This window comes from Xylanimonas oleitrophica (genome assembly GCF_003244315.1).
Classification (GTDB): domain Bacteria; phylum Actinomycetota; class Actinomycetes; order Actinomycetales; family Cellulomonadaceae; genus Xylanimonas_A; species Xylanimonas_A oleitrophica.
This window is the reverse complement of sequence record NZ_QKWH01000014.1, coordinates 1-56,961: the sequence shown is the minus strand read 5'-3', so window position 1 is coordinate 56,961 and position 56,961 is coordinate 1. Positions and strand designations below refer to the sequence as shown.

The following is a 56,961-nucleotide window of genomic DNA, read 5'->3' as shown; positions in this document are numbered from 1 at the left end:
TCGCGCGGGCACGGGCCGTGGAACCTCCACGACCTCGAGCACGTCGGGCGGGCCGAACCGGCGGAACACCGCTGCCCTCATCGTCTCCTGCGTCGTTGTCGTCATGCGTAGTCCCTCCGCCCTCGACCGGGTGACGACGCGACGCTAGGACCCGGAGCGTCCGCACGTGACCGTCCTAGGATCAAGTGAGGGACAGCGACCTGGAGGTCTCTCGGATCGGAGACGACGATGACCGCATCCCGGCTGCGCAGCGACGCCCGGCGTAACAGGACGAAGATCCTCGGAGCGGCCCGTGCCGCGTTCGCCAGCGACGGGCTGGACGCCCCCACCGCCGCGATCGCCCGGGCGGCGGGAGTCGGTACCGCGACGCTGTATCGACACTTCCCCACCCGAGACGACCTCGTCGACGCCGTCTTCGGTGAGGAGGTCCGGCACTGCCTCGCGCTGTGCGAGGAGGCGACGGTCGCCCCCGACCCCTGGCGGGGGCTCTCTCGTGCGCTGGAAGCGGTCGTCGCCCTCGAGCTCGCATCACCCGGCCTCGCCGGGACCCTCCTGGCCGAGCGCCGTTGCACGCCGCTCCTCGAGTCGTTCGACCGGGAGGTGCGACGAGGCCTCATGACGTTGGCTGCACGGTTGCGGGACGAGGGAGCGGCCAGGGCCGATCTCACGGGCGGCGACCTCCTCATGGTTCTCACCGCGGTGCGCGCGATCACTCTGACCGACCGGGCGATCGCCACGCGCAGCGCGAAGCGGTTCATCGCCATCGCGACGGCCGGCCTGCGTGGGGACGGCTCCGCGCTGCGGACGGCCCCACAGTCCCGCCCCAGAGAGGAAGTGATCATCGACAGCCGGCGATGAAGAACCCGCCGCAGCGGCTCCACCAGGAGCGGGCCGTCGGTGGCAGACGCCGTCGGCGGCGCCCGTCCGTCTCCGTCCTACCCAGCACCGCCCGCCGGATCCGGACGCGGCGCAGGCCGGGGCCCGGCGCTTCCGGTCACGGGCGCCCCCGTGCCCGCATCCTGCCGAGCAGCTCGAGCAGCCCTCGCCGTTCTGCCGGGGTCATGTCGTCGAGGATCGCGGACTCGTGGAGCCTCTCGCGCAGGGTGTCCCAGAGCCGGTGGCCGCGTCCCGTGAGTACGAGCACCCGTTTGCGACCATCGCTGGGGTGAGGCTGTCGGGCGACGAGCTCGGCCTGCTCGAGCTTGTCAGCGATGAGGCTGGCAGTGGACGGGTCGCGCTCGAGCAGCCTCGCGAGGTCGCGGGGAGTGACGGGCGCCCGGCTCGTGGCGAGGATCCGCAGCACCGGGGCTGCGGAGGCCGGTGCACCGAAGTCCTGCAGCGTTGCGGCCACCGTCGCCTGCGCGAGTCCGGCGACATCGAGCAGCCCTTGGATGATCTGCGCCTTCTCGTCTGCCGCGGTCTCAGTCATGTTGTCATGATACAAATGACGCCTATCATTGAGTCGACTCACCGATCGATGTCAATGAGTGGAGTTGCGGATATGGGAGAGACTGCATCACGGGGAACGGTGCTCGTGACCGGGGGCACCGGATATCTCGCCGGCTGGCTGATCGTCGAGCTGTTGAAGAGTGGCTATCGGGTGCGCGCGACGGTGCGCGACACCGCCCGTGCAGAGCCGGCACGCCGGGCGATCCTGGACCGGTCCGCGGGGGCGCGCTCGCTCCAGCTCGTCCAAGCCGACCTGCTCGACGACGAGGGCTGGGAGCCAGCGCTCGACGGAGTCGACGCGGTGCTGCACACCGCCTCGCCGATGCCTGTCGGCAACGAGGCAGACCTGATCACCACTGCTCGCGACGGCACCCGCCGGGTGCTCACCACGGCAGCACGCGTCGGCGTGCGCCGGGTCGTGTTCACCTCGTCGGGCACCGCCGCCCGATCGAGCAACCCTTCGAGCACGACCACCGAGGACATGTGGTCAGAGCCGTCCGGCGACGCGACGCACGTGTATCCGGATTCGAAGATCTACGCGGAGCGGCTCGCGTGGGAGCTTGCCGACGAGCTCGGCCTAGATCTGACCGCGGTGCTGCCGTCGTTCATGCAGGGACCACCGGTGGGCGCGCCCGGGCGAGCTGGCACGATCGATGTGGTCCGCCGACTGCTGGACCGGGCGATGCCAGCGCTGCCGCGGCTCGGCTGGAACGTCGTCGACGTGCGTGACGAGGCCCGGCTGCACGTCCTCGCCCTCGAGCAGCCCGCAGCGATCGGTGAACGCTACAACGGATCGGGCACGTTCCTCTGGTACCGCGACGTCGCACGCATCCTTCGCGAGGGCCTCCCCGAGCAGAAGAAGATCCCCGCTCGCGAGCTGCCCGACTTCCTGGTGCGACTCGCAGCCCGACGCGACCCTCACCTCGCGATGATCGTCGACGAGCTCGGCATCGTCCGCACCGTCGACAGCAGCAAGGCCCGTCGTCAGCTCGGCTGGACCACTCGTGACGCACAGACCACCATCCTCGACACCGCCCGCGCACTCATCGCGCAGGAGCGGCCACCCTCCACCAGCTCGCCCAGGACGCCCTGAAGCCGGCATTCTCGGCGTGACGGGTGCGCGCACCGGGGCGACGCGGAGGCTGGGTGCGCCCTCTCGCCGCCGCCGCCCAGTTCGTGCTCCTGGCCAGCCTGCCCCTTGCAGCGGTCGCCGCGCTACGGCGCTGATCGGCGTCAGCAACGACAGAGGCGGCTCCCGGAGCTTTCCGGAAACCGCCTCTGACCTGCTACTTCATCTGTCGGGCTGACAGGATTTGAACCTGCGACCCCTTGACCCCCAGTCAAGTGCGCTACCAAGCTGCGCCACAGCCCGAAGGCCCTCGCGGACCTCGTCACCCCGAAGGGCCGGAAGAGATACTACCCCACGTCAGGGGGCGTCCGAGACCACAGGGGTCCGCCGCCGGGCCTCGTGCTCGCTCGCCAGGACGGCGTACACCAGCTCCGTGGACCAGACGCCGTCCGCGGGCCGCACGTCGTTCTCGACCAGCCGTGCCTCGAGCCGCATGCCCAGCCGCTGGGCCACCCGCACGGATGCCGTGTTCTCGGCGTCGATGCGCGCGAACGCCCGGTGGAACCCGAAGCGCCCGAAGGCCAGGGCGAGCAGCGCGCCGCTCGCCTCGGTGGCGAGCCCCCGGCCCGCGACGTCGGGGTGGAACGCGTAGCCGATCTCGACCTGCCCCTCCCCCGGCGCCCGCTTGAGGAGCCCCTCGCCCACGACGACGCCGTCGAGCTCGACCGCCAGGACGAGGACGTCCCCGGTGGCGCGGAACGGGTGCGTCACCCAGGAGGCGAGCTTCTCGCGCGCGACCTCGGCCGTCCACGGGGGCTGGTACATGTAGCGGACGACGTCGGGGCGCCCCCGCCACGTCAGGAAGTCGTCGGCGTCGTCCTCGCGCACCCGGCGTAGCAGGAGGCGCTCGGTGCGCACCATGACAGCGGTGGGTTCGGCGACGTCCCGGGACATGACGGAAGCCTGGCCCGTCGGTGCGTGCCGGTCAAGGACGGCCGGCCCGGGGCGGGGGTGATCAGTCCCGCCGTGCCCGCGCGTCGTGCTGGGCGCCGTCGCGCAGGGCGACGTCGAGCAGCGCGAACACCGCGAGGTCGACGAGGAGGCCGGCGGTGGCCGTCCACTGCAGCACGCCGAACACGAGCGGCTGCGTCACGAGCAGGCTGACCAGCACCCCGCGCCGCACCCAGGCGGCCGCGTCGCTGCCGCGCCCGCCCCGCAGGGCGCGCACGGAGCCGACGGCGCAGCAGGCCGCCGTCGTCGCCACGCCGAGGAGGACGACGCCCCCGAGCCAGACGGGACCGTCCACGAGGGACCGCACGCCCACCGCCGCGGAGGCCGCGGCGACGGCCAGGACGGCCGCCACCACGACGACGCCGGCCCAGCGGAGCCGGACGGCCGCCCGCAACCATCGGTCGGCACGCAGCACGAGGCCGCGCACGGGGTCCGGCACGGTGACGTCGTCGTGCGGGATCGCGTCGACCAGCCGGCGCAGCTCGGCCGCCCCGGGCTCGTCCCCGCCCCGCTGCAGCAGCACGAGCACCTCGGCGCGCCCGGCGTCCGTGAGTCCGCCCGCCAGGCCGGCCGCGGCGCGGTCCGCGGCGACGGCGAGGTACTCGGCACGATGGTGCCGGCGCCGGCCGTGCATGGCCTCCACCAGCAGCACGAGCACCACCAGGACGGCGTAGATCAGCGCCGCCGTGGGGCCGTAGAAGTAGTCGTTGTCCGCGGTCACGAACTTGCCGATCTCGTCCACGAACAGGCCGAACCCCACCCCGGCCAGCACCGCACCCAGCGAGCGCACCGCCGGCCCGACATAGGACAGCAGCACCACGACGGCCACGGCCAGCAGCAGACCGCCCCACAGCACGTGCGCCACGTGCAGACCGGCACCGCCGACCTGCGGGTACCCGGCCAGCGCCAAGAACCCGCGCGTGAGGAGCACGGTCGCCACCGTGACGACGAGGAACGTCACCAGGTGGCGCACGGCCGCGGTGTCGCGGGCGACGCCGGCGCGCAGCAGCCGTCCCCGCCCCGCGAGGGCCGGTGTCGCGGCAGCCGCGGACGGCGGTGGCTGGACGACGTCGTCGTCCGCCCCGCTCCCGCTCGCCTCCGCGTCCCGGGCGGCGCCCGCCGGGTTCACCGCTTGCGCTTCTCCCGCACGCGGACACTGATCTCGATCGGGGTGCCCTCGAAGCCGAACGTCTCGCGCAGGCGGCGCTCGATGAACCGGCGGTAGCCGGCCTCGATGAAGCCGGTCGCGAAGATGACGAACCGCGGCGGACGCGTCGAGGCCTGGGTGCCGAAGAGGATGCGCGGCTGCTTGCCCCCGCGCAGCGGGTGCGGGTGCGCCGCCACGAGCTCGCCCAGGAACGCGTTGAGCCGGCCGGTGGGGATCCGCATGTCCCACGACCCCAGCGACCGCTCCAGCGCCGGCACGAGGCGCTCGGTGTGCCAGCCGGTGCGTGCGGAGACGTTGACGCGCGGGGCCCACTGGATCTGCACGAGCTCCTTCTCGATCTCGCGCTCCAGGTACGGGCGGCGGTCCTCGTCCATGAGGTCCCACTTGTTGTACGCGATGACCAGGGCGCGGCCGGCGTCGATGACCTGCTGGATCACGCGGGTGTCCTGCTCGGTCAGCGGCTGCGAGGCGTCGAGCAGCACCACCGCCACCTCGGCCTTCTCGATGGCGGCCTGCGTGCGCAGGGACGCGTAGAAGTCGGCGCCGGACGTCTGGTGCACCCGGCGGCGGATGCCGGCCGTGTCCACGAACCAGTACGGGACGCCCTTGATCTCGACGAGCTCGTCCACCGGGTCGCGGGTGGTGCCGGCCAGCTCGTCGACGACGACGCGCTCCGCGCCGGCGATCTTGTTCAGCAGCGACGACTTGCCCACGTTCGGACGGCCGACGAGGGCCACGCGCCGCGGCCCCGTCGGGCGCAGCTCCCCGTGCTCGGAGACCTCGGGCAGCGCCCTCATGGCCGCGTCGAGCAGGTCGCCGACCCCGCGGCCGTGCAGCGCGGAGATCGGGTGCGGCTCGCCCAGGCCCAGGCTCCACAGGTAGGCGGCGTCCGCCTCGCCCGAGGGGCCGTCCACCTTGTTCGCCGCGAGCACCACCGGCTTGCCCGCCCGGCGCAGCAGCTCCACCACGCGCTCGTCGGTGGCCGTGGCACCCACGGTCGCGTCGACCACGAAGACGACGGCGTCCGCCAGGGCGATCGCCACCTCGGCCTGGACGGCGACCTTGGACTCGATACCGGCGACGTCGACCTCCCAACCACCGGTGTCGACCAGGTTGAAGTCGCGCCCGGCCCACTCCGCCGGGTAGGTCACGCGGTCGCGCGTGACGCCGGGCTTGTCCTCGACGACGGCCTCGCGGCGCCCGAGCACACGGTTGACGAGGGTCGACTTGCCCACGTTGGGGCGGCCGATGATGGCGAGCACCGGCAGCGGCTTCTCGCCCCGGGCAGCGCCGTCCTCGTCCCACTCGCCCTGGAGGAGCGCTCGGTCGGCCTCGTCGAGCTCGAACTCCTCGAGACCGGCGCGCAGGGCACGCTCGCGCGCCTCGTCGTCAGCCTCGTCGGGCAGCACGACGGGAGCGTCGTTCTCGTCGGGGAAGAACTCGTCGGGGGAAGACATGCCGACCATTCTCCCAGGCCGGGCGCGATGCGCCGGACGAGACGCGGGTCACGCACCCCACGTGTCGCACGGGGCGCCTCCGCGCCCCTCCCGCAGAGGCCGTCTCAGCGAGCCGCGGTCACCTGTGCGACCACGGCCAGCACGGCCTCGATGGTCTCCTCGAGGTCGAGGTCCGACGAGTCGACCGTGACCACGCCGTCGGCCGCCACCTGGAACTGGCTCACGGTGGCGTCGTCGCGGTCTCGCCGCACCACCTGGTCCCGCGTCGCCTCGACGGCCGCCGCGTCGGCGGCGCCGTGGACCTCCAGGGACCGGCGGCGCAGGCGTGCCTCTTCGCTGGCCGTCAGCAGCACGCGGGCGTCGGCGTCGGGAGCCACCACCGTGGTGATGTCCCGCCCCTCGGCCACGATGCCCGCCGCCTGGGCCGCGACGTCGATGATCTCCCGCTGGCGGCGGCGCAGCTCGGCGCGCACGTCGAGGTTCGTGGCCACCTTGGAGACCTCCGTGGAGACCTCCGTGGTGCGGATCGCGGCGCTCACGTCGCGGCCGTCCAGGCGCACCGCCGGCGCGTCGGGGTCCAGGCCCATCTCCAGCGGCATGCCCCGCACGGCGGCAGCGACCCGCTCCGCGTCGGCCAGGTCGCCCACCGCGTCCATCGCCCACAGCGTGGCCGCCCGGTACATGGCCCCGGTGTCGAGGTACGCGAGCCCGAGCCGGCGGGCCACGCCCTTGGACACGCTGGACTTGCCCGAGCCGGACGGCCCGTCGACGGCGATGACGACCACTGCGTTCTCCTCGTTCACATCTCGACGGCGGCCATGAGGCTGCCGACCTCGGTCCGACCCAGCACGCGCGTGGTGCCCGGCCGCTGGTCCCCCAGCGCGATGGGGCCGATGCGCGTGCGCACCAGACGCTCCACGGGCCGCTCGACCGCGTCGAACATGCGCCGGACGATCCGGTTGCGGCCCTCGTGCAGCACCACCTCGACCATGGTGAGCCCGTCGAGCGCCTGGACGACCTTCACCTTGTCCATGCGCGCCGGCCCGTCCTCCAGCTCGACGCCGTCCAGCAGCTGCTTGACGATCCGCGGGTAGACCTCGCCGCCGCCCACCGTCACGAGGTACGTCTTGGGCACCTCGTAGCGCGGGTGCGCCAGGCGGTTGGCCAGCTCCCCGTCGTTGGTCAGCAGCAGCAGCCCCTCGGAGTCGGCGTCGAGCCGGCCCACGTGGAAGAGGCGCTCGTCCCGGTTCTTGATCAGGTCCGCGACCGTGGGGCGGCCCTGCGGGTCGCTCATCGCGGACAGCACGCCGTGCGGCTTGTTCAGCGCGAGGGTGACCTTCTCGGTGTCGGTCTGCACGCGCATGCCGTCCACGTGGATCACGTTCACCGCCGGGTCCACCCGTACACCCAGCTCGACGACGATCTGGTCGTCGACGGTCACGCGGCCCTCGGCGATCAGCTCCTCCGCCTTGCGGCGCGACCCGTAGCCGGCCGTCGCCAGCACCTTCTGCAGGCGCACGCCGTCGGGCACGTGCACGTCACGGGCGGGCTCGGCCGGCGGACGCTGACGCCGGGCCGGGCGCGGGGCGCCGGTGCGCCCGGCCCCGCGGGACGCACCACCGCGGGCGCCACCCCCGGCGGACTGGCGCTGGCCGGCCTCGCGGCGGGGGCCGCGACGGGGTTCGCTCATGACTCGGATTCTCCCTCAGCGGTGCTCGTCGGTCAGCGCGTCCAGGGCGTCGATCCCCGGCAGGTGCGGTGCGAGCGGGGGCAGCTCGTCGAGCGACTGCCAGCCCATCCGGTCGAGGAACTCGCCCGTGGTGCCGAACAGCGTGGCGCCCGTGAGCGGGTCCTGCCCCACCTCGGCCACCAGGCCGCGCGCCAGCAGCGTGCGCACCACGCCGTCGACGTTCACCCCGCGCACCGCGGACACCTGCCCGCGCGTGACCGGCTGACGGTACGCGATGACGGCCAAGGTCTCCAAGGCGGCCTGGCTCAGACGAGCGCTCTGCCCCTCGAGCACCAGCCGCGCGACGACGTCGGCGTGGGCCCGGGAGGAGTACACCCGCCACCCCTCCGCCCCTTCGCGCAGCTCGAACCCCCGGGGCCGGCCGCCTCCCTCGCCGCGGTACTCGGCCGCGAGCCCCGCGAGGGCGGCAGAGACGTCCGTCACAGGCAGGTCGACGGCGGCGGCGAGGCGCTCGGTGGGCACCGGGGAGTCCGCGACCATCAGCACCGCCTCGAGCGCCGCCTCGAGCCCGCCGGGCAGGTCCTGCACGTCGACGGCCGGCGCGGGCTGCGCCGGCGCAGCCGGGCCCGCCAGGCCGCCGTCGGACGACTCGGCCGCCTCGGGCGCCGCAGGCGTCCCAGACGCCGCAGACGCCGTGGCCGTCTCGAACGTCTCGTCAGGGCTGGTGCTCATGCGGGGACCTCCTGCTGTCCGTCGAACTCCTCGAAGCCGGCGCCCACCTGCTCCGCGGCGTCGTCAGCCGGGTCGCCGCCGGTCCAGCGCACGGTCAGCTCCCCGAGGGGGGCAGCCTGCTCGAACGACACCTGACCGCCGCGGAACAGCTCGAGGAGCGCCAGGAAGCGTGCCACGACGACGAGCCGCTCCTCGCCGGCGGCCAGGGACCGGAACGTCACCGAGCGTTCGCGCCGCAGGCGTCCGACGACGATCGCGGCCTGCTCGCGCACGCTCACCGCGGGCGCGTGCAGGTGGGTGAGGGAGACCACGGGCGGGGCCTTGGGCGTCAGGGCGCGGGCCGCCAGCTCCGCCAGGCGGCCGGGAGTCAGGGTCCACACCAGCTCGGGCAGCAGCGCCGCCATCTCGGGCTCGAGGGGCACGCTGCGAGGAACCCGCCGCCCCTCGGTCGCCATGCGCTCGGCGAGCACCGCCGAGACGTCCTTGTAGGCCCGGTACTGCAGGAGCCGGGCGAAGAGCAGGTCGCGGGCCTCGAGCAGCTCCAGGTCCTCGGCGTCCTCCTCAGCCGTGCCCGGTAGGAGCCGTGCCGCCTTGAGGTCGAGGAGCGTCGCCGCCACCACGAGGAACTCGCTCGCCGTGCCGAGGTCCCAGGAGGGGTGCTCCTCCCCCCGCTCGGCGGCCTCCCGCGCCGCGGTCTCGGCGGCGCGGATGTGCGCCACGAAGTCGTCGGTCACGACCGCGAGCGCCACCTCGGTGACGTCGAGCTGGTGCTTGGCGATGAGGCTCAGCAGCAGGTCGAACGGACCGCTGAAGTTCTCGAGCCGGACCTCGAAGGCCCTGCTGCCGGGGCGGGATCCTGTGGGCTCGGGCTCCGCCCTCCCCTGGGGCGCCTGCGCGCGGGGGTGAGCGTCGGGGTCGGCGTGGGGGTCAGGCGGCGTCGCCACGCGCCACGAGCTCCCTGGCCAGCTGGCGGTACGCCTCGGCACCGGCGTGGTTGGGTGCGTAGGCCGTGATCGGCTCGGCGGCCACGGACGCGTCGGGGAACTTCACGGTGCGCCCGATGACGGTGTGCAGGAGCGTCTCGCCGAACGCCTCGTGCACGCGCGCGACGACCTCGCGCGAGTGCAGGGTCCGCGAGTCGTACATGGTGGGGAGGATGCCGTCGATCTCGAGCGCCGGGTTGAGGCGGTCGCGCACCTTCTCGATGGTCTCCACGAGCAGGGCGACGCCGCGCAGCGCGAAGAACTCGCACTCGAGCGGGATGAGCACGCCGTGCGCGGCGGTCAGCGCGTTGACCGTCAGCAGACCCAGCGAGGGCTGGCAGTCGACGAGGATCACGTCGTACTCGTCCTGGACGGGACGCAGCGCGCGGGCCAGCACGGACTCGCGCGCGACCTCGCCGACCAGCTGCACCTCGGCGGCGGACAGGTCGATGTTGGCGGGGACCACGTCCAGGCCCTCGATCGCCGTGGGGGTGATGACGTCGGTGATCTGCACCGAGCGCTCCATGAGCAGGTTGTAGACGCTCAGCTCGAGCTCGTGCGGGTTGACGCCGACGCCCACCGACGCGGCGCCCTGCGGGTCGAAGTCCACGAGCAGCACGCGGCGGCCGTACTCGGCCAGCGCAGCGCCCAGGTTGATCGTGCTCGTCGTCTTGCCGACGCCGCCCTTCTGGTTGCACATCGCGATGATGCGGGCGGGGCCGTGCTGGGCCAGCGGCGCGGGGACGGGGAAGTCGGGCATCGGGCGCCCGACGACGTCGAGGCGCTCCTGCGGCGCGGCACCGCCGCGCGCGAACAGCGTGTCGTTCCCCAGTGCTTCGCTCACGCTCGACACGCTACCTCAGCCCTCGGCGGCGGCCGGCGGCCGCGCCCCGGCGCGCCGCGACCCCACGGCAGCACCCCGACCGTGCTGGCCGGCGCAATCGCTCACCCCTGCCTCGCCGCCTGCCCGGTAGCGCTACAGGGCGCGCGGGTGCGCTGCCGCGTAGACCTCGCGCAGCGTGTCGGGCGTGACCATCGTGTAGATCTGCGTGGTGGTCACCGAGGCGTGCCCGAGCAGCTCCTGGACCACGCGGACGTCGGCGCCGCCCTGGAGCAGGTGGGTGGCGAACGAGTGGCGCAGCGTGTGCGGGGAGACGTTCTGGAGGCCGGCCTTCTCCGAGGCGGCCTGCAGCACCGCCCAGGCGCTCTGCCGGGACAGGCGCCGCCCCCGGGTGTTCAGGAACAGCGCGGGCGTCCCCGTGCCCGACGCCGCCAGACCGGGACGGGAACGCACCAGGTAGGCGTCGAGCGCCTCGCGCGCGTAGGAGCCCACCGGGACCACCCGCTGCTTGTCGCCCTTGCCGTGCAGCCGCACGACGGCGTCGGCGCCGGTCCCCGACCCCGGGAGCGCACCGTCGAGCCACCCGACCGCGTCGACGTCGAGCCCCACGACCTCGCTGATGCGCCCGCCGGTCGAGTACAGCAGCTCCAGCAGGGCACGGTCGCGCAGCGGGAGGGGGCCGTCGCCCTGACCGGCGGCGTCGAGGAGGCGGGTGACGGCGTCCACGCTCAGGGCGTGCGGGAGCCGGCGCAGCTGCGTGGGAGCGCGGACCTCGGCGGAAGGGTCGTGGGTCGCCAGCCCTTCCGCGTGGGCGAACCGGTGCCAGCCGCGCACCGCGGCCAGCGCTCGCGCCGTCGAGGCCGGCGAGAGCCGGGCGCCGCCGTCGGTCCCTTCCCGGACCACGGTCACGTACGCGACGACGTCGGCCTCCGAGACGGCACCGACCGAGGTGCGGCCCAGCGACTCGAGGTGACGCACGTAGCGCGCGAGGTCGCGGCGGTAGGCGGCCGTGGTGTTCGCCGACAGCCCGCGCTCGACGCGCAGGTGGGCGAGGTAGTCGTCGAGCGCCGCCTCGAGGGGACCGCTGGTGACGACGGCGCTGGTGCTCACGGGGCGATGATGCCGCCGCGGGGGCGCGGGACCGGGGACGCCCCGCCGTGCGAGGGCGGAACCGACGTCAGAAGGGCAGGAACACGTCGACCGCGACGGCCACGAAGAGGATCGTCAGGTAGGTGATCGAGGCGTGGAAGACGCCCATCGCCACCTTGCCCGTCTTGGTGCGGCCCTTGCGGGCGTGGTCGAGCATCGACCACGTCTGCCAGCCGAACCACAGCGCGAGCGCCACGGCGACGACGGTGTAGACCCATGTCATCCCGGCGAGCGGCACCAGCGCGAACGAGCACGCCACCATCGCGGCGGTGTAGGCCACCATCTCGACCGCCACGCGGCGGTCGGAGGCGACCACGGGGAGCATGGGCACCCCCGCCGTGGCGTAGTCCTGCTTGAACTTCACCGACAGCGGCCAGTAGTGCGGCGGCGTCCAGAAGAACACCACGCCGAACAGGGCCACGGCCGCCCACGAGAGGCCGCCGGTGACCGCCGCCCACCCGATGAACACGGGCATGCAGCCGGCGATCCCGCCCCAGACGATGTTCTGAGGGGTGCGGCGCTTGAGGATCATCGTGTAGCCGACCACGTAGATCGCGATCGCGGCGAAGGTCAGCCAGGCCGAGGCGAGGTTGACGAGCAGCGCGAACCACACGAGGGCCACCACGCCGAGCACCGTGGCGAAGACGAGCGCCGCGCGCGGGGTGATCTCCCCCGTCACGAGGGGGCGCCGCTTGGTCCGGTTCATCAGCTTGTCGATGTCCCGGTCGAGGTACATGTTGAACGCGTTCGCCGACCCGGCCGCCAGCGCTCCGCCCACCAGGGTCAGCAGCACCAGGGACAGCGGGGGCAGCCCCCGCTCGGCGAGGATCATCGTGGGGATCGTCGTCACCAGCAGCAGCTCGATGATGCGCGGCTTGGTGAGGGCGACGTAGGCCGCCGCCCGGTCTCGCAGGTGCAGCAGGGGCCCGCGCAGGCGCCGGAGGCTCCCGACGACGTCGGCGCGGCCGTCCTGCGGCACGCGCGCGGCCCGGGTCGCGGCCGTGCGGGGACGCTCCGCCCCCGTGGTCGTCGTCTGGCTCGTGCTCACGCGCGTCGCTGTTCCGTTCCTCGCTGGTCGCGGCTCGCCCCGGGTCGAGGTGCCGGGGACTCGATCATCCTACGGCCCCCTCACCTGCCCGGCGGCCCCAACCGGGGTGTGACGAATCCCCCTCCGCCCGGCGGGAACCCGCGGCGCGGCGCCCGGTCTCTTCCCTGGCGCGCCGCTCACGGCGGTCACGACGATCGTGGTGGCGCCCCTCGATATACGCTGGAACCGCTACTCGCCGCCGCCGTGGCCAGGACTCTCCCCCGCCGTGACGTCACTGCCCGGACCTGCGCGTTGGCACTCGGATCTGGCTAGCAAGCACCACGACCCCGGGGCCATGTCCCCGGGCAGGAATGAGGCATACGTGAGCACGTTCGACCCCGCCCTCAAGCCGCTCGACTGGACTGAGCTCGACGAGCGCGCGGTCAAGGCCATCAAGGCCCTGGCCGCCGACGCCGTCGAGAAGGTCGGCAACGGGCACCCGGGCACGGCGATCTCGCTGGCCCCGGCCGCCTACCTCCTGTTCCAGAAGGCGATGCGCCACGACCCGGCCGACCCGCACTGGGTGGGCCGCGACCGCTTCGTGCTGTCCGCGGGCCACTCCTCTCTGACCATCTACCTCCAGCTCTTCCTGGCCGGCTACGGCCTGGAGATGGAGGACATCGCGGCGCTGCGCACCTGGGGCTCCAAGACCCCGGGCCACCCCGAGTACAAGCACACCGCCGGCGTCGAGATCACCACCGGCCCGCTCGGCCAGGGCCTCGCCTCGGCCGTGGGCATGGCCTTCGCCGCCCGCCGCGAGCGCGGCCTGCTCGACCCCTCCGCCGCCCCGGGCGAGTCCCCGTTCGACCACCACGTCTACGTCATCGCCTCCGACGGCGACCTGCAGGAGGGCGTGACCTCCGAGGCCTCCTCGCTCGCCGGCCACCAGCAGCTCGGCAACCTCGTCGTGATCTGGGACGACAACAAGATCTCGATCGAGGACGACACCGACATCGCGTTCACCGAGGACGTCCTGGCCCGCTACGAGGCCTACGGCTGGCACACCCAGCGCGTCGACTGGACGCAGGGCGGCACCGGGTACGCCGAGGACGTCGAGGCGCTGGCCGCGGCGATCGAGGCAGCCAAGGCGGAGACCGACCGCCCGTCGATCATCGACCTGCGCACCATCATCGGCTGGCCCTCGCCCACCAAGCAGAACACCGGTGGCATCCACGGCTCCGCCATGGGCGCGGACGAGATCAAGGGCCTCAAGGAGATCCTGGGCCTCGACCCGGAGAAGTCGTTCCACATCGACGACGAGGTCCTCGCGCACACCCGTGCCGTCGCCGAGCGGCAGTCGGCCCAGCGTCAGGCGTGGGAGACCGCGTTCTCCGCGTGGAAGGCAGCGGCCCCCGAGGCCGCCGCCCTCCTGGAGCGCCTCTCGGCCCGCGAGCTGCCGGAGGGCTGGGAGCAGTCGCTGCCCGTCTTCGAGGCGAGCGAGAAGGGCGTCGCCACGCGTGCCGCGTCGGGCAAGGTGCTCTCGGCCCTCAAGGACGTGCTGCCCGAGCTGTGGGGCGGCTCCGCGGACCTCGCCGGCTCCAACAACACGACGATGGACGGCGAGCCCTCGTTCGTCCCGGTCGAGCACGCCACCAAGAAGTTCCCGGGTCACGAGTACGGGCGCACGCTCCACTTCGGCATCCGTGAGCACGGCATGGGCTCGATCCTCAACGGCATCGTGCTGCACGGCCTGACCCGCCCCTACGGCGGCACGTTCCTCCAGTTCTCCGACTACATGCGCGCCGCCGTCCGCCTGGCCGCGCTCATGGAGATCCCGACGACGTTCGTCTGGACGCACGACTCGATCGGCCTCGGCGAGGACGGCCCCACGCACCAGCCGGTGGAGCACCTGGCCGCCCTGCGCGCCATCCCCGGCCTCGACGTGGTCCGGCCCGCGGACGCGAACGAGACCGCGTGGGCCTGGCGCGGCGTCCTGGAGAACACGGACAACCCGGCCGGCCTCATCCTCACCCGCCAGAACGTGCCCACGTTCCCGCGCGGCGAGGACGGCTTCGCGAGCGCCGAGGGCACCCTCAAGGGCGCCTACACGCTCCTCGACACCGACGGCACGCCCGACGTGATCCTCATCGGCACCGGCTCCGAGGTGCAGCTGGCCGTGCAGGCGCGCGAGCAGCTCGCCGCCGAGGGCGTCAAGGCCCGCGTCGTCTCGGCCCCGAGCCTCGAGTGGTTCGACAAGCAGGACGAGGCGTACCGCGAGTCGGTGCTCCCCGCGGCCGTCAAGGCCCGCGTCTCGGTCGAGGCCGGCATCCGCCAGGGCTGGCGCGAGTACGTCGGCGACGCCGGCCGCAGCGTGTCGCTCGAGCACTACGGTGCCTCGGCCGACTACCAGACGCTGTACCGCGAGTTCGGCATCACGGCCGAGGCCGTGGCCGCCGCCGCCCGCGAGTCGATCGCCGCCGCCACGGGCGGCACGGCTCCCGGCGCCGACGCGGTCGAGTCGGTGGGTGGCACCGGCGACCAGCTCTGACCCCGACGGCGGTGGCCGGCGCGCGCCGGCCACCGCCACCCCGGGGCGTCCACCGCGCCCCACCACGGACCGCAGCGAGACCCGGGCCGCCCGCAGTCACGAGCGACCAGGCACGAGAGATCAGGAAGGTCTGCACCCATGACGACCCCCACGGACACCAGCGACACCCGTCCCACCCGCCGGCTCTCGGAGGCCGGCGTGTCGATCTGGCTCGACGACCTGTCGCGCGAGCTGCTGCGCAGCGGCGCGCTCGCCAAGCTGCTCACCGAGAAGGACGTCGTCGGGGTGACCACGAACCCGACGATCTTCGCCTCCGCCATGTCCAAGGGCGACGCCTACGACGGCGCGCTGCAGGAGCTGGCCGGCACCGACGTCGAGTCCGCCGTCGAGCGGATCACCACCGACGACGTGCGCGAGGCCGCGGACGTGCTGCGTCCTGTGTACGACGCCACGGGCACGGTGGACGGCCGCGTGTCGATCGAGGTGGACCCGCGCCTCGCCAGGGACACCGACGCGACGACCGCCGTGGCCGAGCGGCTGTGGACCACGGTCGACCGCCCGAACGTCATGATCAAGATCCCCGCCACGGTCGAGGGCCTGCCGGCCATCACCGCCACGCTGGCCAAGGGCATCAGCGTCAACGTCACCCTCATCTTCTCGATCGAGCGCTACCGCGCCGTGATGGACGCCTTCCTCGACGGGCTCGAGCAGGCTCAGGCCAACGGCCACGACCTCGCGCCCGTGGGTTCCGTCGCCTCCTTCTTCGTCTCGCGTGTCGACACCGAGATCGACAAGCGGCTCGACGCGATCGGGACGCCCGAGGCCCTCGAGCTGCGCGGCAAGGCCGCCGTGGCCAACGCCCGGCTCGCCTACGCCGCCTACGAGGAGGTGTTCTCCTCCGACCGGTGGAAGGCCCTCGAGGCTGCCGGCGCCAGGCCGCAGCGCCCCCTGTGGGCCTCGACCGGCGTCAAGAACCCGGACTACCGCGACACCATGTACGTCGACGAGCTCGTCGTCGCCGGCGTCGTGAACACCATGCCGGGCTCCACGCTCGACGCCTTCGCCGACCACGGCATCGTCCTCGGCGACACCGTGAGCGGCACCGCCGAGGAGGCCGCGGCCACCATCGCCGCCATCGAGGCCGTCGGCATCTCCCTGGAGGAGGTCACCCGCCAGCTCGAGGAGGAGGGCGTCTCCAAGTTCGAGGTCAGCTGGGACGAGCTGCTCACCACGACCAGGGCGGGCCTGGACTCCGCCGGTGGTGCCCGGTGAGGCCGGCCAAGATCTCGGCCGAGCACAACCCGCTGCGCGATCCCCGCGACCTGCGCCTGCCGCGCATCGCGGGACCCAGCGGCCTCGTCATCTTCGGCGTCACCGGCGACCTGTCGCGCAAGAAGCTCATGCCGGCGGTCTACGACCTCGCCAACCGTGGCCTCCTGCCGCCGGGCTTCGCCCTCACCGGGTTCGCCCGCCGTGACTGGGAGGACCAGGACTTCGCGAAGATCGTGCACGACTCCGTCAAGGAGCACGCGCGCACGCCGTTCCGCGAGGCCACGTGGGAGCAGCTCGCCGAGGGCATCCGGTTCGTGCAGGGCTCCTTCGACGACGACACCGCGTTCGAGAACCTGCGCCAGACCGTCGAGAAGCTCGACGAGGAGCGCGGCACGGGCGGCAACCACGCGTTCTACCTCTCGGTACCGCCCGGCGCCTTCCCCGTGGTGGTCAGCCAGCTCCAGAAGCACGGACTGTCCACGCCGCAGGAGGGCTCCTGGCGTCGCGTGGTGATCGAGAAGCCGTTCGGTCACGATCTCGAGTCCGCCCAGGAGCTCGACGCCGTCGTGTCCGAGGTGTTCGACCAGGAATCGGTGTTCCGCATCGACCACTACCTGGGCAAGGAGACCGTCCAGAACCTGCTGGCGCTGCGCTTCGCCAACCAGATGTTCGAGCCGCTCTGGAACGCCCACTACGTGGACCACGTCCAGATCACCATGGCCGAGGACATCGGCATCGGCGGCCGCGCCGGCTACTACGACGGGATCGGCGCGGCCCGCGACGTCATCCAGAACCACCTGCTCCAGCTCCTGGCGCTCGTGGCGATGGAGGAGCCGGTGAACTTCGACGCGCAGGCGTTGCGCGCCGAGAAGATCAAGGTGCTCTCGTCCGTGCGGCTGCCCCGTGACCTCGGCCGACACACGGCCCGCGGCCAGTACGCCTCGGCCTGGCAGGGCGGCGAGAAGGTCGTCGGGTTCCTCGAGGAGGAGGGGTTCAACCCCGACTCCACGACGGAGACGTTCGCCGCCGTGCGGCTCGACATCGACAACCGCCGGTGGGCGGGCGTCCCGTTCTACCTGCGCACCGGCAAGCGGCTCGGACGCCGCGTCACCGAGGTGGCCGTCGTCTTCAAGAAGGCACCCCACCTGCCGTTCGAGTCCTCGCTGGCCTCCGACCTCGGCAACAACGCGCTGGTCATCCGGGTCCAGCCCGACGAGGGCGTCACCCTGAGGTTCGGTGCCAAGGTGCCCGGGACGGCCATGGAGGTGCGCGACGTCACGATGGACTTCGGGTACGGGCACTCGTTCACCGAGTCCTCCCCCGAGGCCTACGAGCGTCTCATCCTCGACGTGCTGCTGGGCGACCCGCCGCTGTTCCCCACGCGCGAGGAGGTCGAGCTCTCCTGGAAGATCCTCGACCCCGTCATCGACTACTGGGCGGGCAAGGGCAAGCCGGAGCAGTACCCCGCCGGCACGTGGGGACCGCCCTCGGCCGACGCCATGATGGCCCGTGACGGACGTTCCTGGAGGCGACCGTGATCATCGACATGCCGAAGACCACCACGACGGCGGTCGACAAGCGCCTGGTAGACCTGCGCGACGAGGGCGGCGCGGTCGCCCTCGGCCGTGTGCTGACCCTCGTGGTCGTCGCGGACGAGAAGGACGTCGAGCTCGCCGTCGAGGCCGCCAACGACGCGAGCCGCGAGCACCCGTGCCGCGTGCTCGTGGTCGCCGCCTCCGACGGCCCGGCGGACGAGGCCCGGCTGGACGCGCAGATCCGCGTGGGCAGCGACGCCGGGGCGTCCGAGGTGGTCATCCTCAAGACGTCCGGCCCGCTGCGCGAGCAGCCCGACGCCGTCGTCATGCCCCTGCTCCTGCCGGACGCCCCCATCGTCGTGTGGTGGCCCCGGGAGGCGCCCGAGGCGCCGTCCAAGGACCCGGTGGGCCGCATGGCACAGCGCCGTGTCACCGACTCCATCATGGCCGGTGACCCCGAGGGCATGATCCGCACGCTCGCCGAGAACTACGCCACCGGGGACACCGACCTGGCCTGGGCCCGCGTGACGCTCTGGCGCGGGCTGATCGCAGCCGCCGTGGAGCAGCCGCCGTTCGAGCCGGTCCAGTCGGTGACCGTGGAGGGCGAGCCGGGCCACACCTCGCTCGACCTGCTGGCCGCGTGGTTGTCGGCCCGCCTGCGCTGCCCGGCCCGCATCGTGCACCACGAGGGCGCCACCGCCATCACGCGGGTGACGCTCGAGCGCCGCACCGGCTCGATCGTCCTCGACCGGCCCGACAGCCGTGTCGTGACGATCTCCGAGACGGGCAAGCCCGACCGCCGCATCGCCCTGCCCGTCCGCAAGCTCAACGAGGCCCTCATCGAGGAGCTGCGCCGGCTCGACCCCGACGAGATCTACGAGGAGGTCCTCACCAAGGGCCTGCCGCTGGTGGACGCCGAGGCCCAGAAGGTGACCGCGTGAGCCGGCTCGTCGTCGTCCATCCCGACGCCGACGTCCTCGCGCAGGCCGCAGCCGCCCGGCTGCTCACGCGGGTGCTCGACGTGCAGTCCGTCCGCCGCCCGGTGCACGTGGTGCTCACGGGCGGCACCGTGGGGATCAAGACGCTCGCAGCAGCGGCGGTCAGCCCGCTCGTGCGCGCCGTGGACTGGACAGGCGTGCACCTGTGGTGGGGGGACGAGCGGTTCGTGCCCAGCGGGCACGCCGACCGCAACGAGACGCAAGCGCGCGAGGCGCTCGTCGACGCCCTCGTCGCGTCCGCGGGGCTGCCCGAGGCCAACGTGCACCCGATGCCCGGTCCCGACGTCGCGGCCTCCCCGGAAGAGTCCGCGGCGGCCTACGCCGAGCAGCTCGCAGCCTTCGCTCCCGAGGGCGCCGAGGTGCCGGTGCCGGCCTTCGACGTGCTCCTGCTGGGCATGGGGCCCGACGGCCACGTCGCGTCCCTGTTCCCCGGGCACGAGGCGTTGCAGGCCGGCGGCACGGCCGTGGGCGTGCACGGCTCCCCCAAGCCGCCGCCCGAGCGGGTGTCGCTCACGTTCGACGCCATCACGGCCGCGCGCGAGGTCTGGGTCGTGGCCGCCGGTGCGGAGAAGGCGGAGCGGGCCGCGGCCGCCCTGGCGGGCCAGCCCGTGAGCGAGGTCCCGGCCGCCGGGGCCACGGGCACCGAGCAGACCCTCTGGCTCCTGGACACGGCTGCGGCCGACGCTCCGTAAGGCTTGAGGCACGAGAACGGCCGCCCCTCCCGCGAGGAGGGGCGGCCGTTCTCGTGCCTCAGGGACGACGCGCAGGAACCGCCTGTGTCAGGCGAGCACCTCGCCGCGGCGCCGACGCAGCGCCTTGAGCGCCTCGTCGAGCAGGGCGGCGCCGTCGGCGTCCGAGCGCCGCTCCTTCACGTACGCCAGGTGCGTCTTGTAGGGCTCGTTGCGGACCGGCGGCGGAGGGGCCGTCCTGTCCAGCCCGGCCGGGAAGCCGCACCGCGGGCAGTCCCAGCTCTCGGGCGGCTCCACGTCATGAGCCAGGGCGAAAGCGGGCGTCGTCTCGTGCCCGTTCGCACACCAGTAGGAGACGCGTGTCCGCGGAGCGACGTCTCCGCGCTCCGTCTCACCCATGGGTCCCGCGCCAACGCGCGAACCCCGGATCGCATGACCGGCAGATGCCACGATGCGTCGACCTCACCTTCGCACCCACGCGTAGTCCCGCGCGGGCTCTCTGTCCTCCTCGGGACCGCCGACCCCCTCCCGGCGGCATGGTCCCCAGCTGTGGCCACCGCCCCGTGGCCGGGCCTCGCTGGACAGGCCTTGGTTCAGGCGACCTTCTGGATCAGGCCGAGCAGCACGATCACGACCGTCCAGACGACGGCGAAGCTGATCGTGATGCGGTTGAGGTTGCGCTCGGCGACGCCAGAGCTGCCCGCCCCGGCGGAGATGCCGCCACCGAACATGTCGGACAGGCCCCCGCCCTTGCCCTTGTGCAGCAGGATCAGCAGGGTCAGGAACCCGCTGGTGAGCACCAGCAGGACCTGGAGGATGATGCGCAGCGCGTCCATGTGTCCTCGGTCGTCCGTCTCGTTCGTCGTGCACGGGCCACCCCGTGCGATGGTGCCGGTCCCCCGGCTGGTCCAGCCTAAGTGACGCACGCCCCTCGAAGCGAACCTCTCTGTGACCAGAAGGTTACGGCTTCGAGGGGCGTGCGTGGCCCGCTGGTGTCAGGCGGCGTGCGACTGGTAGCGCACGATCTTCGCGAACTCCTCGGGGTCGAGGCTCGCGCCACCGACCAGAGCGCCGTCGACGTCCGGCTGCGCCATGATCTGGGCGACGTTGCCGGACTTCACGGAACCGCCGTAGAGCACGCGCACCGCGTCCGCCACGTCGGTGTCGTAGAGCTCGGCGAGCTTCTGACGGATCGCGCCGCAGACCTCCTGCGCGTCGTCCGGGGTCGCGACCTCGCCGGTGCCGATGGCCCAGACGGGCTCGTAGGCGATCACGACGCCTGCCGCCTGATCCTTGGAGACCCCCGCCAGACCACCCTCGACCTGCGCCAGCGTGTAGGCGACCTGGTCGCCGGCCTTGCGCACGTCGAGGCCCTCGCCGACGCACAGGATCGGCGTGAGGCCCTTGCCGAGCGCCGCCTTGACCTTGGCGTTGACCAGCTCGTCGGACTCCGCGTGGTACTCGCGCCGCTCCGAGTGGCCGAGCACCACGTAGGAGCAGCCCAGCTTCGAGAGCATGGTCGCCGAGATCTCACCCGTGTAGGCGCCGGACTCGTGCTGCGAGACGTCCTGCGCCGCGTAGCGGACCTCGAGCTTGTCGCCGTCCACGAGGGTCTGCACGGAGCGCAGGTCGGTGAACGGCGGCACGACGACGACCTCGACCGAGGAGTAGTCGTGCTTGGCGTCCTTGAGCGTCCAGGCCAGCTTCTGGACGGTCGCGATCGCCTCCTGGTGGTCCAGGTTCATCTTCCAGTTGCCCGCCATCAGCGGGGTGCGGTTGCTCATGTTCCTCAGTTCTCCAGGACTGCGATGCCGGGCAGGGTCTTGCCCTCGAGCAGCTCGAGGCTCGCGCCGCCGCCGGTCGAGATGTGGCTGAAGCCGGCCTCGTCGAAGCCCAGCTTGCGGACGGCGGCGGCAGAGTCGCCACCACCGACGATCGAGAAGGCACCGTTCGCCGTGGCGTCGACGATGCCCTGTGCCACGGCCTTGGTACCGCCGGCGAACGCCTCGAACTCGAAGACGCCCATGGGGCCGTTCCAGGCGATCGTCCTGGCGTCCGCGAGCTTGGCCCCGAACAGCTCGCCCGACGCCGGGCCGATGTCGAGGCCCATCTTGCCGTCGGGGATCTGGTCGGCGGGCACCGTCTGGTGCGGGGCGTCGGCGGCGAACGAGTCGGCCGCGACGATGTCGGTCGGGAGCACGATCTCCACGCCGTTCTCCTCGGCGGTGGCCAGGTAGCCCTTGACGGTCTCGACCTGGTCCTCCTCGAGCAGAGAGGCGCCCACCGAGTGGCCCTTGGCGGCGAGGAACGTGAAGACCATGCCCCCGCCGATGAGCAGGCGGTCGGCCTTGGTGAGCAGGTTCGCGATCACACCGAGCTTGTCGGAGACCTTGGAGCCACCGAGCACGACCGCATAGGGGCGCTCGGGGTCGGTGGTGGCCCGGGACAGGGACCTGACCTCGTTGAGCACCAGGTCGCCGGCGGCAGCGGGCAGCAGCTTGGCGACGTCGTAGACGGAGGCCTGCTTGCGGTGCACGACGCCGAAGCCGTCGGAGACGAACGCGTCGGCGAGGGCGGCGAGCTCGGCGGCGAGCTCCTCGCGCTCCGCGTCCACCTTGGACGTCTCGCGCGCGTCGAAGCGCACGTTCTCGAGGAGGGCGATCTCGCCGTCCCCGAGGGCCGCCACGGTGTCCTTGGCAGACTCCCCGACCAGGTCGCCGGCGAGCGGCACCTCCTTGCCGAGCAGCTCGCCCAGGCGGGCGGCCACCGGGGCCAGCGAGTACTGCGGGTCGGGCGTGCCCTTGGGGCGGCCCAGGTGCGCGGTGACGACCACACGGGCGCCGGCGTCGAGCAGCTTGCTCAGCGTCGGCAGCGCGGCCCGGATGCGGCCGTCGTCGGTGATGGTCGTGCCGTCGAGCGGCACGTTGAAGTCGGAGCGCACGAGGACGCGCTTGCCGCGCAGGTCCCCGAGCTCGTCGATGGTCTTCATGGAAGGCTCCGTGTCACACGTTCGGGTACGGACAAGGAGACGTCCGCGTGCCCGCCCGGACAGGCGCGCACGCGGACGTCTGGTTCACGCTGGGTGCGTGGAGGTCAGAGACGCTCGCCCACGTACTGGGTCAGCGCGACGAGCGAGTTGGAGTAGCCCCACTCGTTGTCGTACCAGGAGACGACCTTCACCTGGTTGCCGATGACCTTGGTCAGCTTGGCGTCGAAGATCGACTGGTGCGGGTCGGTGACGATGTCCGAGGAGACGATCTCGTCCTCGACGTACGCCAGCACGCCCTTGAGCGGGCCCTCGGCAGCAGCCTTGACCGCGGCGTTGACCTCCTCGACGGTGACCTCGCGCGGGGCCTCGAAGGTGAGGTCCGTGGCCGAGCCCGTGATCACGGGCACGCGCAGGGCGTAGCCGTCGAGCTTGCCCTTGAGCTCCGGGAGCACGAGGGCGACGGCCTTGGCGGCACCCGTCGTGGTCGGCACGATGTTCTGCGCGGCGGCACGCGCGCGGCGCAGGTCCTTGTGCGGGCCGTCCTGGAGGTTCTGGTCGCCCGTGTAGGCGTGGATCGTGGTCATGAGACCACGCTCGATGCCGATCGAGTCGTTGAGCGCCTTGGCCAGCGGGGCCAGGCAGTTCGTGGTGCACGACGCGTTCGAGATGATGTGGTGCGCCGCGGCGTCGTACTGGTCGTTGTTCACGCCCATGACGAACGTGGCGTCCTCGTTCTTCGCCGGGGCGGAGATGATGACCTTCTTGGCGCCGGCGTCGATGTGCGCCTTCGCCTTGGTGGCGTCCGTGAAGAAGCCGGTCGACTCGATGACGATGTCGGCGCCCAGCTCGGCCCACGGCAGGTTGGCGGGCTCGCGCTCGGCGAGCGCACGGATCTTCACCCCGTCGACGATGATGTTGTCGTCGTCGAAGTCCACCGTCTTGCCGAGACGGCCCAGGACCGTGTCGTACTTGAGCAGGTGGGCCAGAGTCTTGTTGTCGGTCAGGTCGTTGACGCCGACGACCTCGATGTCCGCACCCGACTCCACGATGGCGCGGTAGAAGTTCCGTCCGATACGGCCGAAGCCGTTGATCCCGACGCGGATGGTCACAATGCCCTCCTCAAGGGCGCGCCGGGCCCTCCCGACGCACACGTAGATGCCTGACAGCGCGCCAAGGGCGCGCGCCGATGACTCTGCCGCACCTTCCCCAAGAGATCCCAGGCACCACGCCCGGACTCCCCCTGCGGAAGGTCACGTCGTCGTCACCTGACGCCACGAGCCTATACCCCCGTCTGCGGGTCCGCGGCCCGACACCCGCGGTTCGGGACAAAGTGGTCCGACCACAGGGTGTCGGATGCGTCACAGGTCGAGCAGGTCCGGGCTCAGCCCAGCCTCCGTGTCAGGGATCCCCAGCTCCATCGCCCTCTTGTCCGCCGTCGACAGCAGACGGCGGATACGACCGGCCACCGCGTCCTTCGACAGCGGCGGGTCCGCGAGCTGTCCGAGCTCCTCGAGCGAGGCCTGCTTGTGCGCCAGCCTCAGCTCGCCCGCCTGGCGCAGGTGCTCCGGGAGGTCGTCGCCGAGGATCTCGAAGGCGCGCTGCACGCGCGCCCCCGCCGCGACCGCCGCCCGAGCCGAGCGACGCAGGTTCGCGTCGTCGAAGTTCGCCAGGCGGTTCGCGGTCCCCCGCACCTCGCGGCGTGCCCGGCGCTCCTCCCACACCTCGAGCGTGGACGTCGCCCCCATCCGGCGCAGCATCTCGCTGATCGCCTCGCCGTCGCGCACCACCACGCGGTCGACGTTGCGCACCTCGCGCGACTTGGCCTGCACACCCAGGCGCCGCGCCGCCCCCACCAGGGCGAGAGCCGCCTCCGGGCCGGGGCACGTGACCTCCAGCGCCATCGACCGACCCGGCTCGGTGAGGGACCCGTGCGCGAGGAAGGCCCCGCGCCAGACCGCCTCGGCCTCGAGCAGGCCGGCCGAGACCACCTCGGGGGCCAGGCCGCGCACCGGGCGGCCGCGCTGGTCCAGCAGGCCCGTCTGCCGCGCGAGGGACTCACCCTCGCGCACCACGCGCACCACGTAGCGGTTGTGCTTCCGCAGCCCGCCCGCCTGGACCACGATCAGGTCGCTGCCGTGGCCGTACAGCTCGGCGATCGCCCCGCGCAGGCGCGCCGCGACCGACTCGGTGTCCAGCTCGGCCTCGATGACCACGCGGCCGGAGATGATGTGCAGGCCGCCGGAGAACCGGAGCATGGACGAGACCTCGGCCTTGCGGCACGACGTGCGGGTGACCCGCACGCGGGCGAGCTCTTCCTTGACCTGTGCGGTGAGCGCCATGCCGCACATCCTGCCACGGCGTGTCGCGCGTTTTCGGCACCGGCGTGTCGCAGCCCTGCCTCAGACCGGCACGTCCCCCAGCACGCCGTCGAACACGTCCCTGTACGCCGCCGCCAGCCGCAGCGCGTCGTGCCGCGGCGTCCCGTCTCCGAGCGCGACCTGGCGCATCACCAGCCGCGCCCCCATCGCCGCGGCCGCAGCCTCCGCCGCCTCCACGTCCTCGACGGCGCTCGGGTCCGCCAGCACGACGTCGACCCGCAGCCCGGGCGCGTGCTTGTGCAGCACCTCCAGGTGGTCCACCGCCGTCAGGCCCGACGTCTCGGAGTCCGGCGAGAGGTTCAGCGTCACGCACCGGCGCGCCCGCGTCTCGTGCAGCGCCTCCGAGAGCTGGGGCACCAGCAGGTGCACCAGCACCGACGAGTACCAGGAGCCCGGACCCAGCACCACCCAGTCCGCCTCCCGCACGGCCGCCAGCGCCTCGTCGCACGCCGGAGGGTCGGCAGGCTCCACGCGCAGCTGCTCGATACGCCCTTGCGCCGTGGCCACGTTCGTCTGCCCGACGACGGTGCGCAGCTCCCCGGCCGCGCCCTCGTCCCGCACGTCAGCCTCCACGACCAGCGGCACCGACGACATCGGCAGGACGCGCCCGCGCGCCCCCAGCAGGCGCCCCACCCAGTCCAGGCCCGAGACGGTGTCGTCCAGCAGCTCCCACAGCGCCACGATCAGCAGGTTGCCCACCGCGTGCCGGTCCAGCGGCCCGCTCGTGGCGAACCGGTGCTGGAGCACGGCGCTCCACGTGCGGCCCCAGTCCGAGTCGTCGCACAGCGCAGCGAGCGCCATCCGCAGGTCGCCCGGCGGCAGCACGCCGATCTCCTCGCGCAGGCGACCGGAGGATCCGCCGTCGTCCGCGACGGTCACCACCGCCGTCAGGCGGTCGGAGACGTGCCGCAGGGCGCCGAGGGACGCCGACAGCCCGTGGCCGCCACCCAGGGCCACCACGGCAGGCTTGCTCGTGGACAGCCCCACGGTCACTCCTTGCCGAGGTCTCGCGCCGTGACGGTGACCCGCATGCCTGCCTCCCGGAGCCGGTGGGCGATCTCCTCCGCCATCGCCACCGACCGGTGCTTGCCGCCGGTGCAGCCGACGGCGATCGTCGCGTAGCGCTTCTCCTCGTGCAGGTAGCCGGCCAGCACGGGCTCCAGGGCCGCCACGTAGCGGTCGACGAAGAGCTGGGCGCCGGGCCGGGAGAGCACGTAGTCGCGCACCGGGCCGTCGCGGCCCGTCAGGTGCCGCAGCTCGGTGATCCAGTACGGGTTCGCCAGGAACCGCACGTCGGCCACGTGGTCGGCGTCGAGCGGCAGGCCGTACTTGAAGCCGAAGGCGACCACGTTGACCCGCAGGACCTCCGGAGCGCCGCTGGCGACCGCCGCGCGCACCTCGCGAGCCAGGTCGTGGACCGAGAGCGTCGAGGTGTCGATCACGGTGTCGGCGCGCTCCGCGATCGAGGCGAGGGCCTTGCGCTCGTGCGCGATCCCGTCGAGGATCCGCCCCTCCCCCTGGAGCGGGTGCGGGCGGCGCACGCTCTCGAACCGACGCACCAGCGTCTCGTCCGAGGCGTCCAGGTACAGGATCCGGTACTGCACGCCCTGGGCGCGCATGTGCTCGAGCGCTCCGACCAGCTCGGTGAAGTACTGCCTGCCACGCACGTCCACGACCACGGCCAGCCGTTCGACGGCCGACCCGGCGCGCGTCATGAGGTCGACGAGCGGCGCGATCATCATCGGCGGCAGGTTGTCGACGACGAACCAGTCGAGGTCCTCCAGCACCCCCGCTGCGCGGCTGCGGCCCGCGCCGGACATGCCGGTGATGATCAGCACCTCAGGCTCGTTGCGCTCCGGCGCGTGCGTCGACGCCTCGATGGCGGGGATGCCGTGCGGGACGGTGGGCGGGGAGGTGGTCTCGGCGGGCGTGGTCTCGGGCGACGGGTCGCTCATGCCCCCAGCATGCCAGCCTCGTCGCCCCGGGCCGGGCCGGCGGCATCCGTGTCGGCGTCGGGTGCAGCGTCAGGTGCGGCGTCGTGCCTCGCGCGCGCGGCCTCGTCAGGGACCTGCCCCTCGCTCCCCTCGGTCGCCGTGGACACCGGGTCAGCACCGCCCCGCCCCGGCGCGGTGGGCGACATCTCGCGCGCCACCGACTCCGCGACGGCGCCCACGGCGTCCTCGACACCGTTCGTGCCCTCGTCCGAGGCTCCGTTCGAGGCTCCGTGCAGCGCCGCGAGGACCGCCTCGGCAGTGCGGACGCCCATCCCCCGGACGCTCGCGATCTCCTCCACGCTGGCTGCGCGCAGCCGCTTGACCGAGCCGAAGTGCGCCAGCAGCGCCTTGCGCCGCGCCGGACCCAGCCCGGGGACGTCGTCGAGCGCCGATGCCGTCATGCCCTTGCTGCGACGCTTGCGGTGCTGGTTGATCGCGAACCGGTGCGCCTCGTCCCGCACCCGCTGCAGCAGGTAGAGCCCCTCGGACGACCTCTGCAGGATCACCGGGTAGTCCTCGCCCGGCACCCACACCTCCTCCAGGCGCTTGGCCAGCCCGCACAGGGCAACGTCGGTGATGCCCAGGTCGTCCAGCGCGCGCCGGGCCGCCGCCACCTGCGGCGGCCCGCCGTCGACGACGACGAGGTTCGGCGGATACGCGAACCGCTGCCGCTCCGCGGGGGCGTCCGCCGCGACCTCGCCCGAGCGCAGGGCGCCCTCCTCGTCACCGGCGGGGTCGACGTCGAGCTCCCCGGTCCGCGCGCGGTCGGACAGGTAGCGCCGGAACCGGCGCGTGATGACCTCGTACATGGCTGCGGTGTCGTCGCGGGCTCCGTCGCCCTCCGGCCCCCGGATGCTGAACGACCGATACTCGCCCTTGCGGGGCAGCCCGTCCTCGAACACCACCATCGACGCCGACTGGTAGGTGCCCTGCGTGTGCGAGACGTCGTAGCACTCGATGCGCAGCGGAGCCGTCTCCAGGTCGAGCGCCTCCTGGATCTCGCGCAGCGCCTGGCTGCGGGTCGTCAGGTCGCCAGCCCGGCGCGTGCGGTGCAGCGCCAACGCGTGCTCGGCGTTCTTGCGCACCGTCTCGGCCAGCTCGCGCTTGTCGCCGCGCTGGGGCACGCGCAGCTCCACGCGGGTGCCGCGCAGCCCGGCGAGCCACGCCGTGACCTGCTGCGGGTCCGGCGGCAGCACCGGCACCAGCACCTCCCGCGGCACGCCCGTCTCCCCGCCCTCGCCGCCGTACACCTGCTGGAGCAGGTGCTCGACGAGCTCGGCGTCCGTGACGTCCTCGACCTTCTCCACGACCCAGCCACGCTGACCGCGGATCCGGCCGCCGCGCACGTGGAACACCTGCACGGCGGCCTCGAGCTCGTCACCCACCAGCGCGAACACGTCCGCGTCGGTCGCGTCCCCCAGGACGACGGCGTTCTTCTCCAGCGCGCGCTGCAGGGCCTGGATGTCGTCGCGCAGGCGCGCGGCCTGCTCGTACTCCATGTTCTCGGCGGCCTCCTGCATCCGCTTCTCCAGCCGGCGCACGAACCGCTGGGTGTCACCGGCCATGAAGTCGCAGAAGTCCTGCGCGAGCTGCTTGTGCTCCTGCGGGGTGACGCGCCCGACGCACGGGGCCGAGCACTTGTCGATGTAGCCCAGCAGGCACGGGCGACCCGTCTGGCCCGCGCGCTTGAACACGCCCGCCGAGCACGTCCGGACCGGGAAGACGCGCAGCAGCAGGTCGAGCGTCTCCCGGATCGCCCACGCGTGCCCGTACGGCCCGAAGTACCGGGTGCCCGGGCGCTTGGCCCCGCGCATCACCTGGGCGCGTGGGAACTCCTCGCCCATCGTGACGGCCAGGAACGGGTACGACTTGTCGTCGCGGTACTTGACGTTGAACCGGGGGTCGAACTGCTTGATCCACGAGTACTCGAGCGCGAGGGCCTCGACCTCGGTGCCCACGACGGTCCACTCGACCGACGCCGCGGTCGTGACCATCCGCTGGGTGCGAGGGTGCAGGTTCGCCAGGTCCTGGAAGTAGCTCGACAGGCGCGGGCGCAGGCTCTTCGCCTTGCCGACGTAGATGACCCGGCCGTGCTCGTCCCGGAAGCGGTACACCCCCGGCGACGTGGGGATCTCTCCCGGCGCGGGGCGGTAGGTGGCGGGATCGGCCATGTCTTCACCCTATGTCGCGGTGGTGACGCCCCCGGCCGGGGGCGTCGAGGAGCGGGAGCCGCAGGGCGAGGGACGCGGGTCGCCGGGCGGCACCAGGTGCAGCCACCGCTCGGTGACGACGTACCCCAGGGCCTCGTTGGCGCGCCGGGACGCCCCGTTCTGCCCTGCTCCCCCGGTGGCGAAGCGCTCGTGCCCCTGCGCCGCCAGGTCGAGCACTGCCGCCGCCTTGACCGCCGTGGCCAGGCCCCGGCCACGCACGCCGGCCCGGGTGACCGTGAAGTCCGTCTCCACGAGGGCGGTCTCGCGGCCCACCGAGCGGTACAGGACCGTGGCCGCGTCGAGCGAGCCCGCTGGGCCTGCCGCACCGTACGCCCACCGCTCCCCCGCGGCCAGGGAGCGGGACAGCGCCTCCGGCTCGGGCGGCGCGTGCCGGGTCGCCGGCGTGACCGGGTAGTCCACCAGGGCCCGCATGTCGAGCTCGGTAATCGCACCGGCGTCGGCCGGTCCCAGGACCAGCAGCTCCCAGCCCGCGGACTCCGCGGCGGTCACCGCAGCCGCGCAGCGCAGCAGCACTTCCTCGGTGACCTCGAGCCGCGCTCCCCACGACTCCGACGCCACCGACCACCCCGACGCCAGCAGCGCCCCGGCCTCGGCGTCGTCGGCGCGCACGACGCGCGGCGGCGAGGCCGGCGCCGCGCCGGTGCTCACGCCTTGGCCGTCGTGCCCGACCGCCCCGAAGACGCGGCGGCCACGCGCTTCTTGCCGCCCTTGCCTGCGGCCTTGCCCTTGCCGCCCGCCGGCTCCTTGGTCGACGAGCGCGACGAGCGCTTCGTGGCTGGCTGCGCGACCGGAGGGTGCGCGGCGAGCACCTCGGCCAGGAACCGGCCGGTGTGGCTCGCCTCGACCCCCGCCACGTGCTCGGGGGTGCCCTGGGCCACGACCGTGCCGCCGCCCGAACCGCCCTCTGGTCCCATGTCGATGACCCAGTCCGCGCTCTTGATGACGTCGAGGTTGTGCTCGATCACGATCACCGAGTTGCCCTTCTCCACGAGCGACTGGAGCACGCCCAGCAGCTTGCGGATGTCCTCGAAGTGCAGACCGGTGGTGGGCTCGTCCAGCACGTAGACGGTGCGCCCCGTGGACCGGCGCTGCAGCTCGCTGGCCAGCTTGACCCGCTGGGCCTCGCCGCCCGAGAGCGTCGGCGCCGGCTGCCCGAGACGCACGTACCCGAGGCCCACGTCGACGAGCGTCTTCATGTGCCGCGAGATCGCCGGCACCGCGGCGAAGAACTCCGCGGCCTCCTCGATCGGCATGTCCAGCACGTCCGCGACCGTCTTGCCCTTGAAGTGCACCTCGAGCGTCTCGCGGTTGTACCGCGCACCGTGGCACACCTCGCACGGCACGTAGACGTCCGGGAGGAAGTTCATCTCGATCTTGAGCGTGCCGTCGCCCGAGCACGCCTCGCAACGGCCGCCCTTGACGTTGAAGGAGAAGCGTCCCGGGCCGTACCCGCGCACCTTCGCCTCCTCCGTCTCGGCGAACAGGCGGCGCACGTGGTCCCACACACCCGTGTAGGTGGCCGGGTTCGAGCGCGGCGTGCGCCCGATGGGCCCCTGGTCCACGTGGACCACCTTGTCGAGGTGCTCGAGGCCCGTGACGCGCGTGTGCCGCCCGGCGACCTGACGCGCGCCGTTGAGCTCGTTCGCCATCACCGTGTAGAGGATCGAGTTGACGAGCGTCGACTTGCCCGAGCCGGAGACACCCGTCACGGCCGTCAGCACGCCGAGCGGGAAGTCGACGTCGATGCCGCGCAGGTTGTGCTCGCGGGCGCCGACCACACGCACCACCCGGTCCGGGTCGATGGCACGGCGCTCGGCGGGGACGCCCACCTGGCGGCGACCCGAGAGGTAGGCGCCCGTCACGGACTCCTCCGCCTCGAGCAGGCCCGCGTAGTCGCCGGAGTGGACGACCCGCCCCCCGTGCTCACCGGCCCCGGGGCCGACGTCCACGATCCAGTCGGCGGTACGGATCGTGTCCTCGTCGTGCTCCACGACGATCAGCGTGTTGCCGAGGTCGCGCAGGCGCGTGAGCGTGTCGATGAGACGGCGGTTGTCGCGCTGGTGCAGCCCGATGCTGGGCTCGTCGAGCACGTACAGGACGCCGACCAGGCCGGAGCCGATCTGCGTGGCGAGCCGGATGCGCTGCGCCTCCCCGCCGGACAGCGTGCCTGCGGCACGCTCCAGGGAGAGGTAGTCGAGCCCCACGTCCAGGAGGAACCCGAGGCGCGCGTTGATCTCCTTGAGCACCTCGGCGGCGATCTGCCGCTCCCGCACGCCCAGCTCGATCCCGCCCAGGAACGCGGCAGCCTCGTCGATCGACATGCGGCACACGTCCCAGATCGACTTGTCGCCGACCTTGACCGCCAGCACCTCCGGCTTGAGGCGCGCGCCCTTGCAGACCGGGCACGGGACCTCACGCATGAAGCCCTCGTACTTCTCCTTCGAGGAGTCCGACTCCGTCTCCGCGTGCCGCCGCTCGATGAACGTCACGGCACCCTCGAACCCGGTCGAGTACTGGCGCTCACGCCCCCACCGGTTCTTGTAGCGCACGTGCACCTGGTGGTTGCGCCCGTAGAGGATCGCCTCGCGCGCCCGCTCGGGGAGCGCGCGCCACGGGACGTCCATCGAGAAGCTCATCTCGTCCGCGAGCGCCGACAGCACCCGCTGGAAGTACTCGCTCGACGTCTGCGCCCAGGGGACCACCGCGCCGTCGCGCAGCGTCTTGTCCACGTCCGGCACCACGAGCTCGGGGTCGACCTCCAGACGGAACCCGATGCCGGTGCACTCCGGGCAGGCGCCGTAGGGGGCGTTGAAGGAGAACGTGCGGGGCTCGACCTCGTCGAGCGAGAGCGGGTGGTCGTTGGGGCAGGCGCGCTTCTCGGAGAACTTGCGCACCCGGTCGAGGTCGTCGATGTCGGCGTCGACCATCTCGACCATCATCAGGCCGCCGGCCAGGCGCAGCGCCGTCTCGACGGAGTCGGTCAGACGCCGCTGGACGCCCTCGCGCGCGACGAGGCGGTCGACCACGACCTCGATGTCGTGCTTGAGCTTCTTCTCCAGCTGCGGCGGGCTGGTCAGCTGCACGACCTCCCCGTCCACGCGGGCACGGGCGAACCCCTGGCCCTGCAGCTCCTTGAAGAGGTCTGCGTACTCACCCTTGCGCCCCCGCACCACCGGGGCGAGGACCTGGTAGCGGGTGCCCTCCGGCAGCTCCAGCAGCTTGTCGACGATCTGCTGCGGGGTCTGTGACTGCACCTTCTCGCCGCAGACCGGGCAGTGCTGGGTGCCGGCGCGCGCGAACAGGAGGCGCAGGTAGTCGTAGACCTCCGTGATGGTGCCGACCGTCGAGCGCGGGTTGCGGTTCGTCGACTTCTGGTCGATCGAGACCGCAGGGCTCAACCCCTCGATGAAGTCGACGTCAGGCTTGTCCATCTGCCCGAGGAACTGGCGGGCGTACGCGGACAGCGACTCGACGTACCGGCGCTGGCCCTCGGCGAAGATCGTGTCGAACGCGAGGGACGACTTGCCGGAGCCGGACAGGCCCGTGAACACGATCAGGCGGTCACGCGGCAGCTCGAGGCCGACGTTGCGCAGGTTGTGCTCGCGGGCGCCGGAGATGACGAGGCGGTTGCTCACCCGAACATCCTAGGTCGGCCTGCCGGTTCTCGTACAGACGTTCGACGTGACGCACCGCACCCCGGTGGCGCGCTCCTGGGAGGATCGGCCCATGACGCCCTCGCCCACCACGCCCGTGACCGACCTCGGCGGCGCCGCGCTGCGCGTGCTGTCCGTGGGCCCCATGGACAACAACGCCTACCTGCTGACGGCGCACGACGGCGGAGCGCAGGTGCTCGTGGACGCGGCGGCGGAGCCGGACCGGCTCCTGCGGCTGGCCCGGGAGGGCACACCGACAGGCCGCCTCGACGTCGTGGTGACGACCCACCGCCACCACGACCACGTCGGGGCGCTGGCGCCCGTCGTCCGGGCCACCGGCGCGCGGACGGTGGCGGGCGCGGACGACGCCGACGCGATCGAGGAGGCGGCGGGCGTGCGCGTGACCGAGCGGCTGCACCACGGGGCGACCCTGGTGGCGGCCCCGCTGCGGCTCGAGATCGTCCACCTGCGCGGTCACACGCCCGGCTCGATCGCGCTCGCCTACCGCGAGCCCGCCGGCAGGGCGCACCTGTTCACGGGCGACAGCCTGTTCCCGGGCGGCGTCGGGAGCACAGACCGGGACCCTGCGCGGTTCGACCGCCTCCTGGCCGACGTCACCACCCGGCTCTTCGACCGTTTCGCCGACGACACCGTGGTGCACCCGGGTCACGGCCGGCCGACCACGCTCGGCGCCGAGCGTCCCCACCTGGGGGCGTGGCGCGAGCGCGGGTGGTGAGCGCTGCGCGGGGGCTGCGCCCGACCCGTCGTGCGGCCCTCCGTGCTTGGATGGCTGCATGGCCGTCTTCGCAGTGACCTACGTGTACGCCCCCGACAGCAGCTCGGCCCGCGACGCCGTGCGGCCCGAGCACCGCGAGTTCCTCACGGAGCTCCACCGGCGAGGCACGCTGCACGTCTCCGGCCCCCTGCCTGCCGCAGACGGCGCCCCGGACGGGGCCCTGATCGTGGTCGAGGCCGACGACGCTGCCACCGCGCTCGCGCTCCTGGACGACGACCCGTTCCGGCGCGAGGGCCTCGTCACCACGCGCACCGCGCGCGAGTGGGTGCCGGCCGTCGGCGGCTTCTCGCGCTGAGCCGCGCTTGCGGGCGAGCCGCCCAGCGCGGCAGCTCTGACGGAGCGCCCCGCTGGGCGGCTCAGGCCCTGATCGCCCGCTGGCGACGCGTCTTGAGCAGGCTCGCGACCGTGGCGACGGCCAGGGAGCCGAGGATGACGACGAGCGAGAGCCAGATCGGGATCGCCGGCGCCCACGGGAAGCCCTCTCCCCCGTTGAGGAACGGCAGCGTGTTCTGGTGCAGGGCCTCGAGGATCAGCTTGACGCCGATGAACCCGAGGATGACCGCCAGTGCCACGGGCAGGTACACGAGACGTTCGAGCAGCCCGCCGAGCAGGAAGTACAGCTGCCGCAGGCCCATGAGCGCGAAGACGTTCGTGGTGAACACGATGAACGGGTCCTGCGTGAGGCCGAAGATCGCCGGGATCGAGTCGAGCGCGAAGAGCAGGTCCGTCGACCCGATCGCGACGAACACCACCAGCATCGGCGTGAACAGCCTCTTGCCGTCCACGACCGTGCGCAGCCTGCCGCCGTCGTACTCCGGGTGGAGCGGCAGCACCCGACGCAGCACCCGGATGAGCGCGTTCTCCTTGAACTCCTCGTCGTCGTCCTCACCCCGCACCAGCTTGATCGCGGTGTAGATGAGGAACGCGCCGAAGAGGTAGAACACCCACACGAACCGGTGGATCACCGCTGCGCCCGCCAGGATGAACCCTGCCCGCAGCACCAGCGCGATGATGATCCCCACCAGGAGCACGCGCTGCTGGTAGGCCCGCGGCACCGCGAACCGGGACATGATGATGACGAAGACGAACAGGTTGTCCACGCTCAGCGAGTACTCGGTGAGCCACCCGGCGTAGAACTCGCCGGCCGGGGCGCCGCCGCCCACCAGTGCGACGACGCCACCGAACACCAGGGCGAGCACCACGTAGAACGTGACCCACAGAGCGCTCTCACGCATGCTCGGCACGTGGGGGCGGCGCCCCACCACCAGCAGGTCCACCGCCAGCAGGACGAGGATCGCCGCGAGAGAGGCGACCTCGAACCAGGCCGGCAGCTCGTGGACCATCAGCTGTCCTTCTCGGCGAGGGCCTGCGCCTCACGAACCTTCCGGTCGCGGTACAGGGACGCCACCGTGGTGATGGTCAGCACCACCACGATGAAGGTGAGCGACACCTGGGTCGGCACCTCGGGGATCACCTCGACGTGCTCGCCGTCGTTGATGAAGGGCACCTCGTTGGTGTGCAGCGCGTGGATGAGCAGCTTGACGCCGATGAAGCCGAGGATCGCCGCCAGGCCGTAGTTGAGGTAGACGAGCCGGTCGAGCAGGCCGTCGATGAGGAAGTAGAGCTGGCGCAGGCCGAGCAGGGAGAACGCGTTGGCGGTGAAGACCAGGTAGGCCTCCTGCGTCAGGCCGAAGATCGCCGGGATGGAGTCGACGGCGAACAGGACGTCGGCGCTGCCGATCGCGATCATGACGATGAGCATCGGCGTGATGTGCCGCCGGCCGTCGACGCGCGCGGTGAGCTTGTCCTGCACGTAGGTGTCGGTGGTCGGGAAGAAGCGCCGGACGAGGCGCAGCACTCCGTTCTCGTGGAACTCCTCCTGCTCTCCGGAGTGCCGCGCCTGGGCGATCGCCGTCCAGATGAGGAACGCACCGAACAGGTAGAAGATCGAGGCGAAGTTCTCGATGATCGCCACGCCCAGGAAGATGAACACCGTCCGCAGCACCAGGGCGATCGTGATGCCGATCAGCAGCACCTTCTGCTGGTACTCCCGAGGTACTCGGAAGCTGGACAGGATCAGGACGAAGACGAAGAGGTTGTCGACGCTCAGCGACTTCTCGGTGATGTAGCCGGCGAAGTACTCGGTCCCGTACTGGCTGCCCCAGACGCTCCACACGATGAAGCCGAACACCACGGCGACGGCCACGTAGGCGATCGACCAGCGGGCCGCCTCGCGCAGCGACGGCGCGTGCGGGGTACGGACGTGGCCGAGATAGTCGACGGTCAGCATCGCGAGGATGGCGCCGACGGTGACGGCCCAGACCCAGAAGGGCACGGTCATGGAAGTTCCTCCGGTGGGTAGCACGGTGCACCGAAGGTCTTCCTCACCTGCGTCGTGGACGCAGGCCGTGGAGCCGGGAGGGCGACGACGCCCGCCGTGATGACGGCTCCACCGTTCGGGAGGTACTCCCCTTCAACGAGCATGAACCCTAACCCACGGTGCACGGATTCCCCCACCTTGGCGCGCAAGACCACCACCCGCCGCTCCAGCGCGTCTCAGGCCGTGGCGGCCTGCATCTGGCGCAGCTCCTTCTTGAGCCCGGAGATCTCGTCGCGCAGCCGGGCCGCGACCTCGAACTGCAGCTCGGCCGCGGCGGCGTGCATCTGGCTCGACAGCTCCTGGATGAGGTCCGCCAGCTCGCTCGCCGCTGCGCCCGCGAGCCGGTTGCCCGTGGTGGCGCCCTCCTTGGGCGTGCCCGGCACCGGTGCCTTGCCCTTGCGGCCCGTGCCGTCCACCGCCTTGCGGTACCCGCCCGCGAGGAGCTCCTGGGTGTCGACGTCCTCCCGGGCCAGCATGTCGGTGACGTCGGCGATGCGCTTGCGCAGCGGCTGCGGGTCGACGCCGTGCTCGCGGTTGTACGCGATCTGCTTCTCGCGGCGCCGGTTCGTCTCGTCGATCGCCTGCTGCATGGCCGGCGTCATCTTGTCGGCGTACATGTGCACCTGCCCGGTGACGTTGCGGGCGGCGCGGCCGATCGTCTGGATGAGCGACGTCGCCGAGCGCAGGAAGCCCTCCTTGTCGGCGTCGAGGATCGCCACGAGCGAGACCTCGGGCAGGTCGAGCCCCTCGCGCAGCAGGTTGATGCCCACCAGCACGTCGTACTCGCCCATGCGCAGCTCGCGCAGCAGCTCGACGCGGCGCAGCGTGTCGACCTCGGAGTGCAGGTAGCGCACCCGCACGTCCTTCTCGAGGAAGTAGTCGGTGAGGTCCTCCGCCATCTTCTTGGTCAGCGTGGTGACCAGCACCCGCTCGTCGCGCGCGACACGCTCGCGGATCTCGTGCAGCAGGTCGTCGATCTGCCCGGTGGTGGGCTTGACCACCACCTCGGGGTCCACGAGCCCGGTGGGCCGGATCACCTGCTCGACGACGCCGTCGGACAACGACAGCTCGTACGGCCCGGGCGTGGCCGACAGGTAGACCGTCTGCCCGATGCGCTCGACGAACTCCTCCCAGCGCAGGGGCCGGTTGTCCATCGCCGAAGGCAGCCGGAACCCGTGGTCCACCAGCGCACGCTTGCGGGACATGTCGCCCTCGAACATGGCGCCGATCTGCGGCACCGTCTGGTGCGACTCGTCGATGACGAGCAGGAAGTCCTCGGGGAAGTAGTCCAGCAGCGTGTTCGGCGCCGTGCCGGGCGCGCGGCCGTCGATGTGCATCGAGTAGTTCTCGATGCCGTTGCACGTGCCGATCTGGCGCATCATCTCGATGTCGTAGGTGGTGCGCATCCGCAGGCGCTGCGCCTCGAGCAGCTTGTTCTGCGACTCGAGCTCGGCCAGGCGGTCAGCCAGCTCCTTCTCGATACCGGCGATCGCCCGTTCCATGCGCTCCGGGCCGGCCACGTAGTGCGTGGCGGGGAACAGGTAGACGCTCTGCTCGTCGCGCACCACCTCGCCGGTCAGCGGGTGGAGCGTCTGGATCGCCTCGATCTCGTCGCCGAACATCTCGATGCGCACGGCCATCTCCTCGTACACCGGGATGATCTCCACGGTGTCGCCGCGCACGCGGAACGTGCCGCGCGTGAACGCCATGTCGTTGCGCGTGTACTGCATCTGCACGAACCGGCGCAGCAGCTCGTCGCGGTCCACGACGTCGCCCACGTCCAGGCGCACCATGCGGTCCACGTACTCCTGCGGCGTGCCCAGGCCGTAGATGCACGACACCGACGCGACCACGACGACGTCGCGCCGCGTCAGCAGCGAGGACGTGGCCGAGTGCCGCAGCCGCTCGACCTCGTCGTTGATCGAGCTGTCCTTCTCGATGTAGGTGTCCGTCTGCGCGATGTACGCCTCGGGCTGGTAGTAGTCGTAGTACGAGACGAAGTACTCGACGGCGTTGTTCGGCAGCAGCTCGCGGAACTCGGTCGCGAGCTGGGCGGCGAGCGTCTTGTTCGGGGCCATCACGAGGGTGGGCCGCTGCAGCTTCTCGACGAGCCACGCCGTGGTGGCGCTCTTGCCGGTCCCGGTGGCGCCGAGCAGCACCACGTCCTTCTCCCCCGCCTGGATCCGCTCGCTCAGCTGGGCGATCGCGGTGGGCTGGTCACCCGACGGCTGGTACTCGCTGATGACCTCGAACGGGGCCACCGCGCGCTGCAGGTCGGTCACGGGTCGCATGCCCCTACGGTAGGCCGACCCGCCGACACCCGTGGCGCGAGAGCGGCCTCAGTGCTCTGCGCCGGCGGCGAACGTCGTCGGCGGGAGCGTCCCGCGCACGTCCTGCAGCGTGGTCCGGACGACGGTCCCCAGCGCCGCCGCCAGATCGGCCACGGGCAGCGCGCCCCCGTCCCCGGAGCCCTCCTCGACGGTGCGGGGAACGTGCACGAACCCGGTGCGGGTGGCGCCGGCGACTCCCGTCGCCACCAGGTGGCGCAGCGCGTAGAAGGTGGCGTTGCAGACGTACGTCCCCGCCGTGTTCGACACGACGGCGGGCACACCCTGCTCCCGCAGCGCGGCGAGCGCCGCCTTGATCGGCAGGTCCGTCAGGTAGGCGACGGGGGCGCCCTCCACCACGGGCTCGTCGACAGGCGCCCGGCCGTCGTTGTCGGGGATGCGCGCGTCCACCACGTTGACCGCGACGCGCTCGAGACGTACCGCGCCGGTGCCCGCCGCGAGCCCGGCGGCGACGACGACGTCCGGCCGCAGCGCGGCCACGGCCTCCGCGAGCGCTGCGGGAGCGCCGCGGAACGTCACGGGCAGCCGCAGCACGTCGAGCTCCGCCCCTTCGTCCACCGCGTCCCACCCTCGCGCCAGGTGCGCGACCGCCTCCCAGGACGCGTTGACGCGGTCTCCGCCGAACGGCTCGAAGCCGGTGAGCAGGACGCGCACCTAGGCCCCTTGACGCGGGTGGCCGGCCGGGGGGACCGGGACGGTCTGTGCAGCCTGGGCGGCCAGGCGCTCCCACAGCTCGTCCACCTGGGCGCGCAGGTCGTCCTCGGTGCCGCTGCCGTCGAGGACGACGTCGCCGGCGGCCAGGCGCTCGTCGTCCGTGGCCTGGGCGGCGAGCCGTGCTCGCGCGGCCGCCTCGTCCAGACCACGCCGCTCCACCAGCCGGCGCAGACGCTGCTCTGCGGGCGTGTGGACCACGACCACGAGCGCGAACGCGCCGGTCTGCCCGGTCTCTACGAGCAGGGGGATGTCGTGGACGACGACGGCAGCGGCGTCCGCTGCTTCCGCCGCTGCCGCGCGCTCCGCGGCCAGCCGTCGTACCTGCGGGTGGACGATCGCCTCCAGCGCACGGCGTGCGTCGTCGTCACCGAACACGCGTGCGCCCAGCGCCGGACGGTCGAGGGACCCGTCGTCGGCGAGCACCTCCGCACCGAACCGCTCGACCACCTCGGCGAGGCCCGGGCTGCCCGGGGCGACCGCCTCGCGCGCGAGGAGGTCGTGGTCGATCACCACGGCCCCGCGCTCGGACAGCCGCCGCGCGGCGACCGACTTGCCGGCGGCGATGCCGCCCGTCAGCCCGATCCTCAGCATGCGCCCCATCCTGCCGTACGGCGCGGCCCTCGACCGGCGACGAAGGCCAGGTGCAGATGGAGGTGCAGAGGTGCAGGTGCGGGTGGACGGCGGGCACCAGCAGGACGGCGGACGCAGCGCGGGGCCGCGGGACCGTCATGGTCTCCGCAGCCCCGCGCAGGTCCGAGCGGCAGGTCCTACGTACCGCCCTGCGTCTGGGCGTAGAGCGGCGCGATGACAGGCAGGTCGCCCAGGCACGCCTCCACGGCCGCGCCCACGTCCTCCCCCGCGACGCCGTCGGGCACCCCGCGGACCTGGAGGGCCCCGTCCTGCAGGCCGACGTCGTAGCCGTCGGCCGCGAGGCACTCGACCTGGGCCTGGCGCAGGTCGTCGACCTCCGCCGCGGTCACCAGCCAGTCCGAGAGGATCTCGCGTCCGCGCTCGGTGGTGACCTGAGCCAGCGCCTCCTCGAAGCCCTCGGGCACGATGTACTCGACGTCCCCGTGGCCTTCGTGGCCGCCTCCGCCGCCCTGGTCTCCTCCGTCGTGCCCGCCACCCGAGCCGTGGCCGTCGGCCGCGGCCGGATCGTGACCGTCCGCAGGGCTGGGCTCCTGGGACGCCTGCGCCTGCGAGGCGTCAGCCGCGTCGTCCGCAGCGGGGGCCTCGGCGTGCTCACCGTGCCACGCGGGATGGTCGGGACCACCACCAGGCGCGGAGCACCCGGCCAGCGCGAGCGCCACCAGGACGATCAGGCCGGCGCAGCGCCTGGCGCGGGGCTGCACGTTCAGCACGCCCCGAGGTCTCGCCAGACTCCCCACTCACCGCTGTTCGCGGGGTTCTCGCCCAGGGTCCACCACTTGGCCTCGTACAGCCGGCCGCCGTGCGAGACGCGGTCGCCGTTGGTGTAGACGGTCCCCGCGGCCCACGCCGCGGCGTCGCAGCCGTCCGGCGTCCCGGGCTGACCGGGGCCGGGCACCGTGGGCTCGGGCGTCGGCTCAGGAGCCGGGGCCGTGCCGCCACCGCCGACGGTGACGTCCACGCAGGCGTAGAACGCGTTGACCGTGTCGGCGACGTTCCACCGCGCGAGGATCGTGTGGTCCCCCGCCGGCAGGTTGGTCAGCGTGTGCTCGACGACCGCTGGCGGACGGGCCCCGCCGTCGTCGAACGTCTGGTGGAGCCGGCCGTCCACGAAGTACTCCCACGTGCTCGTGGCGTGCATCGCCGTCAGCTGCCACCGCATGGTGACCGTCGAGTCGATGCTCGTGCGCGGCCACGGCAGCGACGCGTTGTCGAGCACCGTGAACCCGCCGCCACCGGAGCACTGCATGGAGCCCTTCGGGGCCTCGACGCTCTGGGGCTCGTACTGGACGCCACCGCAGTCGAAGCTGACGGTGCGCTTGGCACAGTGGTCCTGCCGGCTCGGCGGCGACGAGATCCACCCGTGCGCCGATGCGGACGGCGCGACGAGCACCGGGGCCAGCAGAGCCCCCAGTCCCACGAGTGCCGCTGTCAGGGTCGCGCGCAACTTCATACCTTCTCCTCAATTGGAAGGAATCCGGACAAATACAACCCTATGGTGCGCGCCCTGCCCGGCACAACCCCCTCCCACGTACTACCCGGCGCGACGCAGCGTCCGGCGCCGGCACCGCTCACCCGCCGCGGGTCCGGGGAACGTCCGGCCCCGCCGGTGCGCCGCCGTCGCCCCGGGAGCCGGCGACGGCCCGCAAGAGCCGCACCAGCTCCTCGCGCTCGGCGGGCGCCAGCCGCTCGAGCCGGGTGGCCGCACCACGGCGACGCTCCGCCCAGACGCGCCGGAGCGCGTCACGGCCCGCGTCGGTGAGCTCGACGAGCCGCACCCTGCGGTCCTGCGGGTCCGGCAGCCGTCTCACGTGCCCCTCGGCCTCGGCCTGGTCCACCTTGCTCGTGACCGAGCGCGGGGCGACGTCGAGCGCCGTGGCCAGGTCGACCGCACGGAGCGGCCCCTCGGCCCGCGCGAGGACGCGCAGGAGGCGCGTCTGCCCGGGGGTGACGCCCTCGCGCGACGCCGCCGCGTCACGGCGCAGCGCACGGCTCGCCTCGGTCAGGGCCTCGACGAAGGCACCGGCCACGTCGTCCGTCACGTGCGTCCCGCGCTGGGGGTCCATGCCGGGAATGCTAGCCAAGGTCCTGAGGTTAGGAGATGGTGAGCCAGGCTCACTACCCGCTCGCAGCCTGCCGCCCGACGCAGCCGGCCGACCCCAGGAGGCCCCCATGAGCATGCACTCCCCCGCCGGCGGCCCCGGCGGCATGGGCGGCCGCACCATGCGCACCTTCACGCAGGACCGGTCGGTGGCCGACCACCGCCTGGCCCGCGACACCCTGCGCCGGGTGCTCCGCTTCGCCCGCCCCTACCGCGGCCGCCTCACGTTCTTCCTCGTGCTCCTCGCGGTCGACGCCGCAGCCGGCGCCGCCACCCCGCTCCTGTTCCGCCACCTGATCGACGACGGCATCGCCCAGGGTGACCGAGGGCTCGTCGTGGCCCTGGGCCTCGCGGCCGCGGGGCTCGCGCTCGTCTCGGCCGGGCTCGCAGTGGTCGAACGGTGGGTGTCCGCCCACGTGGGCGAGGGCCTCGTCCTCGACCTGCGCACCGCCGTCTTCGACCACGTCCAGCGCATGCCCCTCGCCTTCTTCTCGCGCGCCCGCACGGGCGCGCTCGTGCAGCGGCTCAACGGTGACGTGCTCGGCGCGCAGCAAGCCTTCACCTCCACGCTCCAGACCGTCGTCTCCAACAGCCTCACCGTCGCCTTCACGCTCGGCGCGATGGTCGTCATGTCCTGGCAGCTCACCCTCCTGGCGCTCGTGCTCCTGCCCGCGTTCGTGCTGCCCGCCCGGTGGTTCGGACGCCGCCTCGCCGACCTCACGCGCCGCACCTACGAGCTCAACGCCGACGCCGGCCAGCTGATGAACGAGCGGTTCAACGTCGCCGGTGCCCACCTCGCCAAGGTGTTCGGCGACCCGGCACGCGAATCGGCCCGGTACGCTGCGCAGGCGCGGGCGCTGCGCGACGTCGGCGTCCAGCGCGCCCTCGTGAGCACCTGGTTCCGGGTCGGGCTGACCACGCTCGCCTCGGTGGCCATCGCCCTCGTGTACGCCGTCGGCGGCCTCCAGGCCATCACCGGCACCCTGACCGTCGGCGTCGTCGTCGCCCTCACCGCCTACCTCGGCCGCCTCTACGGACCCCTCACGGCCCTGTCGAACGTCCAGGTCGACGTCATGACGGCGCTGGTCAGCTTCGAGCGCGTCCTCGAGGTGCTCGACCTCGTCCCCAGCGTCGCCGAGAAGGACGACGCCGACGACCTGCGCGCCGCGGTCGCCGCCGCAGGAGCGAGCATCGAGCTCGACCACGTGCAGTTCAGGTACCCGGGCACCGACGAGGTCTCCCTCGCCTCCCTCGAGCCCGCAGCCCCGCTCGGCAAGGACACCGTCACCGACACCCTCCACGACGTCAGCCTCAGCGCGCCCGCCGGCGCGATGGTCGCGCTCGTGGGGCCGTCTGGCGCAGGCAAGACCACCGTCTCGCAGCTCGTCTCCCGCATGTACGACCCCACCAGCGGCGCCGTCCGCATCGCAGGCGTCGACCTGCGCGACGTGACCTTCGAGTCGCTGCGCGCGACCGTCGGCGTGGTCTCCCAGGAGGCGCACCTCTTCCACGACACGGTCGCCGCGAACCTGCGCTACGCCCGCCCCGAGGCGACAGACTCCGAGCTCGAGGCGGCCATGCGCGCCGCGCGCGTCTGGGACCTCGTCGCCTCGCTGCCCCAGGGCCTGCACACCGTCGTCGGCGACCGGGGCTACCGCCTCTCCGGCGGTGAGCGTCAGCGCCTCGCGATCGCCCGCCTCTTGCTGAAGGCGCCCGACGTCGTCGTCCTCGACGAGGCCACCGCGCACCTCGACTCCGAGTCCGAGGCCGCCGTCCAGGCCGCGCTCGACACCGCCCTCGCGGGGCGGACCTCGCTGGTCATCGCGCACCGCCTGTCGACGGTCCGCCAGGCGGACCTCATCGTCGTGCTCGACGACGGGCGCGTGGTCGAGCAGGGCACGCACACCCAGCTGCTCGACGCCGACGGCCTGTACGCCGAGCTCTACCGCACGCAGTTCGCCCCGGCCAGCGCACAGCCGGCCGGGGCACCCAGCACCGCAGAGCCCGGACCGGTCAGCGGAACCGGCCGAGGTGGATCCCCGCCATCGCCAGCGCCATCACCGTCTCCCCGTCCGTGATCTCTCCCCGGGCCACCATGGTGAGCACCTCGCCGAACGGCACCCAGCGGGCGCCCGCGATGCCGTCCTCCTGCTGGGTCGCGGCCAGCTCGGCGTCGCCCGTCGCCCGGCGCACACCCCGGGCGACGAACACGCGCTCCGGGGCGACGCACACGCCGTTGAGCGCGTCCGCCGCACCGACCTCGGTCCACTCCTCGGCCTCCAGGCCCGCCTCCTCGCGCAGCTCACGCTGCGCAGCCGCGAGCGGGTCCTGCCCGTCGGTCCCGCCGGCCACCACCTCGAGCGAGCGACCCACCGTGTACCGGTCGACATCGACGAGCAGGACCCGCACGTCGCCGTCCTCTGCCTCGTCGAGCGCCACGACGAACACCGCGGGGTGCCGCAGCTCCACCACGCCGTAGACGCCCTCGCGGCCGTCCGGCATCTCGACGGCGTCCTCCCGGACGCGGATCCAACGGTTCTCGTAGGCGGTGCGGGACCGCAGCGTGCGCCAAGCCATGCGCGCCACCCTAGGCCGCCCCGCGCCATCTCCCGGGACCGCGGGCGGCGAGACGGGAGCCACCAGCCACCGCCGGCCGGGGCGACGGAGCGAGCTGGCGGGGCAGGACGGAGGGGGCGGCGGCAGGCGGGGACGACGAGCGGGACGCTGAGAGGGAGAGCCCTCCCCGGGCACGACGGAGGCCCGCCACCCTCGCGGGTGACGGGCCTCCAGAGCGACCGATCGGAGATCAGTTGCCGGTGAGCTTCTCGCGCAGAGCGGCGAGCGCCTCGTCCGAGGCGAGCGTGCCGGTCGCCTCGGCCGCGGGGGCCGAGGTGTACGACGACGAGGAGGAGCCACCACCGGTGCTGCCACCGGTCACGGCGTCCGCAGCAGCGTCGGCGTCGGCCGACAGGGCCGCACGAACCTGCTCGCGGTGCGACTCCCAGCGGGCGTGAGCCTTGGCGTACTCCGCCTCCCAGGCCTCGCGCTGCGCCTCGAAGCCCTCGAGCCACTCGTTGGTCTCGGGGTCGAAGCCCTCCGGGTACTTGTACTCGCCGTTCTCGTCGTACTCGGCGGCCATGCCGTACAGCGCGGGGTCGAAGTCCTCGGACTCCGGGTCCACGCCCTCGTTGGCCTGCTTGAGCGAGAGCGAGATGCGGCGGCGCTCCAGGTCGATGTCGATGACCTTGACGAACACCTCCTGGCCGACGGTGACGACCTGCTCGGGCAGCTCGACGTGGCGCTGCGCCAGCTCGGAGATGTGCACCAGACCCTCGATGCCGTCCTCGACGCGCACGAACGCACCGAACGGGACGAGCTTGGTGACCTTGCCCGGGACGACCTGACCGATCGCGTGGGTCCGGGCGAACGTCTGCCACGGGTCCTCCTGCGTCGCCTTCAGCGACAGGGAGACACGCTCGCGGTCGAAGTCGACGTCGAGGACCTCGACCGTGACCTCCTGGCCCACCTCGACGACCTCGGAGGGGTGGTCGATGTGCTTCCAGGACAGCTCCGAGACGTGCACGAGACCGTCGACGCCGCCGAGGTCCACGAACGCACCGAAGTTGACGATCGACGAGACCACACCGGGGCGCACCTGGCCCTTCTGCAGCGTCTGCAGGAAGGTGGAGCGGACCTCGGACTGCGTCTGCTCGAGCCACGCACGGCGCGAGAGGACGACGTTGTTGCGGTTCTTGTCGAGCTCGATGATCTTGGCCTCGATCTCCTTGCCGACGTACGGCTGGAGGTCGCGGACACGACGCATCTCCACGAGGGAGGCGGGCAGGAAGCCGCGCAGCCCGATGTCGAGGATGAGGCCGCCCTTGACGACCTCGATGACGGTGCCGGTGACGACGCCGTCCTCCTCCTTGATCTTCTCGATCGTGCCCCAGGCGCGCTCGTACTGGGCGCGCTTCTTGGACAGGATCAGGCGACCCTCCTTGTCCTCCTTCTGGAGGACGAGCGCCTCGACGGCGTCACCGACGGCGACGACCTCGCCCGGGTCGACGTCGTGCTTGATGGAGAGCTCGCGCGAGGGGATGACGCCCTCGGTCTTGTAGCCGATGTCAAGGAGGACCTCGTCACGGTCGACCTTGACGATCGTGCCCTCGACGATGTCACCGTCGTTGAAGTACTTGATGGTGGCGTCGACGGCGGCAAGGAAGTCGTCCTCGGTGCCAATGTCGTTGACGGCGACCTGCGGGGCGGACTTCGTGGTGGAGATGGTCATGTAGTGGATGCTCCGATGCGGACAAGGAGTCGTGCGGACAGGGACTTGGTGATCGAGCCCCACACCGCCGTCCAGGCTGTGGACTGACGACGGGCGCACGGCACCGCCGTCCATCTTAGCGATGGCCGGCAGCCAGGGTCAACGCCACCACGGGGCGCGTGCGTCACGCCAGGGCGCGTGCCACCTCGAGCATCTCCGCCGGGACGTGCTTGACCTTCCCCGCGACGTCCGCGAGAGGGACCAGCACCACGTCGTCGCCGCGCAGCGCCGTCATCACCCCGGTCTCGCCGCGCGTCACCGCATCGATCGCCGCCACCCCGAACCGTGAGCCGAGGATGCGGTCGGCCGGGGTCGGGATGCCGCCGCGCTGGATGTGCCCCAGCACCGTCACGCGGGTGTCGAACCCGGTGCGCTGCTCGATCTCCGCCTTGAGCCGCTCGCTCACGCTCCCCGCCACGATCTCCCCGAACCGGCCGAGCTGCGTCTCGTACTCCATCGACGTGCCGGCCGCCGGCACCGCACCCTCGGCCACCACGATGATCGAGAAGCTCGCGTGCGCCCGGTGCCGGTGCTTGAGGAACCGCACCACCCGGTCGATGTCGAACGGCGCCTCGGGGGCCAGCACCAGCTCGGCCCCGCCGGCGATGCCTGCCGTCGTCGCGATCCAGCCCGCCGAGCGCCCCATCACCTCCACGATCATCACCCGGTTGTGCGACTCGGCCGTGGTGTGGATCCGGTCCACCGCCTCTGTCGCGATCGTCACGGCCGTGTCGAAGCCAATCGAGCGGTCGGTGCCCCACACGTCGTTGTCGATCGTCTTGGGGATCGCGACCATCCGCACGCCCGCCTCGGCGACCTTGCTCGCCGCGTGCAGCGTGCCGTCCCCGCCGATGCAGATCAGCGCCTCGATCCGCTCGGCCTCGAGCGTCGCGAGCACCGCGTCGATGCCGCCGTCCGCCTCGTTCGGGTGGTACCGGGCCGTGCCGAGCAGGGTGCCACCGGTCGCCAGCACGTTGCGGATGTGCTGGCGGGTCAGCGGGAGCACGTCACCGTCCGCCAGGCCGCGCCACCCGTTGCGGAACCCGATCACCGAGTGGCCGTGCTCTCCCTCACCCCGCTTGACCACCGCACGGATCGCCGCGTTGAGGCCAGGCACGTCGCCGCCTCCGGTCAGGACTCCGACTCGCACGAACCTCACGCCTCTCGCTAGCGCCGCGGCACGCGACCCGCGTACCGGTGCGATCGTAGCGGTGTGGCCTGTCCACGTCAGAATGGCACGCATGAGCGACATCGAGTCCGTCGGATTTCACCACGTCCCCGACGCCGAGGGCGGCGCCGCCGGCCGCGGCTGGTGGGACGCCAACGCCGCCGAGTACCTCGAGGAGCACGGTGAGTTCCTCGGCGACGCCGCCTTCCGGTGGGGTCCCGAAGGCCTCACCGAGGCCGAGGCCGGGCTGCTCGGCGACGTCGTCGGCCGGCAGGTCCTCGAGGTCGGGGCCGGCGCCGCCCAGTGCTCCCGCTGGCTGGCCGCCCAGGGCGCGGACGTGGTCGCCACGGACGTCTCCGCCGGCATGCTCGCCGGCGCCGCACGCCTCGACACCGCCACGGGCGTCCACGTGCCGGTGCTGCAGGCCGACGCTCGTGCGCTGCCCTTCGCCGACGCCTCCTTCGACGTCGTCTTCACCTCGTTCGGCGCCATCCCGTTCGTGCCCGACGCCGCGCGCGTCCACGCCGAGGCCGCGCGCGTCCTGCGGCCCGGCGGACGCTGGGTCTTCTCCGTGACGCACCCGCTGCGATGGGCGTTCCCCGACGACCCGACCACGCGCGGGCTCACCGCGATCCGTTCCTACTTCGACCGGCGCCCCTACGTGGAGCAGGACGCCGCCGGCCGCGTCCTGTACGCCGAGTACCACCGCACCCTGGGCGACCACGTCAGGGACGTCGCCCGGGCCGGGCTGCGCCTGCTGGACGTCGTCGAGCCGGAGTGGCCCGCGTGGAACGACCAGGTCTGGGGCGGATGGGGGCCGGAGCGCGGCGCCTACCTGCCGGGCACGGCAGTCTTCGTCACCGTCCGCGACGGCACCACGGCCCGCTGAGCGGTGGCCGGGCGCCCCTGGACGCGGGACGCCGGGCGCCCGCCCCGGTGCGAGCGGGGCGCGCCCTCCCTAGCGTCGGGAGCATGAGAATCGGGTACACCCTCATGACCGAGCAGAGCGCTCCGACCGACCTCGTCCGTTACGCGGTCGCCGCCGAGCAGGCCGGTTTCGACTTCGAGGTCTGCAGCGACCACTACTCGCCCTGGCTGGCCGAGCAGGGCCACGCGCCCAACGCGTGGGTGACCCTCGGTGCCGTCGCCCAGGCCACCGAGCGGGTCGAGCTCATGACCTACGTCACGTGCCCCACCATCCGGTACCACCCGGCCGTCGTGGCCCAGCAGGCCGCGACCCTCCAGCTCCTCTCCGAAGGTCGCTTCACCCTCGGCCTCGGGTCCGGGGAGAACCTCAACGAGCACGTCGTCGGGGAGGGCTGGCCTTCCGTGGCCGTGCGGCACGACATGCTGGCGGAGGCCGTCCACCTGGTCCGCGAGCTGCACACCGGCGACCTCGTCACCTGGGAGGGCGAGTACTTCCGCGTCGACTCCGCCCGCATCTGGGACGTGCCCGACGGCGGCGTGCCCATCGGCGTCGCCGTCTCAGGTCACGAGTCCGTCTCCGCCCTGGCCCCGCTGGCCGACCACCTCATCCAGGTCATGCCCGACGCCGACGTCGTGCAGGACTGGGCCGAGCACCACGAGGGCCCCTCGCGCGTGATCGGCCAGGTGCCGATCTGCTGGGACCCCGACGAGGAGGCGGCTGTCCGACGCGCCCACGAGCAGTTCCGCTGGTTCGGTGGCGGGTGGGCGGTCAACGCCGACCTGCCGACCCCCGCCGGGTTCGCCGCCGCTACCCAGTTCGTGCGCCCCGAGGACGTCGCCGCATCCATCGCCTGCGGCCCCGACCTCGACCGGATCGCCGAGAGCGCCCGCCCGTTCCTCGACGCCGGCTTCACCGACCTCGCGTTCGTCCAGATCGGCGACGAGGGACAGGAGAGGTTCCTCGCCGAGGCCGCCGAGCCGCTCCTCGAGCGCGCCCGAGCGCTGTAACGGCGGCTCGCGCGCCGGAGCGCTCTCCACGCCGCGGTCGCGCGACCGTACGGCAGAGGGCCCGCACCACCGGCGGTGCGGGCCCTCTGCACGGGTCCTCGGTGCTGACCGGACGGCACCCGGGGCGGGTGCGGCAGGCGGGTCAGTGACCGGCGTCGTGCCACGTCTCGCCGGCGCCCACCGAGACGTCGAGGGGGACGTCGAGCTCGTACGCGGCACCCATCTGCGTGCGCAGCACCTCTTCTGCCTGCTCCCGCTCCCCTGGCCACACCTCGACGACGAGCTCGTCGTGCACCTGGAGCAGCAGCCGCGAGCGCAGCCCCTGGGCGTCCAGCTCGGCCTGGACCTTGAGCATCGCCAGCTTGATGATGTCGGCCGCGCTGCCCTGGATCGGGGCGTTCAGGGCCATGCGCTCCGCCATCTGACGGCGCTGGCGGTTGTCGCTCGTGAGGTCCGGCAGGTAGCGCCGACGGCCGAGGATCGTGGCGGTCCAGCCCGTGGCACGCGCCTCCTCCACCACGCCGTCCAGGTAGTCGCGCACCCCGCCGAACCGTGCGAAGTAGTCGTCCATCAGGCCCTGCGCCTCACCCGTGGTGATGGCGAGCTGCTGGGAGAGGCCGAAGGCCGAGAGGCCGTAGGCCAGGCCGTAGGACATGGCCTTGACCTTGGAGCGCATCTCGGCGGTGACGCCCGCCGGCTCGACGCCGAAGACGCGCGACCCCACGTAGCGGTGCAGGTCCTCTCCCGAGCGGAACGCCTCGATCAGGCCCGCGTCCTGGGACAGGTGCGCCATGATCCGCATCTCGATCTGCGAGTAGTCCGCCGTCAGCAGCGTCTCGTACCCCTCGCCGACCCGGAAGGCGCGACGGATCTGGCGCCCTGCCTCGGTGCGGATCGGGATGTTCTGCAGGTTCGGGTCGGTCGAGCTGAGCCGACCGGTCGCGGCGATCGTCTGCTGGAAGGTGGTGTGGATGCGGCCGTCGGTCGCCACCGACTTGAGCAGGCCCTCGACGGTGGAGCGCAGCTTGCTGGCGTCCCGGTGGGCCAGCAGGTGCTCCAGGAACGGGTGGCCCGTGCGGGCGAAGAGCTCGGCGAGCGCCGACGCGTCGGTGGTGTATCCCGTCTTCGTCTTCTTCGTCTTGGGCATCCCGAGCTGGTCGAAGAGCACCTCCTGCAGCTGCTTGGGGCTGCCGAGGTTCACCTCCCGACCGATCGCCTCGTACGCGTCGGCCGCCGCCGCGGCGACCTGGTCGGCGAACGCGCGCTCCAGGTCGGTGAGGTACTCGACGTCGGCTGCGATACCCCTTGCCTCCATGCGCTCCAGCACGCGCGACAGCGGCAGCTCGACGTCGGACAGCAGGCCCGCGGCGTCGCGGTCGGTGAGCTGACCTTCGAGCGCCTCCGCGAGCTCCAGGACCGCGGCGGCCCTCGTGGCCTCGCGCGCTCCCCGCCCAGCGGACGCACCGAGGTCCAGGTCGAGAGCGCCCTGCGCCTCTTCCTCCTCCGCGACCCTCAGCTCGCGCCCGAGGTGCCGCGTCACGAGGTCACCCAGGTCGTAGCCGCGCTGGTCCGGGTAGCACAGGTAGGCGGCGAGCTCGGTGTCGAAGACGACGCCGGCGAGCTCGAGCCCGCGGGACGCCAGCGCGTGCCAGGCCGCCTTGGCCCCGTGCAGCACCTTCGGGGCCGCCGGGTCTGCGAGCCACGCCGCGAGCGCCTTCTCGTCCGCGGGCGAGATGTCGGCCATGTCGTAGGCCACCGCCTCGGCGCCGTCGGCGAGCGCGACGCCCCAGGCGTCGCCGCCCACGGGGACGGCCCGGCCCGAGACCTCGACGCCGACGCGACCGCTACGGCCCGCGAGCCATCCCTGGAGCCCGCCGGCAGGCAGCTCGGTGACCTCCAGGTCGAAGCCCGCCCCGGGGTCGACGGCGGTGTCGTCCGCCGCCGGGTCGACGGCGAGGAGGCGGTCGCGCAGGGTGCCGAACTGGAGCGTGTCCGACACCCGGTGCACGGCCTCCCGGTCGAACCCCTGCAGCCGCAGGTCGTCCGGGCCCAGCGGCAGCTCGACGTCGCGCAGCAGGGCGTTGAGCTCCCGGTTGAGGCGGACCTGCTCGACGGCCCCGCGCAGGTTCTCCGCCGCCTTGCCCTTGAGCTCGTCGACGTGCTCGAGCAGGGCCTCCAGGCCCCCGTACTGGGTGATCCACTTCGCGGCCGTCTTTGGCCCCACCCCCGGCACGCCGGGAAGGTTGTCGCTGGTCTCGCCCACGAGGGCAGCGAGGTCGGGGTAGCGCTCGGGCGGCACGCCGTACTTGTCCGCCACGGCGTCGGGCGTCATGCGGGTCAGCTCCGAGACGCCGCGCACCGGGTAGAGCAGCGTGACGTCCGCGTCGACGAGCTGCAGCGAGTCGCGGTCGCCCGAGCAGACGAGAACCTCCATCCCGGCGGCCGACGCCTGCGTCACGAGGGTCGCGATGATGTCGTCCGCCTCGAAGCCCTCGCGCTCGATCGCCGGCACGCGCAGCGCCTCCAGGACCTCCTTGATGAGCGGCACCTGGCCCTTGAAGGGCGCCGGCGTCTCGCTGCGCGTGCCCTTGTACTCGGCGTACCGCTCGGTGCGGAAGGACCTGCGCGAGACGTCGAACGCCACGGCCAGGTGCGTCGGGCGCTCGTCGCCGAGCAGCTTGGTCAGCATGGAGGTGAAGCCGAACACCGCGTTGGTGACCTGCCCCGACGTGGTGGCCATCGTGTCGGGCAGCGCGTAGAACGCCCGGTAGGCCATCGAGTGACCGTCGATGAGCAGGAGGCGTGGGCGCGGGGCCTGGCCGTCGGCGGGCACGTCGGGAGAGCTGGTTGGCGCGGAGGTCGTCACGGGTGCCAACCTACCTGTCATGACCGACACCTCCCCGGCCGCGGCCGCCGCGCCGTACGACCTCTCGGGCACCCTGATCGAGCGGATGGGCATCGAGCTGACGCACGTGAGCGCCGAGCGCACGACCGGCACGATGCCCGTCGCGGGGAACACGCAGCCGATGGGGCTGCTGCACGGCGGCGCGTCGGCGGTGCTGGCCGAGACGCTGGGCTCCGTGGCGGCCCAGGTGCACGCCGGTCCGGGCCGTGCCGCCGTCGGCATCGAGCTCAGCGCCACCCACCACCGCTCGGCCCGCTCCGGCGTCGTCACGGGCGAGGCCGTGGCCCTCAGCCTCGGGCGCAGCCTGGCGTCGTACGAGATCGTCGTCCGGGACGAGGAGGGGAACCGGGTGTGCACGTCACGGCTGACGTGCATGCTGCTCGACCAGCGCTGACCAGGTCGGCCGCGGGGCGAGGGCGTTCCGCACGGGGTCGGCCGCACCAGCATCTGCCGGCCCGGGTCCGCCCTCCGCGAGGGTCATCCCCCTGACGGGTGTGCGGGTCCCGGGCTCAGGACGCGGAGCGCGCCGGCCCTGGCCCTCCCGTGCGCCCCTCCACGTGGCGACGCTCCTCGTGGCGACGCTCCTCGCGTCGCTGCTCCTCCTGGAACGCACGCAGGTCGAGCGGGCCGGACGGCAGGCCGGCCTCCCGCGCACGACGACGGCGAGCGATGATCTCCTCGATGGCGGCACGCGTCGACTCCCGGCGGCCGCGCGGGCGCACCTCGCGACGCGGCAGCGCGGTGCCCTCCTGGGCGAAGCGCCGCAGGAGCGCCGAGGTCGCCACCACGCGGTGGCCGGCAGCGGGGGCGAAACCGAGCCGCGCGAGGAAGCGCTGCATCCCGCGGTCCCCCGCGGGCGGCACGCCGTAGACGTGCTGAGCACCCGCCTCGCCGGCGAGCGCCGCCGCACCGGACACGAGCGAGTGGCCGACGCCCCGTCGCCGCGCGTCGGGGGCGACGAAGAGCGTGTCGACCACCAGGGCCGACTCGGTGGCGAACAGGTGCGGGCCCACCGTGCGGGCGAGCAGGAAGCCCACCACCTGACCGTCGACCTCGGCCACGAGCACCTGCCCGCCCGAGGCGAGGTACACCGACAGGTGCGTCAGCAGGGCGTCCTCGGTGGCGTGCTCGGCCGGGACACCCAGCGGGGCGACAGCGCGCGCTGCCGCGGTCAGCGCGGCGACCGCGACGAGGTCGTCACGGTCCGCGGGGCGGATCTCCGGCGTCGAGCGCATCTCACCCTCCTCGGACTGGCGCTGGTGGTGGCACGGGCCACTCGCCTGCCGACGATAGCCGCGTGCCGAGGCCCGCACAACGATGCGGGCCGGCGGGTCAGGCCCCGCCGACCTGCTCGATCACGGCGTCGGCGACCTCGCGCATCGTCAGGCGGCGGTCCATCGACGTCTTCTGGATCCAGCGGAACGCCTCCGGCTCCGACAGGCCCATCTTCGTCTGCAGGAGACCCTTGGCCCGGTCGACGCGCTTGCGCGTCTCGAAGCGCTCCGTGAGGTCCGCGACCTCGGCCTCGAGAGCACCGATCTGCTGGTAGCGAGAGATCGCGATCTCCACGGCCGGCAGCAGGTCGGCCGGCGTGAACGGCTTGACGACGTACGCCATGGCGCCGGCGTCGCGGGCGCGCTCGACCAGCTCGGTCTGGGAGAAGGCCGTCAGCAGCACGACGGGGGCCGCGTGGGCCTTGCCGATGCGCTCCGCCGCGGAGATGCCGTCGAGCTCCGGCATCTTGACGTCCATGACCACGACGTCGGGCTTGAGCTCGACGGCGAGAGAGACGGCCGTCTCGCCGTCGCCGGCCTCGCCCACGACGTCGAAGCCGGCCTCACGGAGCGTCTCCACGACGTCCATGCGGATCAGGGCCTCGTCCTCGGCGACCACGGCGCGTCGCGCCGGGCGCGCTGCGGGAGCGGGCTCAGGGGCGGTCTCCTGCTCGATCATCGGGGGCAGGTCCAGCGGCAGCTTCGCTGCGGGGCGCTCGTCAGTGGGCTTCTCGGTCACAGGCTCATCCTAGTCCCGCACGACGGGCGGCCCGCCTCCGGGTGGCCGACGGCGGGTCGCCGACGCGCCACCGTGTGACACGGCTCTCACCGTGGCGGCCCGGGCTGCCAGCCCCGGGCCGCCGTGTGGTTCGATGGTCCTCGCACGTGCCCCAGCGGCCGCGCGCCCCGGTAGCCCAACTGGCAGAGGCATCCGACTCAAACTCGGAGTGTTGCGGGTTCGACTCCCGCCCGGGGTACCCACGACGCCCAGCTCAGGCGGCGCGGCCCAGCCCGCGCACCTCCCAGCCCGCGGCGCTCCACCTGCCCAGGTCCAGCCGGCCCCGTGCGTCGATCACCCGCGGGTGCGCGGTCAGCCCCGCCAGCTGAGCGGGGTCCGCACCCAGGAACTCGTCCCACTCCGTGAGCAGCAGCACGACGTCGGTGCCCTCCACCGCCTCGCGCGTGGAGGTCGCGAAGCCGAGCGTGGGGAACGTGCGCCGCGCCGTCTCCCCCGCCTGCGGGTCGTACACGGTGACCTGCGCACCCTGCAGGTGCAGGGCCGCGGCCACGTTGAGCGCGGGCGAGTCGCGGACGTCGTCGGTGCCGGGCTTGAACGCGGCCCCCAGCACACCTACCCGCCGGTTCAGCACGGAGCCTCCGCAGGCCTCGACCGCCATCGCGACCGTCCGCCCCCGCTGGGCCATGTTGATCTCGTCGACCTGCTGCAGCAGCGCGGCCGCCCGGTGGGCGCCCAGCTCCCGCGACCGGTGCATGAGCGCCCGGATGTCCTTGGGCAGGCACCCGCCCCCGAAGCCCAGGCCCGCGTCGAGGAACTGCCGCCCGATGCGCACGTCGTGACCCAGCGCGTCAGCGAGCACCGTGACGTCGGCGCCTGCCGCCTCGCACACCGCCGCGATGGCGTTCACGAACGAGATCTTGGTGGCGAGGAACGCGTTCGCGCTGACCTTGACGAGCTCGGCCGTCGGCAGGTCGGCGACGACCACGGGGGTGCCCTCCGCGATCGGGCCGGCGTACAGGGTCCGCAGGGTGGCCTCCGCCTCCGGGCTCGTGCCACCCAGCACGATCCGGTCCGGGTGCAGCGTGTCGTGGACCGCCTTGCCCTCCCGCAGGAACTCCGGGTTCCAGACGAGCTCGACGCGCAGGTCGGTGGGCACCTGCGGCCGGATCAGCTCTCGCAGCCGGGCCGCCGTGCCCACCGGCACCGTCGACTTGCCGACGATGAGAGCGTCGTGGTCGAGGTGGGCGGCCAGCCCCGTCACCGCCGCCTCGACGTACGAGAGGTCGGCGGCATGGCTCGTCGCGCGCTGCGGGGTGCCGACGCACACGAAGTGCACGTCCGCCCACCGCGCCGCCTCGGCGAGGTCCGTAGTGAAGCGCAGCCGGCCGGACTCGGTGTGCCGCTGGAGCAGGACGTCCAGCCCAGGCTCGTAGAACGGCACCTTGCCGGCCGCGAGGGCGTCGATCTTCGCCTGGTCCGTGTCGACACCGACCACCTCGAACCCGAGCTCGGCCATGGCCGCGGCGTGGGTGGCGCCCAGGTATCCCGTCCCGATCACGCTGACGCGCGGGTTGCTGTCCATGATGTTCCTCCGTCGGTCTGTCACGTAGGTCTCGTGGGTGCCTCGTGGGTGCTTGGGCCGGCCTCGGTCCCGGGGCCGGCCTGCGTGCTCACTGGGGTTCGGGCAGCGGGCTCCAGGGAGTGCTGGCGAGCCCGTTGCTGAACATGGCGAGGGAGTCTCGCCGGGAGTCGACGCGCCAGTCGTTCGTCAGACGCTCGCCCTGCACCACGGTGGTGATGGCGAGGTTGAACCAGGCGAAGCCGACGATGTCGGAGTTCTCCGGCTGGCGCAGGCCCCAGAAGAAGTGGTCGAGCCACCGGGGCTTGCGGTCACCGATCTCGCTGGCCCCGATCTCGGCCAGCAGGATGGGCTTGCCGGGCGCGACCTGGCGCAGGTGGCTGAGCGTCGCACCGAACGTGTCGACGAAGGTGGGCTGGCGGTCTCCGTAAGGCGGGCGCCAGTAGGCGGACATGCCCACCCAGTCGACGTAGTCGTCACCCGGGTACTGGGTGGCCAGGTACTCCACGCTCCGGTTGGCGGTGGGCACCAGGTTCACCCGGTTCGGGGCCCACACCCAGATGACCAGGTCGTTGGCGCCCTCGGCCGCGAAGATGTCGTGGACGTGCTGCCACACCCGGACGTAGTCGCCCTGCCGGTTGCCGTTGACGCCGTCCGACCACGGGTACCAGTTGCCGTTCATCTCGTGGTTGAGCCGGATGGCGAGCGGGAGGCCGAGGGCTGCCACGTCCCGGGCGTACTGGCGCAGGTACTCGTCGTGGCGGCCCGAGAGGATCACCTCGGAGGTGTAGTCGGGCTCGATCACCTGGTCGTTCGGGGAGGACAGGGGCCGTGCCTCCCAGGTCAGCACGGGCAGCTCGCCGTGCTGCCAGGACCGCTGGACCCCCTCGGGGCGGAACGGCCCGTCCCAGCCCTGGAAGTACCCGGTGATGGTCGTGTCGTGCTGCTCCCCCACCTTGGTCTGCACCATGTCGTACGTGGCCCAGTTCCACGGCGCCTGCTCGGTGTACAGCCCCCACCAGCGGGCACCCGACGCCGCGGCCTCGAGGATCTGCGCCTTGGTGGGCGCACGCACCGGGTCGGGCTCCGCAGGCGGGGACGGCTCGGCAGGGGGCGTGGGCGCCGGGGAACTGGGCCACGTACGACATGGTGCAGACCAAGGTGGGGGAGCAGCACGACACGAC

General features: G+C 72.6%; 52 protein-coding genes and 2 tRNA genes (1 of these 54 only partly in view). 14 read left to right on the top strand and 40 right to left on the bottom strand.

Going from position 1 to position 56,961, the window contains the following annotated elements:
• Nucleotides 1–105, bottom strand: partial view of an NAD(P)-dependent alcohol dehydrogenase gene (locus DNL40_RS14120; protein WP_245885951.1) — the 5' portion only. It extends 885 nt beyond the left edge of the window; only the first 105 of its 990 coding nucleotides appear in the window; it begins with the start codon at nt 103–105; its stop codon lies beyond the left edge, outside the window.
• A gap of 123 nt (nt 106–228) precedes the next feature.
• Here DNL40_RS14120 and DNL40_RS14115 point away from each other — a divergent pair, with 123 nt between their 5' ends.
• Complete coding sequence (locus DNL40_RS14115; protein ID WP_111251902.1) at nt 229–858, top strand: TetR/AcrR family transcriptional regulator; 630 nt, start codon at nt 229–231, stop codon at nt 856–858.
• 136 nt (nt 859–994) lie between these two features.
• On the opposite strand, the gene DNL40_RS14110 is transcribed toward DNL40_RS14115, so the two are convergent.
• On the bottom strand, nt 995–1,429 hold the full coding sequence (locus DNL40_RS14110; protein ID WP_111251901.1) for a MarR family winged helix-turn-helix transcriptional regulator: 435 nt from the start codon (nt 1,427–1,429) through the stop codon (nt 995–997).
• On the opposite strand from DNL40_RS14110, the gene DNL40_RS14105 reads away from it, so the two are divergent.
• Nucleotides 1,388–2,542, top strand: coding sequence for an NAD-dependent epimerase/dehydratase family protein (locus DNL40_RS14105; protein WP_218926073.1), 1,155 nt, complete (start codon nt 1,388–1,390; stop codon nt 2,540–2,542). The two genes, DNL40_RS14110 and DNL40_RS14105, sit on opposite strands and share 42 nt — an antisense overlap.
• 205 nt (nt 2,543–2,747) lie before the next feature.
• Here the strand turns inward: DNL40_RS14105 and DNL40_RS14100 are convergent.
• From DNL40_RS14100 to DNL40_RS14050, 11 genes are all read right to left on the bottom strand, one after another.
• Nucleotides 2,748–2,821, bottom strand: a tRNA-Pro gene (locus DNL40_RS14100).
• A 54-nt stretch (nt 2,822–2,875) separates the two neighbouring features.
• Nucleotides 2,876–3,472, bottom strand: a complete 597-nt coding sequence (locus DNL40_RS14095) for a GNAT family N-acetyltransferase (protein WP_111251899.1) — start codon at nt 3,470–3,472, stop codon at nt 2,876–2,878.
• A 61-nt stretch (nt 3,473–3,533) separates the two neighbouring features.
• Entirely contained in the window at nt 3,534–4,658 is a 1,125-nt protein-coding gene (locus tag DNL40_RS14090; protein ID WP_245885950.1) for a hypothetical protein, read from the bottom strand.
• Complete coding sequence (der, locus tag DNL40_RS14085) at nt 4,655–6,154, bottom strand: ribosome biogenesis GTPase Der (protein WP_111251950.1); 1,500 nt, start codon at nt 6,152–6,154, stop codon at nt 4,655–4,657. The genes DNL40_RS14090 and der overlap by 4 nt, the downstream gene beginning before the upstream one ends.
• Before the next feature lie 104 nt (nt 6,155–6,258).
• Nucleotides 6,259–6,939 (bottom strand): (d)CMP kinase, encoded by a 681-nt coding sequence (cmk, locus tag DNL40_RS14080; RefSeq protein ID WP_111251898.1) that lies wholly within the window; start codon nt 6,937–6,939, stop codon nt 6,259–6,261.
• Between the two features lie 14 nt (nt 6,940–6,953).
• Nucleotides 6,954–7,844, bottom strand: coding sequence for a pseudouridine synthase (locus DNL40_RS14075; RefSeq protein ID WP_111251897.1), 891 nt, complete (start codon nt 7,842–7,844; stop codon nt 6,954–6,956).
• A gap of 15 nt (nt 7,845–7,859) precedes the next feature.
• Nucleotides 7,860–8,576 carry an SMC-Scp complex subunit ScpB gene (gene scpB, locus DNL40_RS14070; RefSeq protein ID WP_111251896.1) on the bottom strand — a complete coding sequence of 239 codons (717 nt, stop codon included), beginning with the start codon at nt 8,574–8,576 and terminating at the stop codon, nt 7,860–7,862.
• Entirely contained in the window at nt 8,573–9,520 is a 948-nt protein-coding gene (locus tag DNL40_RS14065) for a segregation and condensation protein A (protein WP_111251895.1), read from the bottom strand. The genes scpB and DNL40_RS14065 overlap by 4 nt, the downstream gene beginning before the upstream one ends.
• Nucleotides 9,504–10,319, bottom strand: a complete 816-nt coding sequence (locus DNL40_RS14060) for a ParA family protein (protein ID WP_111251949.1) — start codon at nt 10,317–10,319, stop codon at nt 9,504–9,506. Before DNL40_RS14060 ends, DNL40_RS14065 begins: the two co-directional genes overlap by 17 nt.
• Nucleotides 10,320–10,535: 216 nt before the next feature.
• A complete protein-coding gene (locus DNL40_RS14055; protein ID WP_111251894.1) occupies nt 10,536–11,510 on the bottom strand; it encodes a site-specific tyrosine recombinase XerD in 975 nt (324 codons plus the stop codon).
• 67 nt (nt 11,511–11,577) lie between these two features.
• Nucleotides 11,578–12,597 carry a heme o synthase gene (locus tag DNL40_RS14050; RefSeq protein WP_111251893.1) on the bottom strand — a complete coding sequence of 340 codons (1,020 nt, stop codon included), beginning with the start codon at nt 12,595–12,597 and terminating at the stop codon, nt 11,578–11,580.
• A 361-nt stretch (nt 12,598–12,958) separates the two neighbouring features.
• Here DNL40_RS14050 and tkt point away from each other — a divergent pair, with 361 nt between their 5' ends.
• The 5 genes from tkt to pgl all read left to right on the top strand — a co-directional run bounded on the left by tkt (nt 12,959) and on the right by pgl (nt 19,621).
• Nucleotides 12,959–15,124, top strand: a complete 2,166-nt coding sequence (gene tkt / locus DNL40_RS14045; RefSeq protein ID WP_111251892.1) for a transketolase — start codon at nt 12,959–12,961, stop codon at nt 15,122–15,124.
• Nucleotides 15,125–15,262: 138 nt separating this feature from the next.
• Nucleotides 15,263–16,396 carry a transaldolase gene (tal, locus tag DNL40_RS14040; RefSeq protein ID WP_111251891.1) on the top strand — a complete coding sequence of 378 codons (1,134 nt, stop codon included), beginning with the start codon at nt 15,263–15,265 and terminating at the stop codon, nt 16,394–16,396.
• The gene (gene zwf / locus DNL40_RS14035; protein WP_111251890.1) at nt 16,393–17,934 is read left to right on the top strand and encodes a glucose-6-phosphate dehydrogenase; all 1,542 of its coding nucleotides are present in this window, start codon (nt 16,393–16,395) and stop codon (nt 17,932–17,934) included. The genes tal and zwf overlap by 4 nt, the downstream gene beginning before the upstream one ends.
• Nucleotides 17,931–18,872 (top strand): glucose-6-phosphate dehydrogenase assembly protein OpcA, encoded by a 942-nt coding sequence (gene opcA, locus DNL40_RS14030; RefSeq protein WP_111251889.1) that lies wholly within the window; start codon nt 17,931–17,933, stop codon nt 18,870–18,872. The genes zwf and opcA overlap by 4 nt, the downstream gene beginning before the upstream one ends.
• Nucleotides 18,869–19,621: a 6-phosphogluconolactonase gene (pgl, locus tag DNL40_RS14025; RefSeq protein ID WP_111251888.1), complete on the top strand. Its 753-nt coding sequence runs from the start codon at nt 18,869–18,871 to the stop codon at nt 19,619–19,621. Before opcA ends, pgl begins: the two co-directional genes overlap by 4 nt.
• Before the next feature lie 87 nt (nt 19,622–19,708).
• Here the strand turns inward: pgl and DNL40_RS14020 are convergent, their stop codons facing one another.
• The 11 genes from DNL40_RS14020 to uvrA form a co-directional block, all read right to left on the bottom strand.
• Nucleotides 19,709–20,068, bottom strand: coding sequence for an RNA polymerase-binding protein RbpA (locus DNL40_RS14020; protein ID WP_111251887.1), 360 nt, complete (start codon nt 20,066–20,068; stop codon nt 19,709–19,711).
• A 143-nt stretch (nt 20,069–20,211) separates the two neighbouring features.
• Nucleotides 20,212–20,454 (bottom strand): preprotein translocase subunit SecG, encoded by a 243-nt coding sequence (gene secG, locus DNL40_RS14015; RefSeq protein ID WP_111251886.1) that lies wholly within the window; start codon nt 20,452–20,454, stop codon nt 20,212–20,214.
• A 159-nt stretch (nt 20,455–20,613) separates the two neighbouring features.
• Nucleotides 20,614–21,402 (bottom strand): triose-phosphate isomerase, encoded by a 789-nt coding sequence (gene tpiA / locus DNL40_RS14010; protein ID WP_111251885.1) that lies wholly within the window; start codon nt 21,400–21,402, stop codon nt 20,614–20,616.
• A gap of 5 nt (nt 21,403–21,407) precedes the next feature.
• Nucleotides 21,408–22,607, bottom strand: a complete 1,200-nt coding sequence (locus DNL40_RS14005) for a phosphoglycerate kinase (protein ID WP_111251884.1) — start codon at nt 22,605–22,607, stop codon at nt 21,408–21,410.
• 104 nt (nt 22,608–22,711) lie between these two features.
• Nucleotides 22,712–23,716, bottom strand: a complete 1,005-nt coding sequence (gap, locus tag DNL40_RS14000; RefSeq protein WP_111251883.1) for a type I glyceraldehyde-3-phosphate dehydrogenase — start codon at nt 23,714–23,716, stop codon at nt 22,712–22,714.
• A gap of 249 nt (nt 23,717–23,965) precedes the next feature.
• On the bottom strand, nt 23,966–24,946 hold the full coding sequence (gene whiA / locus DNL40_RS13995; RefSeq protein ID WP_111251882.1) for a DNA-binding protein WhiA: 981 nt from the start codon (nt 24,944–24,946) through the stop codon (nt 23,966–23,968).
• A 60-nt stretch (nt 24,947–25,006) separates the two neighbouring features.
• Nucleotides 25,007–25,972 carry a gluconeogenesis factor YvcK family protein gene (locus DNL40_RS13990; protein ID WP_111251948.1) on the bottom strand — a complete coding sequence of 322 codons (966 nt, stop codon included), beginning with the start codon at nt 25,970–25,972 and terminating at the stop codon, nt 25,007–25,009.
• 2 nt (nt 25,973–25,974) lie between these two features.
• The gene (rapZ, locus tag DNL40_RS13985; RefSeq protein ID WP_111251881.1) at nt 25,975–26,940 is read right to left on the bottom strand and encodes an RNase adapter RapZ; all 966 of its coding nucleotides are present in this window, start codon (nt 26,938–26,940) and stop codon (nt 25,975–25,977) included.
• Entirely contained in the window at nt 26,937–29,150 is a 2,214-nt protein-coding gene (gene uvrC, locus DNL40_RS13980; RefSeq protein ID WP_111251880.1) for an excinuclease ABC subunit UvrC, read from the bottom strand. Before uvrC ends, rapZ begins: the two co-directional genes overlap by 4 nt.
• A 9-nt stretch (nt 29,151–29,159) precedes the next feature.
• Complete coding sequence (locus tag DNL40_RS13975; protein WP_111251879.1) at nt 29,160–29,858, bottom strand: GNAT family N-acetyltransferase; 699 nt, start codon at nt 29,856–29,858, stop codon at nt 29,160–29,162.
• Nucleotides 29,855–32,845, bottom strand: a complete 2,991-nt coding sequence (uvrA, locus tag DNL40_RS13970; protein WP_111251878.1) for an excinuclease ABC subunit UvrA — start codon at nt 32,843–32,845, stop codon at nt 29,855–29,857. Before uvrA ends, DNL40_RS13975 begins: the two co-directional genes overlap by 4 nt.
• 91 nt (nt 32,846–32,936) lie before the next feature.
• Between uvrA and DNL40_RS13965 the strand changes: the two genes are divergently transcribed.
• A complete protein-coding gene (locus DNL40_RS13965) occupies nt 32,937–33,599 on the top strand; it encodes an MBL fold metallo-hydrolase (protein WP_111251877.1) in 663 nt (220 codons plus the stop codon).
• Between the two features lie 58 nt (nt 33,600–33,657).
• The gene (locus DNL40_RS13960; protein WP_111251876.1) at nt 33,658–33,954 is read left to right on the top strand and encodes a YciI family protein; all 297 of its coding nucleotides are present in this window, start codon (nt 33,658–33,660) and stop codon (nt 33,952–33,954) included.
• Between the two features lie 61 nt (nt 33,955–34,015).
• On the opposite strand, the gene DNL40_RS13955 is transcribed toward DNL40_RS13960, so the two are convergent.
• The 8 genes from DNL40_RS13955 to DNL40_RS13920 all read right to left on the bottom strand — a co-directional run bounded on the left by DNL40_RS13955 (nt 34,016) and on the right by DNL40_RS13920 (nt 41,815).
• Entirely contained in the window at nt 34,016–35,002 is a 987-nt protein-coding gene (locus tag DNL40_RS13955) for a TerC family protein (protein ID WP_111251875.1), read from the bottom strand.
• Complete coding sequence (locus DNL40_RS13950) at nt 35,002–36,000, bottom strand: TerC family protein (RefSeq protein ID WP_111251874.1); 999 nt, start codon at nt 35,998–36,000, stop codon at nt 35,002–35,004. Before DNL40_RS13950 ends, DNL40_RS13955 begins: the two co-directional genes overlap by 1 nt.
• A gap of 215 nt (nt 36,001–36,215) precedes the next feature.
• Nucleotides 36,216–38,330, bottom strand: coding sequence for an excinuclease ABC subunit UvrB (uvrB, locus tag DNL40_RS13945; RefSeq protein ID WP_111251873.1), 2,115 nt, complete (start codon nt 38,328–38,330; stop codon nt 36,216–36,218).
• A gap of 48 nt (nt 38,331–38,378) precedes the next feature.
• A complete protein-coding gene (locus tag DNL40_RS13940; RefSeq protein ID WP_111251872.1) occupies nt 38,379–39,041 on the bottom strand; it encodes a pyroglutamyl-peptidase I in 663 nt (220 codons plus the stop codon).
• The gene (coaE, locus tag DNL40_RS13935; RefSeq protein ID WP_111251871.1) at nt 39,042–39,692 is read right to left on the bottom strand and encodes a dephospho-CoA kinase; all 651 of its coding nucleotides are present in this window, start codon (nt 39,690–39,692) and stop codon (nt 39,042–39,044) included.
• A gap of 176 nt (nt 39,693–39,868) precedes the next feature.
• A complete protein-coding gene (locus DNL40_RS13930) occupies nt 39,869–40,462 on the bottom strand; it encodes a hypothetical protein (RefSeq protein ID WP_111251870.1) in 594 nt (197 codons plus the stop codon).
• Complete coding sequence (locus DNL40_RS13925) at nt 40,456–41,202, bottom strand: lytic polysaccharide monooxygenase (RefSeq protein ID WP_111251869.1); 747 nt, start codon at nt 41,200–41,202, stop codon at nt 40,456–40,458. Before DNL40_RS13925 ends, DNL40_RS13930 begins: the two co-directional genes overlap by 7 nt.
• Before the next feature lie 118 nt (nt 41,203–41,320).
• Nucleotides 41,321–41,815, bottom strand: coding sequence for a MarR family winged helix-turn-helix transcriptional regulator (locus DNL40_RS13920; RefSeq protein ID WP_111251868.1), 495 nt, complete (start codon nt 41,813–41,815; stop codon nt 41,321–41,323).
• Between the two features lie 106 nt (nt 41,816–41,921).
• Here DNL40_RS13920 and DNL40_RS13915 point away from each other — a divergent pair, with 106 nt between their 5' ends.
• Nucleotides 41,922–43,928: an ABC transporter ATP-binding protein gene (locus tag DNL40_RS13915; RefSeq protein WP_111251867.1), complete on the top strand. Its 2,007-nt coding sequence runs from the start codon at nt 41,922–41,924 to the stop codon at nt 43,926–43,928.
• Here the strand turns inward: DNL40_RS13915 and DNL40_RS13910 are convergent.
• The 3 genes from DNL40_RS13910 to DNL40_RS13900 form a co-directional block, all read right to left on the bottom strand.
• Nucleotides 43,864–44,427, bottom strand: coding sequence for an NUDIX domain-containing protein (locus DNL40_RS13910; RefSeq protein WP_111251866.1), 564 nt, complete (start codon nt 44,425–44,427; stop codon nt 43,864–43,866). The genes DNL40_RS13915 and DNL40_RS13910 overlap by 65 nt on opposite strands.
• A gap of 229 nt (nt 44,428–44,656) precedes the next feature.
• Complete coding sequence (rpsA, locus tag DNL40_RS13905; RefSeq protein ID WP_111251865.1) at nt 44,657–46,138, bottom strand: 30S ribosomal protein S1; 1,482 nt, start codon at nt 46,136–46,138, stop codon at nt 44,657–44,659.
• A gap of 163 nt (nt 46,139–46,301) precedes the next feature.
• Entirely contained in the window at nt 46,302–47,327 is a 1,026-nt protein-coding gene (locus DNL40_RS13900) for a 6-phosphofructokinase (protein WP_111251947.1), read from the bottom strand.
• 91 nt (nt 47,328–47,418) lie between these two features.
• On the opposite strand from DNL40_RS13900, the gene DNL40_RS13895 reads away from it, so the two are divergent.
• Together DNL40_RS13895 and DNL40_RS13890 are read left to right on the top strand one after the other, a co-directional pair.
• Nucleotides 47,419–48,234 (top strand): class I SAM-dependent methyltransferase, encoded by an 816-nt coding sequence (locus DNL40_RS13895; RefSeq protein WP_111251946.1) that lies wholly within the window; start codon nt 47,419–47,421, stop codon nt 48,232–48,234.
• Between the two features lie 83 nt (nt 48,235–48,317).
• Nucleotides 48,318–49,280, top strand: a complete 963-nt coding sequence (locus tag DNL40_RS13890; protein ID WP_111251864.1) for an LLM class F420-dependent oxidoreductase — start codon at nt 48,318–48,320, stop codon at nt 49,278–49,280.
• Nucleotides 49,281–49,422: 142 nt separating this feature from the next.
• Here the strand turns inward: DNL40_RS13890 and polA are convergent, their stop codons facing one another.
• Nucleotides 49,423–52,167, bottom strand: coding sequence for a DNA polymerase I (gene polA, locus DNL40_RS13885; RefSeq protein ID WP_111251863.1), 2,745 nt, complete (start codon nt 52,165–52,167; stop codon nt 49,423–49,425).
• On the opposite strand from polA, the gene DNL40_RS13880 reads away from it, so the two are divergent.
• Nucleotides 52,166–52,579: a hotdog fold thioesterase gene (locus tag DNL40_RS13880; RefSeq protein ID WP_111251862.1), complete on the top strand. Its 414-nt coding sequence runs from the start codon at nt 52,166–52,168 to the stop codon at nt 52,577–52,579. The two genes, polA and DNL40_RS13880, sit on opposite strands and share 2 nt — an antisense overlap.
• Before the next feature lie 115 nt (nt 52,580–52,694).
• Here DNL40_RS13880 and DNL40_RS13875 read toward each other — a convergent pair whose 3' ends face one another.
• Complete coding sequence (locus DNL40_RS13875; RefSeq protein ID WP_111251861.1) at nt 52,695–53,420, bottom strand: GNAT family N-acetyltransferase; 726 nt, start codon at nt 53,418–53,420, stop codon at nt 52,695–52,697.
• Between the two features lie 97 nt (nt 53,421–53,517).
• Nucleotides 53,518–54,138 carry an ANTAR domain-containing response regulator gene (locus DNL40_RS13870; protein ID WP_111251945.1) on the bottom strand — a complete coding sequence of 207 codons (621 nt, stop codon included), beginning with the start codon at nt 54,136–54,138 and terminating at the stop codon, nt 53,518–53,520.
• 224 nt (nt 54,139–54,362) lie between these two features.
• On the opposite strand from DNL40_RS13870, the gene DNL40_RS13865 reads away from it, so the two are divergent.
• Nucleotides 54,363–54,436 (top strand) — tRNA-Leu (locus DNL40_RS13865).
• Between the two features lie 15 nt (nt 54,437–54,451).
• On the opposite strand, the gene DNL40_RS13860 is transcribed toward DNL40_RS13865, so the two are convergent.
• Nucleotides 54,452–55,780, bottom strand: a complete 1,329-nt coding sequence (locus DNL40_RS13860; RefSeq protein WP_111251860.1) for a UDP-glucose dehydrogenase family protein — start codon at nt 55,778–55,780, stop codon at nt 54,452–54,454.
• An 88-nt stretch (nt 55,781–55,868) separates the two neighbouring features.
• Complete coding sequence (locus DNL40_RS13855; protein WP_111251859.1) at nt 55,869–56,852, bottom strand: glycoside hydrolase family 26 protein; 984 nt, start codon at nt 56,850–56,852, stop codon at nt 55,869–55,871.
• Between the last annotated feature and the right edge of the window lie 109 nt (nt 56,853–56,961).

Excerpts from the sequence above, each read along its gene's own strand:
- DNL40_RS13890 (WP_111251864.1), top strand. The coding sequence starts at position 48,318 with ATGAGAATCGGGTACACCCTCATGACCGAGCAGAGCGCTCCGACCGAC.
- tal (WP_111251891.1), top strand. The coding sequence starts at position 15,263 with ATGACGACCCCCACGGACACCAGCGACACCCGTCCCACCCGCCGGCTC.
- DNL40_RS13965 (WP_111251877.1), top strand. The coding sequence starts at position 32,937 with ATGACGCCCTCGCCCACCACGCCCGTGACCGACCTCGGCGGCGCCGCG.
- rpsA (WP_111251865.1), bottom strand. The coding sequence starts at position 46,138 with ATGACCATCTCCACCACGAAGTCCGCCCCGCAGGTCGCCGTCAACGAC.
- polA (WP_111251863.1), bottom strand. The coding sequence starts at position 52,167 with ATGACAGGTAGGTTGGCACCCGTGACGACCTCCGCGCCAACCAGCTCT.
- scpB (WP_111251896.1), bottom strand. The coding sequence starts at position 8,576 with ATGAGCACCAGCCCTGACGAGACGTTCGAGACGGCCACGGCGTCTGCG.
- DNL40_RS14060 (WP_111251949.1), bottom strand. The coding sequence starts at position 10,319 with ATGCCCGACTTCCCCGTCCCCGCGCCGCTGGCCCAGCACGGCCCCGCC.
- DNL40_RS13910 (WP_111251866.1), bottom strand. The coding sequence starts at position 44,427 with ATGGCTTGGCGCACGCTGCGGTCCCGCACCGCCTACGAGAACCGTTGG.
- coaE (WP_111251871.1), bottom strand. The coding sequence starts at position 39,692 with ATGCTGAGGATCGGGCTGACGGGCGGCATCGCCGCCGGCAAGTCGGTC.
- DNL40_RS13915 (WP_111251867.1), top strand. The coding sequence starts at position 41,922 with ATGAGCATGCACTCCCCCGCCGGCGGCCCCGGCGGCATGGGCGGCCGC.
- DNL40_RS13875 (WP_111251861.1), bottom strand. The coding sequence starts at position 53,420 with ATGCGCTCGACGCCGGAGATCCGCCCCGCGGACCGTGACGACCTCGTC.
- DNL40_RS13955 (WP_111251875.1), bottom strand. The coding sequence starts at position 35,002 with ATGGTCCACGAGCTGCCGGCCTGGTTCGAGGTCGCCTCTCTCGCGGCG.
- rapZ (WP_111251881.1), bottom strand. The coding sequence starts at position 26,940 with ATGAGCGACCCGTCGCCCGAGACCACGCCCGCCGAGACCACCTCCCCG.
- DNL40_RS13895 (WP_111251946.1), top strand. The coding sequence starts at position 47,419 with ATGAGCGACATCGAGTCCGTCGGATTTCACCACGTCCCCGACGCCGAG.
- tpiA (WP_111251885.1), bottom strand. The coding sequence starts at position 21,402 with ATGAGCAACCGCACCCCGCTGATGGCGGGCAACTGGAAGATGAACCTG.
- secG (WP_111251886.1), bottom strand. The coding sequence starts at position 20,454 with ATGGACGCGCTGCGCATCATCCTCCAGGTCCTGCTGGTGCTCACCAGC.
- DNL40_RS13880 (WP_111251862.1), top strand. The coding sequence starts at position 52,166 with ATGACCGACACCTCCCCGGCCGCGGCCGCCGCGCCGTACGACCTCTCG.
- DNL40_RS14005 (WP_111251884.1), bottom strand. The coding sequence starts at position 22,607 with ATGAAGACCATCGACGAGCTCGGGGACCTGCGCGGCAAGCGCGTCCTC.
- der (WP_111251950.1), bottom strand. The coding sequence starts at position 6,154 with ATGTCTTCCCCCGACGAGTTCTTCCCCGACGAGAACGACGCTCCCGTC.
- DNL40_RS13870 (WP_111251945.1), bottom strand. The coding sequence starts at position 54,138 with ATGATCGAGCAGGAGACCGCCCCTGAGCCCGCTCCCGCAGCGCGCCCG.
- DNL40_RS13925 (WP_111251869.1), bottom strand. The coding sequence starts at position 41,202 with ATGAAGTTGCGCGCGACCCTGACAGCGGCACTCGTGGGACTGGGGGCT.
- DNL40_RS13950 (WP_111251874.1), bottom strand. The coding sequence starts at position 36,000 with ATGACCGTGCCCTTCTGGGTCTGGGCCGTCACCGTCGGCGCCATCCTC.
- uvrC (WP_111251880.1), bottom strand. The coding sequence starts at position 29,150 with ATGGCCGATCCCGCCACCTACCGCCCCGCGCCGGGAGAGATCCCCACG.
- DNL40_RS14110 (WP_111251901.1), bottom strand. The coding sequence starts at position 1,429 with ATGACTGAGACCGCGGCAGACGAGAAGGCGCAGATCATCCAAGGGCTG.
- uvrB (WP_111251873.1), bottom strand. The coding sequence starts at position 38,330 with ATGCGACCCGTGACCGACCTGCAGCGCGCGGTGGCCCCGTTCGAGGTC.
- DNL40_RS13960 (WP_111251876.1), top strand. The coding sequence starts at position 33,658 with ATGGCCGTCTTCGCAGTGACCTACGTGTACGCCCCCGACAGCAGCTCG.
- DNL40_RS14075 (WP_111251897.1), bottom strand. The coding sequence starts at position 7,844 with ATGAGCGAACCCCGTCGCGGCCCCCGCCGCGAGGCCGGCCAGCGCCAG.
- DNL40_RS13860 (WP_111251860.1), bottom strand. The coding sequence starts at position 55,780 with ATGGACAGCAACCCGCGCGTCAGCGTGATCGGGACGGGATACCTGGGC.
- DNL40_RS14095 (WP_111251899.1), bottom strand. The coding sequence starts at position 3,472 with ATGTCCCGGGACGTCGCCGAACCCACCGCTGTCATGGTGCGCACCGAG.
- whiA (WP_111251882.1), bottom strand. The coding sequence starts at position 24,946 with ATGGCGCTCACCGCACAGGTCAAGGAAGAGCTCGCCCGCGTGCGGGTC.
- DNL40_RS14115 (WP_111251902.1), top strand. The coding sequence starts at position 229 with ATGACCGCATCCCGGCTGCGCAGCGACGCCCGGCGTAACAGGACGAAG.
- DNL40_RS13920 (WP_111251868.1), bottom strand. The coding sequence starts at position 41,815 with ATGGACCCCCAGCGCGGGACGCACGTGACGGACGACGTGGCCGGTGCC.